Raw genomic sequence first — 56913 nt, forward strand, 5'->3', positions numbered from 1 at the left:
AAATCCGACGAAACAGCAGCAGTGGCCAACGATGAAGCGGTCGAGGTGATCGAAGCCACGGATGCCGGCGCTTCCCCCGAAGCAACCCCCGCTTCGGCTCCCAATGAACCCGCGGCATCCCGCCCCGCGCCGTCGGCAGCGCCGTCGCCCGCGGCTTTTGCGGCACGCCCCAAGGCACCCGTTGCTGTTGTTCCTGCCGCACCCGCAGTATCTGCCGCGTCGCTGGCAGAAGCAGCAAAGTGGGGACGGGCAGAAGGCGACGGCCACGTCTTCCTCACGCTCGATGGTGAGGAAATCGCCGTCGGACAGTACCCGGGAGTCAGCCCTGACGAAGCCCTGGGCTATTTCGCCCGGAAGTTCGACGACGTCATCGCCCAGGTAGTCCTCCTGGAGCACCGGGTGGAGTCCAAGGCGCCGGCAACAGACATGCAGAAGACGGTCACGCACCTGCGCGAGCAATTGGCCGAGCGCAACATGGTGGGCGATATCCGTTCCGCCGAGGCCCGCCTGGATGCCCTGTCAACGCAGATCGTGGAATTGGAGAAGTCTGAGAAGGCTGCCCACGAGGCCGTTCGGGCCAGTGAGCTTGCCGCGCGGGAGGCCATAGTAGCCGAGGCGGAGACCATTGCCGGTCAGGATCCTGCGCAGATCCAATGGAAGACCTCCAGCGCGCGTATGAACGAGCTGTTCGAATCCTGGAAGTCCGCACAGAAGAGCGGCGTCCGGCTCGGCCGCAGCAACGAGGACGCACTTTGGAAGCGCTTCCGCTCGGCCCGCACCGTTTTCGACCGCCACCGCCGCGCCTACTTCTCCCAGCTGGACAGCAACAATTCTGCTGCCAAGTCCGCCAAAGAGGCCCTGATCGCAGAGGCCGAGGCTCTTTCCTCGTCCACTGACTGGGGCTACGCCGCCGGTGAATACCGCAGGCTGATGGACCAGTGGAAGGCCACCCCGCGCGCCAGCCGCAAGGATGACGACGCCCTGTGGGGCCGCTTCCGTGCCGCCCAGGATGTCTTCTTCAGCAATCGCCAGGCCGCCAATGACCAGATTGACCAGGAATACACAGCGAATCTGGCCGTCAAGGAACAACTCGTGGTCGAGGCCCAGGGCTTGCTGCCCATCAAGGATCTCAACGCCGCCAAGAAGGCCCTCCAGTCCATCCGCGATCGCTGGGAAGATGCAGGCAAGGTCCCGCGTGCTGACATGGGCCGGATCGAGGCAGGCCTTCGCAAGGTGGAGGATGCTGTCCGTGAAGCCGAGGAAGAGAAGTGGCGCCGGAGCAACCCGGAAACCAAGGCACGCACGAACAGTGCCCTGACGCAGCTTGAAGCAGCCATCGCGGGCCTCAAGGACGACCTTGACAAGGCTGAAAAGGCCGGCGACCAGCGACGCATCAAGGCTGCTCGTGAAGCTTTGGAAGCACGCCAGGCCTGGCACGACCAGATCCAGCGTTCGGCCAGCGACCTCGCATAATTCCTTCTGACGCTGTTGCAGGCTCCGATCCGCTTATCCACATAGCCGGATCGGAGCCTGTACTCGTAGGGGGCCCCACGAAATGATCGGTGGATGGTCCCCGCTCTCACATCCCCGCAATTGCTGGAACCGGTTATTCCGGAGCTCTACGCCCCTGGCCGCATCTTTACGTGGAATGAACTGCAGGGCATGGCGTTCGACGGCATCCTGATGCCCCTCTACGGCAAGAACTATTCCTCCCCTGGCGTGGCCATCACCCACCGGCTGCGCGCCCGTGCAGCCGCACTAAGCGTGCCTGAACGTATCCGCACCAAAGTTGTGGCCGGCAGGCTCACTGCCGCCTGGATCTATGGCTGTGCCAAACCGCCGGAGAAGTTGTCACTGCTTGTGGATGCCAAGCACCGCATTTCCAGCCTTCGCGGCACCCTGCCCTGCAGCCTCCATGAAGTACGGCTGGGGCAGATGGATGTCGTCAGTCTCGGCGGGATGCTGGTGAGCACCCCGCTGCGTACCGCGGCGGACATCGCGCTCCACGTCGAGTCTGAACGCGCCCTGCCGGTGCTGGGACGGCTCCTGGACAGACAGGAACTGGGTGTACGGCTGCGACTTCTTGTCCTGGCAGTCGAGGCAGCTCCCCGGGTCCCCCACAAGAAGCGCGCCCTGGCCACCCTGGCACAGTTGATGCCGGCAAATGCTATCGGCTAGCAGCAAAGCTCTAACTCCGGCGGCGGTTACCCGTGGTTCGGTAGACGTCGAAAACACCGTCAATGCGGCGCACAGCATTCAACACGTGGTGAAGGTACTTGGGATCACCCATCTCGAACGCAAACTTCGAGATCGCCACCCTGTCGCTGGACGTGTGGACCGATGCAGCAAGGATGTTCACGTGGTTCTCCGAGAGGATCCGCGTCACATCCGAAAGGAGCGATTTGCGGTCCAGCGCTTCGACCTGGATCTCCACCAGGAACACGCTGGACTGCGTAGGTGCCCATTCGACGTCGACGATCCTGTCAGGCTGGTCACGCAGCCCCGAGACATTGGTGCAGTCTGTCCGGTGCACGGAGACACCGGAACCGCGCGTCACGAAGCCAAGGATGGGATCCGGAGGCACAGGTGTGCAGCACCGGGCCAGCTTGACCCATACGTCGCCCACGCCCCTGACGATGACGCCAGAGTCCGAGAATTTGGACTTCGCTACCTGGGTCGGGATGCTGACTTCGTCAAGATCCTCATCCGGAGTCTCATGGCCGCCCAACTGCTCCATGAGCTTTTCCATGACTGACTGGGCCGAGGTATGACCGTCACCAACGCCCGCATACAGTCCGGAGATGTCGACGTAGTGGAAATCCTCGGCGACGGAAGACAAAGCATCATGGGTCATGAGCCTTTGCAGGGGAAGGTTCTGCTTCCGCATGGCGCGGGTGAGCATGTCCTTGCCCCGGTCGATCGCTTCTTCCCGACGCTCCTTGGTGAACCACTGCCTGATCTTGTTGCGGGCACGCGCGGATTTGACGAAGTGCTGCCAATCCTGGCTCGGACCGGCACCTTCGGCCTTGGAGGTGAAGATCTCCACCCAGTCACCATGGTTCAGTTCACTATTCAGCGGCACCAGTTTGCCGTTGACCCGTGCACCGATGGTGCGGTGTCCCACTTCCGTGTGGACGGCGTACGCAAAGTCCACAGGGGTTGAACCCGCTGGCAGCGCCATGACTTCGCCCTTGGGTGTGAATACGAAGACTTCGCGGGCGTTGATCTCGTAACGCAGGGAATCCAGGAACTCGCCCGGATCGGAGGTCTCCTGCTGCCAGTCCACCAGGGAACGAAGCCAGCCCATGTCGCCGTCGCGCGGGCTGCCCGGGCCCTGTGCCGTCCGGTTGGGCTGGTCCTTGTACTTCCAGTGGGCGGCCACGCCATACTCTGCGCGGCGGTGCATCTCGTGCGTGCGGATCTGGATCTCAACAGGCTTGCCGCCCGGACCGATCACCGTGGTGTGCAGAGATTGGTACATGTTGAACTTCGGCATCGCGATGTAATCCTTAAACCTGCCTGGCAGCGGGTTCCAGCGCGAATGCAGGGTGCCAAGGGCCGCGTAACAGTCGCGGACGGAGTCCACCAGCACCCGGACGCCCATGAGGTCGTTGATGTCGTCGAAATCCTTATCCCTGACGATCATCTTCTGGTAGATGGAGTAGTAGTGCTTGGGACGGCCCGTGATGGTCGCTTTGATCCTGGCAGTCCGGAGATCGTCGGCGATCTGGTTCCGGATGACGCTCAGGCTCTTCTCGCGCTCCGGCGTGCGGTCCCCCACCATCCGGACGATTTCCTCGTACACCTTGGGGTAGAGGGCTGCGAACGACAGGTCCTCAAGCTCCCACTTGATGGTGTTCATGCCCAGGCGATGAGCCAGCGGGGCAAAGATCTCCAGCGTTTCACGTGCCTTGCGGGAGGAAGACTCGGCTGAAACGAAGCGCCAAGTGCGTGCATTGTGCAGGCGGTCGGCCAGCTTGATCATGAGGACCCGAATGTCCTTGGCCATGGCCACGACCATTTTGCGGACGGTCTCAGACTGGGCTGCCTCGCCAAAGCTGACCTTGTCCAACTTGGTAACGCCGTCCACCAGCATGGCAACCTCAGGGCCAAAATCCCGTGTCAGGTCCGCCAGGGTGTATGGAGTGTCCTCCACGGTGTCATGGAGGAGGGCAGCGGCCAACGTGGTGCCTGTCATGCCAAGTTCAGCCAGGATGGTCGCCACGGCCACCGGGTGGGTGATGTACGGATCACCGCTCTTGCGCTTCTGTCCCTGGTGGCTGCGCTCGGCGACTGCGAACGCCCGTTGGATCAGGTCAAAATCTTCTTTGGGGTTGTTGGCCCGGACGGTCCGCAACAGCGGCTCGAGGATCGGAGAGTACGGAGCTACGCCCCGCCCGGTCAGGCGTGCGAGGCGCGAACGCGTGCGTTCCCGGCGGCCCGGAAACGTGGGACGGGCTCCCGGCATGTCCACCGGCACTGCCCCGGAGGCCCGGGCGGGCATGCCCGTTACAGGGACCGCCACAGCTTTGCGGTCGTCTTCCCCGCCCGCCGGTGGTGCCGACGTCGCACGTTCTTCCACAGAAGTACCCCTCACAACCGATTTAATTCTCCCAGTCTATTCCCGGAAGCGAATGCTTCTGCAACTGGACAGCACATGACGATCGGGCCGGCAAGTCAAAGAGCCGGCCACCGCACTGTGGCGGTGACCGGCTCCCTTGGACAAATACAGCTCCGTTGCCGCCTAAACGGTGGCTTCGGCGCGTCGGTGGGCTACCTTCTTGGCCTGCTTGACGAGCTCGGGCTCACCCTGGCGCAGCCAGGCGTAGAGCGGGGCCGCGATGAAGATCGTTGCCGCGGTGCCAATGAGGATACCCACAAACAAGGCCAGCGACAGGTCGCGCAGGGTGCCCGCGCCCAGGAGTCCTGCCCCAATGAAGAGGATCGCGGCCACCGGAAGGACAGCCACCATCATGGTGTTGATGGATCGGACCAGGGTTTGGTTGACGGCCAGGTTGACCTCTTCGCCGAAGGTACGGCGGGTGGACGTTGTGATGTCCGACGTGTTTTCGCGGATCTTGTCGAAGACCACCACGGTGTCGTAGAGCGAGTAGCTCAGGACGGTCAGGAAGCCGATAATCGCCGACGGCGTCACTTCGAAATCGCTCAGGGCGTAGACGCCCGCAGTGGTGAACATCGTGACGAGCATGCCGACGAGGGCCGACAAGGACATCTTCCAGGTCCTGAAATACAGGGCCATGAGGACCGCGGCCAAACCGACGAAGACCACCAGGCCGATGAGGGCCTGACGGGTCACATCCTGGCCCCAGGTCGGTCCGACGAAGTTGGAGGTGACTTCGTTCTCCGTCACACCATAGGCGCTTGTGAGCCCGTCCTTGATGCGGTTGGTCTCGTCATCGGTCAGCTGGTCCGTCTGGATGCGCATGGTGTTGCCGGCCACGTTTGCGACACGCGGAATGGCATCAGGCACGACCTCGTGGACTGCCCGCTCCCCCAGCGCTGCGTCTGTGGTGCTCACGTTTGAAACCGTGAACTCCGAACCACCGCGGAATTCGATACCGAGGTTGAAGCCACCCTTGACCACCGGGATCAGGATGGACAACGCCACGGCGACGGCCGCGATGATGAACCAGATCTTCTTTGAATTGACAAAGTTGTAGGAACGTTTGCCTGTGTAGAGCTCATGGCCGAAGGTTGCGAAGCTCGTAGTCATTACTTCTCCTCCTTGCTGCCGTTGGAAGAACCAGTCAGTTGGCCCTTCGCGGCAAGCCGCCGTTCGGCGATGGTCATGCGTCGTTCCGCTTCAGCGGCCGCCCCGGCGTTGCGGGGGCGGACCGGCGTCGGCTTGTCATCCGGGGTCCGGAGCCGTCCGGCCCCCCGGTACAGCGGCACCGCACCCAGACGGTCGGGCGACAGTCCGGAGAACCGGTGTCCCTCGCCGAAGAACTTGGTACGGGCCAGGACCTGCAGCATCGGGTGCGTGAACATGAACACAACAAGGAGGTCGGCAAGGGCCGTCAGGCCCAGGGTAAACGCAAAGCCGCGGACGTTTCCGACAGCCACGAAGTACAGGACCAGCGCGGCCAGAAGGTTGACGGCTTTGGAAGCCAGGACCGTGCGCTTGGCGCGCTTCCAGCCGTTCTCGACGGCGGACACCAGTCCGCGCCCGTCGCGCAGTTCGTCACGGATACGTTCGAAGTAGACGATGAACGAGTCGGCGGTCTGACCGATAGCCACAATCAGACCTGCGACACCTGCCAGGGACAACCTGTAGTTCTCGGTCCAGCCGAGGATTGCGATGGCAAGGTACGTCAGCAACCCCGCCACTACCAGGGAAGCGATGGTAACGAGTCCCAAAGCCCGGTACTGGAAGAGCGAGTAGACAACCACCAGCAGCAAGCCGATCATGCCGGCAAGCAAGCCAAGACGGAGCTGATCTCCGCCAAGGGTGGCCGAGATTTGCTCCTGGGACTGGATCTCGAAACTGATCGGGAGGGCACCGTAACGCAGCTGGTCGGACAGGGCCTTGGCACTGGCTTGGGTGAAGTTGCCGGTGATCTGCGGCTTTCCGTCGGTGATGACGGCAAGGGCACGCGGTGCTGAAATCACTTTGTCATCGAGGACAATGGCGAACTGGGACTTCGGGTCTTCCGTGCCCTGCGCCTGTGCGGCCACGTAGAACTGGTTGAGCCGTTCGGTGACTGCCTTGAACTTCGCAGTGGCGTCACCGTTGAAGACGATATTCACACCCCAGGAGTTGGTCACCGAACCCTGTGCACCCTGAACCTGGGAGAAGGTGGAATCGCTGATGTCCTGGCCCTTGACCTCTACCGGGCCAAGAATGTACTTGACGGCGGGAGTCTTGTCAGTGGCAGGCTCACAGGCCACCAGCGGCTTGGCTGGATCGGAGCGGTCGCGCTTCTCCGTGGAGGGATTGACGCAGTCCAGCGCTTCGAATTCCTTGACGACATCGCCCGTGACCCAGTTGTTGTCGCTGGCGTTGGCCGGCTCTGCGGTCGGCTTGGGCAGCTTGTCATCCGGCGTCCGCTGTTCTGCGGGAACGGCGGCGGGGTCACCAGCGGCGATAACGGGGCGGAAGTTCATGTCCGCGGATGCCTGGATGAGGTCCCGGGTCTCCTTTGAGGGAGTGCCCGGCAGGCTGACCACCACATTGCGGCCGGACTGCGTGCTGATCTCGGCCTCGGCGACGCCGGAACCGTCAACACGCTGGCGGATGATCGCCACAGCCTGGTTCAGCTGCTCCTCATTGATGTCGCTTGCACCCTCCACCCGGGGTGCCAGGATCATCTGGGTTCCACCTTCGAGGTCCAATGCGAGCTTGGGCGCCCAGCTCGCATGGCCGGTCATCACCCCGCCAGCCAGGACAGCGGTGAGTACAACGAAAATTGCTCCAAGCCAGGTCAGCACCCTGCGGGCTGAGTTTTTGGGGCCGGTCCGTGCCATTATCGATCTTCCTGTTATCGCCGGACAGCCGCCGGCGGACGCTGGTAAGCGTCTGCCGGCGGCTCTCCGCTGCCGTAGAAGTTTCCTTGCGCGGTGATGCCGCGACTGACGGTGCTAGTTGTCCTTCTTGTCCTCTTTGTTGAGGCGCGCGATGGTCTCTTCCGGAGTCTCGACTGCCGAAGGGGTTTCAGTACCCGCAACGGTCAAGGAAGAAGCGTCATCAGGAACCACCGGGGCTTCCTCAGGAGCAGCCTCAACCACCTTGGTTACAGCCTGGCGGTGGACTGTGGCCTGGTTGCCCGGCGAAAGCTCGATAACGACCTTGTTTTCCGCTTCGTCGATGGACACGATCCGGCCGAAAAGGCCGAAGCTGGTCATGACGTCGACGCCCGGAGCGAACTTGGACTGCATCTCAGCCTGCTGCTGCTGGGTCTTCTTGTTGCGGCGGAACATCATGAAGACAAAAAGTCCAAGCATGACGAACAGCAATATGGTCATTGGATCCACAGGGAAGTTCCGTTCTGTACTTACGTTTTGGTCCACGGCAACGTCCCTGGCAGATCCGCGAGGCTGGCGCATGGATCAAGGACTCGAACGTGCCGAGCGTCATACCAGTCTAGAGGGAAAAGCTGAACACAGCGTGTTAACCGGCTGTATCGATGCTTTCGGCGTGGTTTTCGTCCTCGTCAAAGAGCGCAAGAGTCTCTTGTCCGAACACGCCGGTCGGTACCGCGTACCCCAGGTGGGTCCAGGCCGAAGCCATGGCGATCCGGCCCCGCGGCGTCCGCCCCAGCAGCCCTTCCCGCACCAGGAACGGCTCCGCCACTGTCTCGACAGTCTCCGGTTCTTCACCAACAGCGATCGCCAAGGTGGACAGTCCCACGGGGCCGCCGTTGAACTTGGTGATCAGGGCTTCCAGGACGGAACGGTCCAAGCGGTCGAGGCCGCGCTGGTCCACCTCATACATATCCAATGCAGCGGACGCTGACCGGGCGTCGATCTGATCAATACCGTGGACCAAAGCCCAGTCGCGGACCCGGCGAAGCAGCCGGTTGGCGATACGCGGTGTACCGCGTGACCTGCCTGCTATTTCCGTGAATCCGGCCGAATTGACCTTGAGGTCCAGCAAACCGGCCGACCGGCGGAGGACAAGCTCAAGTTCAGCCACGGAGTAGAACTCGAGGTGCCCGGTGAAACCGAAACGGTCCCTCAACGGGCCGGGGAGAAGCCCTGCCCGCGTGGTGGCACCCACCAGTGTGAAGGGCGGCAGCTCCAGAGGGATGGCCGTAGCGCCGGCACCCTTTCCGACCACGATGTCCACACGAAAATCCTCCATGGCCATGTAGAGCATTTCTTCTGCCGGCCGGGACATACGGTGGATTTCGTCAAGGAACAGCACCTCGCCCTCCGACAATGAGGAAAGGATGGCCGCCAGGTCACCTGCATGCTGAATGGCCGGACCGCTGCTGATACGAAGCGGCGCGTTCATTTCCGCCGCGATGATCATGGCCAAGGTGGTCTTGCCCAGGCCCGGTGGACCGGACATGAGCACGTGATCGGCACTGCGTCCACGCATTTTGGACGCCTCGAGTACCAAGGCAAGCTGTTTGCGGACCCGGTGCTGGCCCACGAAGTCATGCAGGTTCTTCGGACGGAGCGCGGCCTCAATGACCCGCTCTTCCGGCTCCTCTCCCCCGCTGACCAGTGACTGCTCAGCCACGGGAGCCTACGCGGTTACCGGCGCGTGCGCCGTCCTGGCCAAGCCAACGCAAAGTGGCCCGGAGGATCTGCGCGACGTTGCCGGCCTCCACTAGTTCGGGCGAATCAGCCATGGCTTTGTCGATGCTTCCGGTAGCGTCCTTCTCCGACCATCCCAGGCTGGTCATCGCAGCAACAACCTGCGGCTTCCACTCAGCCTTGATGGCGGATTCCGGAGCAGCACCACTTCCGGTACCGTGCGGGACCAGCTTCCCGGCAAGTTCAAGGACAATCCTGCCCGCAACCTTGGGTCCGATACCCGGCACCTTGGTGAAGGCCTTGCTGTCGCCGGTATGTGCCGCGACGCGGATGGCTTCGGGCTCGTGCACCGCCAGAACAGCGAGGGCCAAACGCGGGCCGACCCCGCTGACACTAAGCAGGACATCGAAAACTTCGCGTTCGTCGTCGTCCGCGAAGCCGAACAACGTGAGGGAGTCTTCCCGGACGATCATTGAGGTAAAAAGTTTGGCTTCAGTGCCCACGTGGAGGTGGCTCAAGGTCTGTGGCGTGGCGTAGACGCTCATGCCGGCACCGTTGAGGTCAATGACGGCGGTGGACAAACCAACGTGGGCAACGATTCCACGAAGAAAACTGATCAAGACCCGGCTCCTGAGTTATTGCGGCGTTATTGCGGCTAAAGCGGACTATCCGAACATATCTACGAATACCCTAGCAAGCGCAGCCGGCAATCACCGCTTGCGGCGCGCTTTCGCTTCGGCGTCTGCCCATGCTTTTTGCGCCGGCGTCTGGGATCCGGCGCCGGAGGCAGCACCCATTCCGTTGCCTGCACGCCAGGCATGCGTCAAAGCCAACGCGAGTGCGTCCGCGGCGTCTGCCGGCTTGGGCGGGGCGTCCAGGCGCAGGATCTTGGTCACCAGCTTGGTCACTGCGTCCTTGTTGGCTGTACCGCTGCCGGTCACCGCGGCTTTTACTTCCGACGGGGTGTGCAACGCCACAGGGATGCCGCGGCGGGCCGCGGCGGCAATGACGACCCCGGAGGCCTGCGCAACGCCCATGACAGTGCTGACGTTCATCTGGGAGAAAACCCGTTCGACGGCGACGACGTCCGGCTTGTGCAGGTCAAGCCACTCATCGATGGCGTGGGCTATGACCAGCAGGCGCTTGTCCAGCGTTAGTTCAGCGGACGTACCCACCACTCCGACGGCGACCATGGTGGCCCGCCGGTTCCGCTCGATGTCTACTACACCGATGCCGCAACGGGTAAGGCCCGGATCGACTCCCAACACGCGAAGAGTCAAGTCCGGGCCTTCCTGTTTGTCATCAAAATCGGGTGCTGCCACGCCTACTCGGCGTCGAGGGCAGCCTGCACTTCCTCGCTGAAGTCCGCGTTGCTGTAGACGTTCTGGACATCGTCCAGGTCCTCGAGCGCGTCGACGAGCTTCATGAACTTCTTGGCACCATCGACGTCCAACTCCACCTGCATGGAGGGAACGAACTCTGCTTCGTCAGTTTCGTAGTCGATCCCGGCTTCCTTGAGGGCATCACGGATGGCCTGGAGGTCCGAGGGTTCGGAATGGATCTCCCAGTTGTCCCCGCTGTCCTTGACTTCCTCCGCACCGGCGTCCAGGACGGCCATCAGGATGTCGTCTTCGCTGAGACCGTTCTTCGGCAGAACCACCACGCCCTTGCGGGCGAACAAGTAGCTGACGGATCCCGGGTCTGCGATGGTCCCGCCGTTGCGCGAGATGGCCAGGCGAACCTCGGAGGCCGCACGGTTCTTGTTGTCGGTAAGGCACTCGATCAACAAGGCCGAGCCCTGCGGTCCGCGGGCTTCGTACATGATCTCGGTGTAGTCGACGACCTCGCCGGTGAGGCCGGCGCCACGCTTGATGGCGCGGTCGATGTTGTCGTTGGGCACTGACGTCTTCTTGGCCTTGGTCACGGCGAGTTCCAGGCCCGGGTTGCCGGCCAGGTCCGGTCCACCCATGCGGGCAGCAACTTCGATGTTCTTGATCAGTTTTGCGAACGACTTTGCACGCCTGCTGTCAATGATGGCTTTTTTGTGCTTGGTGGTCGCCCATTTGGAGTGGCCTGACATGCTTTACGCTTCTCCTCTGATCATTCGAATAAAGAGTTCATGCACACGCTTCTCCCCTGTCACTTCCGGGTGGAAGGAGGTGGCCAGCAAATGGCCGGAGCGCACTGCAACAATTCTAGCCACTCCATGCAAAGCGGCGGTGTGGCCGGCATGGTCAGGATCGACCTGTGCCAGGACGTCTACTCCAGGACCTACCCGCTCAACCCAAGGTCCGCGGATGAACACGGCATGGACAGGGTCCACTCCGTCCTCGTCGGCGCTGAACTCCAGTCCCTTGAAATCGAGGTCCGTTTCGAAGGATTCCCGTTGCCGTCCAAAAGCGTTGCGGCGAACGGTGATATCCAGGCCGCCGAACGTCTGTTGCGGGTTTCCCTGCAGGTCGGTGGCAGGGTCTGCGATCTCTTCGGCCAGCAGAATCATGCCCGCGCAGGAGCCGTAGACCGGAAGGCCGTCGGCTATCCGCTTTTGGATGGGATCACGGAGTTCAAAGATCCGGGACAGTTTGTCGATGGTGGTGGATTCGCCACCGGGGATGATCAGGCCGTCGATCCCGTCCAGCTCGGCAGGCCGGCGGATACCCACGCCTACAGCTCCAGCGGACTCGACGGCATGAATGTGCTCACGGAAATCGCCCTGGAGTGCCAGGACGCCGATCCGGAGGCCTGTACCCACGCGTGACGAAGCGTCGGAAAGGGGGTTGGTCATTGGACCATCATAGTGCTCCCGCCCGCACGGCCGGCTTCGGTCAGTGCTCTGCGACCTGAGGCGACCCGGGTTCCATGCCGCGTCTGGGATATATTACAGAGCATGCTTTCCTTCAGCGTTCCCCTCGGCAAGCTGGTCCGCACTCTGTCCCGGCTGCGGGGCGGCGGGTCGGCGTTTCCCGGGCTTGTGGTCGAGAAGATCGACCCCCGCTTCATGCAGCGAACGCTGGCGTCACTGCCACACGGTGTCGCTGTTATCAGCGGCACCAATGGCAAGACCACAACTACCAAGATGGTGGTGGAACTCCTCGAAAGCCAGGGCCTGAAGGTCTTCACGAACCGTTCGGGCAGCAACTTCACCCGCGGAGTAGCTGCGTCCCTGCTCGGAGAGGTCGATTGGCGGGGACGGCTTGACGCCGATATCGCCATTCTTGAACTCGACGAAGCACATGCCGTCCACTTCGTTAACAAGGTTCCTCCCCGTTACAGCCTGCTGCTGAATGTCCTCAGGGATCAGCTGGACCGGTTCGGCGAGATCGACAAAACGGCCCGGCTCCTGGAGCACATTGCATCCAAGACCACCGACACCGTCGTCCTGAACCGGGAAGACCCCCGTGTTGCGCGGATAGCCAACATCGTCAACAGCCTCGATGCCGTTCATCACCCCGAGGTGCGGTACTTCGGTCTGGACGAGTCACTCCGCAGCACCTTCCCGAACGACGACGAAATGCGGACAGGCAGTGGACCCTCCCCGTCCGGCACGTCCGTGGCCGCAGCGTCCGGTGAGGCAGTCGACTTGCCGGATGCCGACGTCGTGCTTCGCCGGGTAGGTGCCCAGGACGCAGACTTTGAGTTCGACGGCAAGACCGTGACCACAACCATGAAGCTGCGCGGCGTTTACAACATCTTCAACGCTGCCGCGGCGTTGTCGCTGACCCGCGCAGTTCTGGGAACCGGCCCCATTGACACCCCAAAGCTCGTCAAAGCCCTTGGCGACGTCGCCCCTGCATTCGGACGCGGTGAAAGCCTCACGGTGGATGGCCAACCGCTCGAACTCGTGCTGGTAAAGAATCCCAGCGGTTTCCGGCTCGGCCTGAAGTCGTTCCCGGCCGGCGGCTACGCAACCATGATCGCGATCAACGACAACTATGCCGACGGCAGGGACATGTCGTGGCTGTGGGACGTGGAGTTCGAGTCCCTGCGCGAAGGCGGAGTAGAGGTCCTTACGGGGGTCAGGGCCTACGACATGGCCCTCCGGCTGCAGTACGACGACGTGCCCTTCGGCGCCGTGGAGCCGGATATAACAGCAGCACTTCGGACCTTTATCGACGGCTCCCGCGGCAAGCCCAAGCGCATTTTCTGCACGTACACATCAATGCTGGCCATCCGCCGCGAACTCGCCAAAATCACCATAGTTGAGGTGGTCTCATGACCTCGGAAACCCAGCCCACCGCCCATTCACCGGAGGAGCGTGCCCAGTCCACCAAGGGCACTATCCGCGTCCTCCAGCTGTACCCGCGCGAAATGAACATCTACGGCGACTGGGGCAACGCCCTGGTGCTGAAGCAACGGATCAAGTGGCATGGCTACACGCCGGAGCTGCTGGAGTACAACGTGGGAGATGATTTCCCGGACGACGTCGACATCATTGTGGGCGGCGGCGGGCAGGACAGCGGCCAACTTGTCATCCAGGACGACCTTCAGGCGCGCGCGGAGCAGTTGAGGGAGCTGGCCGACAACGGCGCCCCAATGTTGGTGATCTGCGGCCTTTACCAGCTCTTTGGAAAGTTCTTCAAGACCAGCACCGGACCCACTATCCCCGGGATCGGGATCCTGGATGTCGAAACCCAGGGTACGGATGAACGCCTCATCGGCAACGTGATCATGAAGTCCGCCGAGTTCGGCGACATCATGGGCTACGAGAACCACAGCGGTCAGACCACCTTGGGTCCTGGCGTACAACCTCTGGGGACAGTGACCAAAGGTGCGGGCAACAACAGCAAGGACGGCCATGAGGGCGCCAGGTACAACAACGTTGTGGCCAGCTACCTGCACGGTTCATTGCTGCCAAAGAACCCGGCCATCGCCGACTTCCTGATCCGCACCGCTGCGGAGCGCAAGTTCGGCACTTTCGTGCCGGGATCGCCCGACGACGACTACGCCCGCCTCGCGCGGGAACACGCCGCCCGCCGTCCCCGCTAGGGGCTATCTCTCCTTGGTGATCAGCAGTTCATGTGCGCCTGCACTGGCTGCGCCCATGGATTCGACAACGGTTTGGGTCCTCTGGTGGGTTTCGGCGTCGGCCGCGGGTGTGGCACACACGCCTTGCGGGGCATCGCTGGCCACTGAACACCAACGGTAGGGGTCCCGGACAATCACCGAGGGCGCCCACGCGAGGTCGGAGGCAGTCCAGGTGCCTGCAGCGTTTTGGCTGAACTGTGCCCTGACCAGCAGCCCTTCGTTGTTGACCACGTACCACGGTGACAATTCCGTGATGCCGTTGCCTAGCCCGTACACGATCCAGGTGCCTTTGTAGTTCTCGATGGGCAGCACGGAGTGGGTGTGATGCCCATAGATCATGGTGAACTGCCCGCTGTCCACGAGTGCATGCGCCACATCCTGCTGTTGGGCATTGGGTTCGCTCGCGTATTCGTCACCCGCGTGCATGACTCCCAGGACAATGTCAGCACCGAGGGCCCTGGCTTGGGTTGCCTTGGCAATCATGGTTGCAGGGTCGAGTTCGTCCACAAGCCAGGGGTATTCCGGAATCTGTCCGTTGTGGCCATAGGTTCCGATGATGACCGCGACCTTGGCCGCGTCGGTCTGGACCATCAGGATTTCCTTGGAGGCAGCCTCCGTCCGGTAGGAGCCGGTGTGCTTCAGCCCTGCGGCATCGAGGGCATCAAGGGTCCTGAGCAGACCCTCCGTGCCGCGGTCAATGGTGTGGTTGCTCGCGGTGGTGCAGGCCTGGTAGCCAATGTCCTTCGAAGCGGTGACAATCTGCGGCGGTACATTGAACGACGGGTAGGCCGAGAAAGGCCCTTCGGGCGTGGCCACCGGAGTCTCCTGGTGGCAGATGGCGAGGTCGCTGCTGTTGACGTAGCGCCGCTGCCCTTCGAGGAGCGGGACGAAGGTGTAGCCGGGCAAGCCAACGGCGGCGGCGTCTGCCCTTGCCTGCTGCCATAACTGGGTGTGGACCAGCATGTCGCCCGTCACGGTGATGGAGGTACAGCGGAGTTCAGGGCAGGCAGGTCCCTTGCCTGGAGTTGGATTCGGAGCGGGAGTACGTGTGGGCATAGGCGACTCCGCCGCGGGAGACGTTGCTGCGGTGCTCCGGTCCGGATCTGTGTTCTCGGCTACGACGCCGCAGGCGCCAAGGGTCATCGCAAGGGCGACCACTATGGCAGGCGCTGCCGATCGGCGAAGCCGGATCCATCTCGTCGCAGATGTGAGATTCCCCATGATTTTCATCCTACGGCGAAGTCGCACGGAACCAGGCGTGCCGCTCTTGAGGACACGATTCTTACGTGAAAGAGTCACTTCATGACCAATCCCCTGCTCGACCCCAGCCCCCTGCCGTACGGACTGCCGCCCTTCGCGCACATCTCTGCGGCCCACTATGCCGAGGCAGTGGAGGCCGGGCTGGCAGCTCACCTGGAGGAGATAGACGCGATCACCGGCAATGCGGACGCTGCCACCTTCCTGAACACAGCGGTGGCAATGGAGCGCTCCGGCCTTCTCCTGAACAGGGCAGCAGCGGCCTTCTTCACCCTTGTCTCAGCGGATGCGGGCGATGACATCAAGGCGCTTGAAACTGAACTTTCCCCCAGGTTTTCGGCCCACCAGGACGCCGTATACATGAACCGCGGCCTCTACGAACGCTTCTCTGCCATCGACGTCGACGGCCTCGATGCTGAGTCCGTCCGGCTGGTGCAGGAATACCTCAAGGAGTTCCGCCAGTCCGGCATCCAGCTCGATGACGCCGGACAAGACCGGCTCCGTACAGTCAACGCCGAACTCTCCCGGCTGGGCACTGAATTCGGCCAGCGGACCAAGGAAGCGATGAAAGCCTCCGCCCTGCTTCTCGACAACCCGGCCGACCTTGCCGGCCTGCCGGAAGAGGACGTCGCAGGCGCCGCTGAAGCTGCGAAGGCCGCCGGTCACGACGGCAAGTACCTCCTCACCTTGATCCAACCCAGCAACCAGCCCGCTCTCGCGTCCCTCGAAAACCGGACCATCCGCCGTCGTTTGTTTGAAGCGTCCCTGTCGCGCGGCACTGATGGCGGACCACTGGACGTGCGGGAAATTGTGACGGCGACCGTGCGGTTGCGTGCGGAAAAGGCAGCCCTGCTCGGCTTCGCCAACTTTGCTGAACTCGTGGTGGACCAACAGACCGCGCCGGACTTCAGCGATGTCCAGGCCATGCTGCGCCGGTTGGCACCCGCAGCCGTCCGCAACGCACAAGCCGAGGCCGATGCCCTGGCCGGAACCGCGGGACATCACCTCGAGCCGTGGGACTGGGCCTACTACTCAGCCCGGGTCCGGAAGGAAAAATTCCAGGTGGACGAGCAGGCGATCCGCCCCTACTTCGCCCTGGAGAGCGTGCTGAACGACGGCGTCTTCCACGCTGCGACCCAGTTGTATGGCATTACGTTCCATGAACGCGAAGACCTCGAGGGATACCATCCCGACGTGCGCGTGTGGGAAGTCCGCGACGAAGACGGGACTGGCCTCGGCCTCTTCCTCGGCGACTACTACACCAGGGAGAGCAAACGTGGCGGGGCTTGGATGAACTCCCTCGTTGAACAATCCAGCCTCCTGGGTACGCGCCCCGTGGTGATCAACAACCTCAACATCACCAAGCCCGCTCCAGGCGAGCCCACGCTGTTGTCCCTGGATGAGGTCAGGACAGTGTTCCACGAATTCGGCCATGCGCTGCACGGCCTGTTCTCCAGTGTTACGTACCCGCGCTTCTCCGGGACATCCGTGCCCCGGGACTTTGTGGAATACCCGTCGCAGGTCAACGAAATGTGGATCATGTGGCCCGAGGTCCTGGCCAACTACGCCCGGCACCACAGCAGCGGGGAAGCGCTCCCCCAAGTCATCGTGGATAAGCTCAACGACTCATTGTTGTGGGGCGAAGGCTTCGCGACGACAGAATACCTGGGCGCCGCTTTGCTTGACCTTTCCTGGCATGTGCTTTCCCAAGCCGACGTACCCGGGGATGTCCTGGCGTTCGAAGCCAAGGCACTTGCCGAGGCATCCATTGCCCACCCTTTGATCCCGCCGCGTTACCGCAGCGGCTATTTCCAGCACATCTTCGCCGGAGCGGGCTACGCAGCCGGGTACTACTCGTACATCTGGAGTGAGGTCCTCGATGCGGACACGGTGGAATGGTTCAAGGAAAACGGCGGGTTGACCCGCGCCAACGGTGACCGTTTCAGGTCCGAACTGCTCTCCCGGGGCAACAGCCGTGACCCTCTGGAGTCATTCCGCTTGTTCCGCGGACGCGACGCCGAACTGGCACCACTCCTGAAGCGCCGCGGCCTCGACTAGGAACGACGGCGGCCGACCACCCTTGGGGGGTGGCCGGCCGCCGCCGTACGGTTAGCTGTTACCAGCCGCGCTCTGCGAGGCGGTGGGGCTGCGGGATTTCGTCGACGTTGATGCCGACCATCGCTTCGCCCAGGCCGCGGGAGACCTTGGCGATCACATCGGGGTCATCGTAGAACGTGGTGGCCTTGACGACGGCGGCGGCACGCTCTGCCGGGTTGCCGGACTTGAAGATACCGGAACCGACAAACACGCCATCGGCGCCGAGCTGCATCATCATCGCAGCATCAGCCGGGGTCGCGATGCCACCGGCAGTGAACAACACCACCGGAAGCTTGCCCGTGGCAGCGATTTCCTTCACGAGCTCGTACGGGGCCTGAAGTTCCTTGGCCGCAACATACAGCTCGTCCTCGGGAAGGGCGGCGAGCTTGGCGATCTCCGAACGGATCTTGCGCATGTGCCCGGTGGCGTTGGAAACATCCCCGGTACCGGCTTCGCCCTTGGACCGGATCATCGCCGCGCCCTCGTTGATGCGACGCAACGCCTCACCCACGTTGGTGGCACCACAGACGAACGGAACAGTGAAGTTCCACTTGTCGATGTGGTTGATGTAGTCCGCCGGGGTCAGGACCTCGGACTCATCGATGTAGTCAACACCGAGGGACTGCAGGACCTGGGCTTCGACGAAGTGGCCGATACGGGCCTTGGCCATCACCGGGATGGACACGGCAGCGATGATCTGATCGATCATGTCCGGATCGGACATGCGGGACACGCCACCCTGGGCGCGGATATCAGCCGGGACACGCTCAAGCGCCATCACGGCGACCGCACCGGCATCCTCGGCGATGCGGGCCTGCTCGACGTTAACGACGTCCATGATGACGCCGCCCTTGAGCATCTCAGCCATGCCCCGCTTAACGCGGCTGCTTCCCGTGACGCTGTTCGCGGACGAACCGGCTTCGTTGCTTACATCTGGTGTAGACACAAAAACCCCTATGGGTAGATAAACGACCTTCTTGCCGGAGGCACGCGCAGCACACGACCGCGTTCAGCGCACACCGGGTTTCAGGTCAAGGTGACCAAGTACTAGTAATAGTAGTCGCACGTTGCATGGCGGCAGTACATTCATTACCGCCTTGCAGGGCAACAAACAGGGGTGTGGTAGGACACCTGCACAATCGGCGGGAGCCGACTCTGGTCAGATGCCAGTTCCCTCGGCCTCTGCCATGGCCTGCTTGCGGACCGTAGCCATTCTTTGGACTACCGTGACAACGCTGGCCAGTGCCAGCAGGACCAGGGTTGCAAACAGCACCACGGGTGGAAGTCCCAGGCCCGTGAGCCCGGCAATCAACAGGACCGATGCGAGTCGTTCGGCCCGTTCTGCAATCCCAACGCTGGCGTGGTAGCCAAGCGATTCGGCTTTGGCCCTCGCGTAGGAGACAACCATGCCGAGGACCAGGCAGACGACGGCGGCCGTCCCGATTGCGGTGTCCTTGCCTCCGGTGAAGAACCAGATAGTGAGGCCCGCGAAAATGGCGCCGTCGGCCAGGCGGTCCAACGTGGAATCAAGAAAGTTGCCCCAACCGCCGCTTCTGCCTTGCAGCCGGGCCATGATGCCGTCCACGACGTCCGAGAAAGCGAAGAACGCAACCACCACAGAACCCCACCACAAGTGGCCCAAGGGGTAGAGGATGAGTCCGCCCAGGATGACGCCGGCGGTGCCCGCAATAGTGACCGCGTCAGGTGACACGCCGATCCTCAGGAGCCAGCGCGCCAAAGGGGTAAAGAGTGAAGTGAAGAAGCCGCGCGCATGCCTATTGAGCATTCGACTCCCCCGGCCAGGCTTCGGCCACTAGTTTGCGGACCTCGTCCAAGGTCTGCGTGATGGCTTTGGTCTGGGCGATGATGGGAAAGAAATTGCCGTCCCCGCCCCAGCGCGGAACTACGTGCTGGTGAAGATGGGCAGCGATGCCCGCCCCGCCGGTAACACCTTGGTTCATGCCCAGGTTGAAACCGCTGGGATTCGAAACCTTCCGGAGCACACGCATGGCGGTCTGGGTAAGATCAGCGAACTCCGCTGTCTCTTCCACCGAAATATCCGTGTAGTCGGGGACGTGGCGGTAGGGGCAGATCAGCAGGTGGCCCGGGTTGTATGGGAACAGGTTGAGCACGACATAGCAGGTCTTTCCCCGGTGGACGATGAGCGATTCCTCGTCAGAGCGGGTCGGTCCTACACAGAACGGGCAGTCATCCTTGTTCTTGAATTGATCCTGCCCGCCCTTGATGTAGGCCATGCGGTGGGGAGTCCACAGGCGCTGAAACGCATCCGGAACGCCTGCGAGTCCGAAATCATCGGTTACGTCTGCGTCGCCCGGAAGGTCAGCTGCCGCGCCTGTGTTCTCCTGCACCGTCACTTTTCCGTTCCGTCAGCTCTCGCGGTTCTTTACGGCGTCGACTATCCTGCGGACCGCTTCTTCCACGGGAACGCCGTTATCCTGGCTGCCGTCCCTGAACCGGAATGACACGGCGCCCGCTTCGGCATCCTCACCGCCGGCAATCAATACAAAGGGAATCTTGTCCTTGCTGGCTGTACGGATCTTCTTCGGGAAACGATCCGAGGAAATGTCCACCTCGGCACGGATGCCTGCAGCCTTCAACTGCCCGACGACGTCAAACATGTAGTCGTTAAATGCCTCGGCCACGGGAATGCCAACTACCTGGACCGGAGCAAGCCAGGCCGGGAAGGCCCCGGCATAGTGTTCGGTGAGCACACCCATGAAGCGTTCAACAGAACCGAAGAGCGCCCGGTGGATCATGACGGGACGCTGGCGCGTTCCGTCGGCCGCCTGGTATTCCAGTTCGAAGCGTTCGGGAAGATTGAAGTCCAGCTGGATGGTGGACATTTGCCAGGTCCGGCCCAGCGCGTCCTTCGCCTGAACCGAAATCTTCGGGCCGTAGAACGCGGCTCCACCCGGATCCGGCACGAGTTCCAGCCCGGAAGCGGCCGCAACCTCGGAAAGAGTACGGGTGGCTTCTTCCCAGGCGGCGTCGTCACCAACGAACTTCTCTTCGTTCTTGGTGGACAGTTCCAGGTAGAAATCGTCCAGGCCGTAGTCCTTGAGCAGGCCGAGGACGAAGTTCAGCGTGGTAGTGAGCTCGTCCTTCATCTGCTCGCGGGTGCAGTAAATGTGGGCATCGTCCTGTGTCATGCCGCGAACACGTGTCAGTCCATGCACAACGCCGGACTTCTCGTACCGGTACACCGAACCGAACTCGAACAGGCGCAACGGAAGTTCACGGTATGACCGGCCGCGAGAGCGGAAGATCAGGTTGTGCATGGGGCAGTTCATCGGCTTCAGGTAGTAGTCCTGGGCCGGCTTGCGCACCGTGCCGTCCTCGTTGAATTCGGCGTCCACCTGCATGGCGGGGAACATGCCGTCCTTGTACCAGTCCAGGTGGCCTGAGACCTCGTACAGGTGACCCTTGGTGATGTGGGGTGTGTAGACAAATTCGTAGCCGGCGTCCACGTGGCGTTGGCGGGAGTAGTCCTCCATCGCCTTGCGGATGATCCCGCCCTTGGGGTGGAACACCGGGAGGCCTGAGCCCAGTTCATCCGGGAAAGAGAACAGATCCAACTCGACACCGAGCTTGCGGTGGTCGCGGCGCTCAGCTTCGGCGATGCGCTCCTGGTAGGCCTTCAGTGCTTCCTTGGTAGGCCACGCGGTTCCGTAGATACGCTGCAATTGCTGGTTGTTCTGGTTGCCCAGCCAGTAGGCGGCCGAAGAACGCGTCAGCGCAAAAGCGTTGGCGATGATCTTGGTGTTCGGAAGGTGCGGACCGCGGCACAGATCGCACCAAACGCTTTCGCCGCTCTTCCTGTCCACGTTGTCGTAGATGGTGATGTCACCGGCGCCGACTTCGACGTTGACGCCTTCAGCGGCGTCGGAGGCGTCGTTCTTCTTGCCGAGCAGTTCCAGCTTGTAGGGTTCGCCAGCCATGGCTTCGCGCGCTTCGTCTTCGGTGACCACGCGGCGGACGAACTTCTGGTTCTGGTTGATGATCTTCTGCATCATCTTTTCCAGCTGGCGCAGGTCTTCCGGAGTGAAGGGCTCGGAGACATCGAAATCGAAATAGAAGCCGTCAGTGATGTACGGGCCGATGCCAAGCTTGGCATCAGGGCGCAGTTGCTGCACGGCCTGGGCCATGACGTGCGCGGTGGAGTGACGGAGGACGTTGAGGCCATCGGGAGATTCGATGGTGACACCTTCGACGTCGGCGTCGGCGGGGAGGACCTGGTCGAGGTCCTTGAGTTCGCCGTTGACACGGGCTACAACGACGTCGCGGCGCTCGAAGAAGAGTTCCGCGCCGGTAGTCCCTTCCGTCACCTTTGTCTCTTCGCCATCGACGATGAGGGTGATCTGTTGGGCATCTGACACGGGTGTCTCCTATTCATAGTTAAGGCTTCATAGCTTGTGGCGTACGGGGACCACAGCCAGCCACCGTCAATCGTATCCGCTCCGGCGAGGGCGGCCAAAGCAGCACGCCGGGCCGGGATTCAGGGTGTTCAGCTTCCCAGCCCGGTAATGGCAAGGTTCCGTGAAATGCCGTGGAGGGGGCCGGGAATCGTGTATTCGTCCGTCGGCACTTCACCGCCGCGGATGAGTTCCGGATAAGGAAGCGATTCGGGCCGGCCAAGGTCCCAGGCCTTGCTCGCGCTCAGGCTGATTCCCCTGGGACCTGTCCTCCTGGTGGTTCCCCGGATCAGCAGCAAGCGTGTGCCGAACAGCAACGGTCCCGATTCTTCCTGGGCTTCATGGAAGAAAACCGAATCCACACATCCAGTGCCGTCATCGATACTGATGAAGACCACCCGCCGCCCACCGCGCATGGGAGGGGTTTGGGTGGCAACGCGCACCCCGGCCACCAGGACCTCCGTTCCGTTGCGCAAGCCAAGGAGTTGGTCGGCCGTCGTCACTCCCAATTTCGCCAGGAGGGGCCGGTGGCTTTCCATCAAGTGTTCGCTGACATCCACGGCCATGAGGTCAAGCTCTGCCCTGACATTTTCAATCATTGTGGTGGGAGGAAGTTCCGGGGCGAGGTTCTTCAGCTCGACATCTCCCAGTGCAAACGACAACTGCCCTTCGATGACACCGTTCGGTTTTTTTGAGGGATTGTTCTGCATGGCTTGGAGATGCTGGACAAGGTCAGCACGGTTCGCCTTTCCACCGGAGTCTTTGTGCAGGGCATCGAAGGCGCCGAGTTGGGCCAGTCTTTTGATGTTTGGCTTGCTCACCCTGGCCCGGGTCCTCAGATCGGCCAAAGAATCGAAGGGCTGCCCGGCAACGATCCTCTTCAGCTCAGCCTTTGAGAGCCCGTAAATACCCGACAGGCTCAACCGGATGCCGAGTTTGCCGTTGTCCGGGCCTCCCACGATTTTCTCAACCCTGTACTCAGCCTGGCTCCGGTTGATGTCCAGCGGCAGGATGGGAATACCGAGCCTGCGGGCTTCAGCCACCAATAGCCGCTTGGGGTACATCCCGGGATCATGCTCCCACAGGCCCGCCAGGAAGGCTTCGGGGTGATGGGCTTTCAGCCAGGCCGACTGGTAGGTAGGAACAGCAAAGGCAGCCCCGTGTGCCTTGCAGAACCCAAAGCTGCCAAAGGCCTTGAGCGTGCCCCAGACCTTGTCCACCACTTCAGGGGTGTAGTTCCTGATCGCTTCCCTACGGAAGTACTTCTCCACCTCGGGTTCACGGACTTCATCACCGAGTGCCCGCCGGAATTCATCAGCCCTTGCCAGTCCGCACCCGGTCATGACATCGAAGGTCTTCAGGATCTGCTCATGGAACACCGTCACACCATGGGTTTCCTCCAAAACTGGTTTGAGGTCCTGATGCGGGTACACCTCAGGTGCAAAACCGTGCCTGTGCTCCAGGAAGGGACGCACCATATCCGACTTCATGGGCCCGGGCCGGAACAAAGAAATATCAATGATGAGGTCGTTGAATTCACGCGGGGCCATCTTCCCGATGAGTTCCCGTTGACCCGGCGACTCGATCTGGAAACACCCCAATGTGTGGGTGCTGCGGATCAGTTCAAACGTTGGCTCGTCGTCGAAAGGAACGGCGTTGAGCTCAATCCTCCCGTCCTCGTCAATGAAGTCCGGCCCTGAGCCTTCCGGTCCTGCCGGGTGCCTTCCTGCAGCAACCACTTCGGCTTTGGAAGGATGCAGCCGGATTACCTCCCTTACGGCGAAGGCCATTGCGCTTTGCATCCGTACCCCCAGGACATCCAGTTTGAGCATGCCCATGGGATCCATGTCGTGTTTGTCGAACTGGCTCATGGGCAAACCAAGGCCGCTGGGCTGGACAGGGGTCCGGTCAAGGAGGGTGGCATCTCCCAGGATGACGCCACAAGGGTGCATGGAAATGTGCCGGGGCAGCCGGTCCAGCCTTTCGGTCAGGTCCACCAGGAGGTCGAGTTGCTGGTTCTCCTCCATTCCTCCGCGTTCCACCCGGCCGGCAAAGTCACGAAGCTCAGGCTTTTCCACCAGCGCTTCGCGGAATTTCCTTGCGGAGAATCTCCAGAGCTGCTTGGCGATATCGCTGACTTCGCCCTCATCCATCCCCAGCGCCATACCGGCATCCCTGACAGCACCACGCGCCCTGTACCCGTTCTGCATGCTCATGAGGGTCACCCGTTCAGACCCGAACCGATCAAAAATCTTCCGGTACACGTTGTGGCGTTCCGCGCTCTCGACGTCGATGTCAATGTCAGGAAGTGTTGACCGGCGTCCGGACAGAAACCGTTCAAAAATGAGGTCGTGGCGGATGGGATCAACCTGGCTGATGTCGATCAGGTAATTGACCAGGCTGGAGGCCCCTGAGCCACGTGCGGCAACCCTGACGCCCATGTCCAGGATCATCTTGGAAACCTCTGCCACGGTAAGGAAGTAGGACCCGAAGCCGAGCCTGCCAATGATCCCGAGTTCGTGCTCCAACCGCGAGCGCACCCGGTTCTCCGCTTCCGTGCTGAGGCCGGGGAAACGTCTGGTGATTCCTGCTTCGCAGCGTTGGGTCAGTTCCACCATGGGGTGGTTGTCGATGCCAATGATGGAGGCCTCGGGCACGACGGGTTGTTTCCATCCCATGTCCGGAACGGGGTCAATCCGGCATTTGTCGGCGAGCGCTTCAGTGTTGGTGAGCAGTTTGTTCAAGTCTGCTTGCCCAAGGCCTGCTGCGTTCATGATTTCTTTGCCGAGCTGGAGCATGTGGTGGCGGTTTTTCAGCCATCCCTGCCCGGTGGGTTGGAGCATGGGCGCGGTGGAGAGCTCGGGGAGGGATTTCAGGGTGCGTGCTGAGTCGAGGACGTCGGCGGTTGCCGCGCCGTCCTGGGCGCAATAGCGCACGGCGTTGCTGAGGATGGCCGGGACGTTGTATTCGAGGGCGAGTTTGAGCATGCGGACGGCATGGGCTGTGCTGAGGGGTTCGCCCGGTGCGCTGAGGTGGGACACGGTTTCAGCGACGATGGTGCCTGGTGGCATGGCGTCGATCCATTGTTTGAAGAGGGTTCTGGGCCTCAGGTATTTTCGTCCGCCCATGGCTCTTCCGACATCGGAGTCCGGTCCGATCATGATCGTGAGGACGGGTTTGAGGGTTGTGGGGTCCAGGGTCCTGGAGGCAAGTTCTCCCCTGGTTACTGCTACGGGGACTGCTCCTCCGGCTTTTCCCGAGGTGCGTGCGTGGGCATCCGATACCAAGCGGCACAGTGCCCGGTATCCGGCACCGTTGTTATGGCCGTGGGCCAGTACGACGACGCGGCCCGCGACCTGGGTGCGGTGGTCGCCGTCGTCGTCGAAGACTGCCAGGTCAACGCCGACGATGGGGTCGATGCCTGCGTCCATGCAGGCTTTGAGGTGTTTGACGGTGCCATAGAGGCCGTCCCTGTCTGTGCAGGCGAGCGCCGTTGCTCCGTCGGCTGCGGCTGTTTGGGCTAGTTCGTCGGGCCAGGAGACGCCGTAGTGCGCGCTGAAGGCGGTTGAGACGTGCAGGTGGGTAAAGCTCAAGGTTCACGCTGCTTCGTCTGGTTCGACGGATCGGGCCGGGGCGGCGTCGTGGATGCGGAGCAGTCTCCACCGGCCGCTGCCGAGGTGCCGAACCAGGTCCAGTGTGATGGCTTGGCCGCTCTGTTGTGGTTGAAGCTGGACGCGCCAGATCTCGTGGTCGACCAGGCCTGCGCCGGCGCCGATGGGTGCACGGTTTTCTTCGACCCACCATTGGCGGCGTTCGAACCAACGGACGGGCTCGTTGGTGACGGTGTACTGCGTCCCTTTCCATTGAACTTCCTGTGGCTGGCCTGTTTCCGTGCAGATCACTCCGACGGACTCGCTGAACAGCCCCATTTCACACCTCGTTACGCCGGTCCGGTTTGATTCGAAAGTATGTTCGAATAATTCCAGTTTACGCCGACGTACGGGCAAAACCTACTTCGAAGATCCGGCCTGTGCAGAAGCCTTGGAGACACGCTTTCCAACCCGCCTCAGCAGGCCATCACGCCACGGTTGCATTCCTTGCGCCAGCGCGACGCTTCCCATAAGGGCCGAGGCGAGCCTTAGCTGCTGGGTGCGGAGGACGCGCTTCCTGCCATAGGCGGCGAGCGCGGAATCCGGGGGTTGTTCGTTGAGCAGGTCCCCTAACGTCACGGCATCGATGAGCGCTTCGCAGGCGCCCCTGCCCAGGTTTGGTGTCATGGCGTGGGCAGCATCCCCCACCAACACCACGTTGCCCCGGGAGTAGCGGGCCAATGGCGGGGTTGTCCAGATGCGCTGGGCCAGGGAGGTTTCCGGTGACGCCTGGGCAAGAACAGCCTTTACGGCCTCCGAGTATCCGGCATAGCGGCGCCGGGTAACGTCCAGGGCTTCGAGGACATCCACCTTGTCCGGTCCAAGATCCGACCGGTAGGAGGCATACCAGTTGGTTCCGCCTACCGCTGGTGCCAGGCCGAAGATCTCTCCCCTGCCCCAGTACTCGCCGACATCACCGGCCTGGGGCGTGCTTGGGACCACTCCCCTGACGGCCAGGTACGGGGTTGGCCTGGCGGCGCTCCGTTGGCCCCAATGGCTTCGCCGGACCACACTGTTGACCCCGTCCGCACCCACGGTCAGCCACGCTCCACCCGGGACACTGTCAACCCTGCCCACCACGCGGCTTACCGATGACGGCACCGCCGTGTTCAACAGCCTCAGCAGCTCGGGCCGGGATATGCCCACCAGCCCTCCCCCTTCCATGGACAGCACCGCTTCTCCCTGGGGGCTGCGCAGGGCTCCGGCTGTGATGACGGATCCACGGCTCCGCACAGGACCGAGGATTCCGATTTTCGACAAGGCATCCTGGGCTCCGGGCCACATGGCCAGTGTTGTCCCCACGGTTGGCAGCTGGGGCCTTTGTTCGTACACCGTGACGTCGAACGCGCCCGGGTCCAGTCTTGCTGCGAGCGCCAGGCCGGCAATGCCCCCACCGATGATGTTCACCTTTTTCATGCCCACACTGTACTACTACATTTGTAGTAACAACAGGGAGTGAAGCTAGACTTTGGCCATGGCCGACCGACGAACCCAGCTAGCCGACGCCGCGCTCGCCGTCGTCGCCGAGCAGGGCCTCAAAGGACTGACCCACCGTGCCGTCGATGCCCGGGCCGGCGTCGCCCTCGGAACCACGTCGAACTACTTCCGCAACCGCGCCGCCCTGGTGGGTGCCGCCGTCGACCGCGTTGAAGAACTGGACAGCCTCCTGCTGCAAGGTGACCACAGGGAGCTTCCGACGACGACGGCGGCCTTGGCGGAGCAGCTCGCCGCTGCGGTCATGGGACTCACCGATACGAACGCCACGCTCACCAGGGCGCGATTCGTCTTCGCCCTCGACCAGCCCGAAACAGTGGCCGCCGGTCATGAGCGGCTGGTCTCCGCTTTGGCGCAGCTGCTCGAACGCCTGGGATTATCCGATCCCCGGGCCCGCGCCGAAGCGGTATCCGATTACAGCGACGGCCTGGCCTTGCACCTGCTCACCGCACGCAAGGGCAAAGGCGTCGACAAGGCAGCTGTCGCCAAGAACATCCAACTGCTCCTGGAAGGGTGAGCGGCCCTGGATGACCCGGAGGGGTGGACGGCAGCCGGTCCGCAGAGCAGGATTGTGGCATGAGCACCAATGACGCACTCCTGAAGCAGGTCAACATCTCCGCCGCGGACGACCACCTCGTGGCCCGATTCGAAATTGACGGCAACATACCAGGCTCCGGCGCTTACGTCGTGGGCCTTGTTGCTGCCAGCGAAGACTACTCCTCACAGCGCCGGCTCGGCATCGAGTTCATGAACGGCGAAGCGATTTCGTTCTATTCCTTCAACCACTCGCTCAGCGCGGAGGAAAACTACGACATCAAAGGCGTGGAGCATTCCGGCAACGTCATCACCGGGAACTTTCCCATGTCCGCTATCCACGGACTCAGCAAAGGCCACGTCATGACCGCCTTCAGCGAAGCTGACGGCCGGGAATTCCAGTCCGGCGTGCCGGTGAACGAAGCACTCTGACTCTCAGAAGAGTCCTTCCACCGGTTCGATAAGTTCCGGTGAGTTGTTGCGGACATTTCCGACGGCGGTCCCCACCGGGTCCAGCGTCCAGTCAGCAGCAGCATCGTGCGCCCTCGAACGGACCATGTCCACCAGCCCTGCGGCGTCCTTCTCCCGCGGATCCAGCCATGCCTCCATTGTCTCTGTGCTCATCGGCAACGGAACACGGTCATGGAGCGCAGTGAGTTCGTCGAATACGGAGGCGCTGCGCCGTGTTCGGGCCGAGTCCGCCGTCGGAGTGTCTGCGGTGAGGATGGACATCGACAGCAGCCAGCGGCCCGGATCGTCCGCCGGTGCCGCCTGGTCCCGCCACCACTCATACAAACCGGCAAACACCAGACCGTGCGCGTCGCCCGGATGAACATAATAGGGCTGCTTGTTCTTTCCCTCGCCCTTCTTCCACTCGTAGTAGCCGTCAGCCGGCACCGCACACCGGCGGGCCACAGCAGCCTTCTTGAAGGAAGGCTTTTCCAGAAGGGTCTCACTGCGGGCATTGATGAGCCGCGCCCCGCCCTTGGGATCCTTTGCCCAGGAAGGCACCAGCCCCCACTTGGCTACATGGAGCTGCCTCTTGACGTTGTCATCGACCAACCGCTCCAAAACGATCGGAACCGCGTCCGTCGGGGCAACATTCCAGGACTTCTCCAGGGCGATCTCGTTCTCAAGTTCGGCATTAAAATCGGCGAGCAGGTCTCCCACCGCACGGGCCATTACGTAACGTCCACACATGGCAACAGTCTGCCCTTTCCCGGGAAAACGCACCAGCGCGGGCGTGTGAGGCAACCCGTCTTCGTCGCCGGACGGGAATTATTCGGCACCGGGTTACCGTTGTTACGAACGAACCACTCCGTGCAAACGACAAATACTGAGGAGAGCTCTGTGGATTTCACTCCCGACTCCGGCACCATCACCATGTTCTCGACCACCTGGTGCGGCTACTGCAACCGCTTGAAGAAGCAGCTGGACGCCAAGGGCATCGGCTACACCGAGATCAACATCGAAGAAGTAGATGGCACGGCCGAACTCGTCGAGCAGCTCAACGGAGGCAACCGCACGGTACCCACCGTCCTCTTCCCGGACGGAACTGCCGCGACCAACCCCTCGGCGTCCGAGGTGGAAAGCCGCCTCGCCGCCTAGGTCCATCCGCATACGGCCGCTGGGCCCGCTCGGAACAATCCGCACACTGTCTGCCACCTGTGATAGACAGAATGGGAATCCGTAGCGGGCCCTGCTGCATTAACCGGGCCCGCCCTCCGCGAGCCCGAAGGGAACCACTCCAATGGTCCACGCAGTCAAAGGCGTCGTCGTCCGCTCCAAAGGCGCACCCGCAACCCTCGAAACCATCCTTGTGCCCGAACCCGGCCCCGGCGAAGCCCTGGTGGACATCCTCACAAGCGGCGTCTGCCACACCGATCTGCACTACAAGCTCGGCGGCATCAGCGACGACTTCCCCTTCCTGCTGGGCCACGAAGCAACCGGCGTGGTCAGCGCGGTCGGCCCTGACGTCACGGAGGTAGCCCCCGGCGACCGCGTTGTCCTGAACTGGCGTGCCGTCTGCGGCAACTGCCGCGCCTGCAAGCGCGGTCAGGCCCAGTACTGTTTCAACACCCATAACGCCACCCAGAAGATGACCCTCGAAGACGGCACCGAACTCTCCCCGGCGCTGGGCATCGGAGCCTTCATCGAAAAGACCTTGGTCGCCGCGGGCCAGTGCACCAAAGTAGACCCCGACGCCGACGCTGCCGCCGTTGGACTGCTCGGCTGCGGTGTCATGGCAGGGCTCGGCGCAGCCCTGAACACCGGCGGAGTCAAACGCGGCGATTCAGTCGCCGTCATCGGTTGCGGTGGCGTGGGTGTCGCAGCCATCGCCGGCGCCGCGCTCGCCGGCGCCACCACCATCATCGCCGTGGACATCGACGCCAAGAAGCTCGAACGCGCCAAGGACCTGGGCGCCACGCATACCGTTGATTCCTCCGCAGGGGACCCCGTCGAGGAAATCCGTGCTCTCACCGGCGGCTTCGGCGCAGATGTGGTGATCGACGCCGTCGGACGTCCCGAAACCTACAAGCAGGCCTTCTACGCACGCGACCTGGCTGGCACCGTCGTCCTTGTCGGCGTTCCCACGCCGGAGATGACCCTCGAACTGCCCTTGCTGGACGTTTTCGGCCGCGGCGGGTCCCTCAAATCCTCCTGGTACGGCGACTGCCTGCCGTCCCGCGATTTCCCCATGCTGGTGGACCTCTACAAACAAGGCAAGCTGGACCTGGATGCCTTCGTCACCGAACGCATCACCATCGACCAGGTGGAAGAGGCCTTCGACAAAATGCACCACGGCGCCGTCCTGCGATCGGTGGTTGAACTGTGAGCACCGATAGCCTCAGCATCAGCAACGTCGTCACTTCCGGAACCTTCTCCTTGGACGGTGGCACCTGGGACGTGGACAACAACGTCTGGATCATCGGCGACGACTCCGAATGCATCGTCATAGACCCCGCCCACAACCCTGCCGCGATCTTGGACGCCGTGAACGGCCGCACGGTCACAGCAATCCTGCTCACGCACGGACACGACGACCACATCAGCTCGGCAGGCGAATTCCGCGAACTGGTCAAAGCACCCATCCACCTGCACCAGGACGACTGGATGCTGTGGGAATCGGTGTTCCCCGGGCAGAACCCTGACGCTGCCATCACGGACGGCCAGGAGTTCACTGTGGCCGGTACACAGCTCACGGCAATCCACACGCCCGGTCATTCACCCGGCTCGGTGTCCTTCCACCTGCCCAGCGAAGGCACGCTCTTCAGCGGAGACACCCTTTTCCAGGGCGGACCAGGTGCAACAGGGCGTTCCTACAGCGACTTCCCCACCATCATCGAGTCCATCAGGACCAAACTCCTGACACTGCCCGAAGAGACCGTTGTCCTCACGGGCCATGGCGACACCACCACCATCGGCGCGGAGAAACCGCACCTGGATGAATGGATAGCTCGCGGCCACTGACACTGCGCCTCAACCCTCCTTGCCGGCCGCCCCCTCGAACTCCGGGGCGGCGGCCGGCTCAAGGCGAATAATCACCGACTTCGAAGCAGGTGTGTTGCTTTCGTCTGCTGTCGAGTCCAGCGGGACGAGAACGTTCGCTTCGGGGTAGTACGCAGCCGCGCAGCCCCTGGCGGTCGGGTACGCAACCACCCGCAGTTGACGCAGAACCCGGTCCACGCCGTCGTCGGCCTCGCTGTGAACGTCCACGTAGGAACCGTCCTCATGACCCAACTCCCCAAGGTCCTGGGGATTGACGAACAGAACCATGCGCCCCTTCCTGATACCCCTGTAGCGGTCGTTCAACGAATACATCGTGGTGTTGAACTGGTCATGGGACCGGATGGTCTGCAAAATCAGCCGCCCTTTCGGCAGCTCGATGGTCTCCAGATCATTGACCGTGAACATGGCCTTTCCGGAGGGGGTCGGGAACGTCCGGCTGTCCCTGGGTCCGTGCGGCAAAACAAAGCCATCTTTCTGGCGAATACGATCATTGAAGCCGTCAAAACCTGGCACAACGTGCGCGATATGGTCGCGGATGGCGTCGTAGTCGGACCGCAAACCCGACCAATCAACCGGCACCTTGCCGCCAAGGACCGCTTCAGCCAAACGGGCAACAATGGCGACCTCGGACATCACGCCGGCAGCGATCGGCTCCAACGTACCGGCGGAGCTGTGCACCGCGCAGACCGTGTCCTCCACAGTGACGAACTGCGCAACCCCAGCCTGCCGGTCTATCTCCGTGCGTCCCAAAGCGGGCAGGATCAGCGCTTGCTCACCAACCACCACATGTGACCGGTTCAGCTTGGTGGAGATCTGCACGGACAAGCGCGTCCGCCTGACGGCTTCCTCCGCCACCGCGGTGTCCGAAATCGCGTGGACGAGGTTGCCACCGAGCGCCACCAACACTTTGATCCTGCCGTCCCGCATACCGCGGATGCTGTCCACTGCGTCAACGCCGGGATTCCGGGGCGGATCGAAGCCGAACTCATCCCGCAGGGCGGCAAGGAACCGTGGTGGCATCTTTTCCCAAATGCCCATGGTCCGGTCGCCCTGGACATTGCTGTGGCCCCTGATGGGAGACGGACCGGCCCCCGGCTTGCCGATGTTACCGCGCAGCAGCAGGAGGTTAATGATCTCTTTGATGGTGGACACGGCCTTCTTATGCTGGGTCAGCCCCATGGCCCAGGTGATGATGACTTTTCCGGCGTGGAGGTAGCTTCCAGCGAGTTCATCGATTTCGTCACTGCTCAGCCCTGTCGCGGCAAGGACTTCGCTTTCGCCCAGTGTTGCCAGGTGCGCGGCAAAACCCACGAAACCCTGGCATTGGGTATCGATGAAGGCCCTGTCCAGGACTGTCCCGGGCGCCGCGCTTTCAGCATCAAGGACCCGCTTGGATACTGCTTGCAACAACGCCATGTCGCCGGCCAAGCGGATCTGCAGGAACTGGTCCGCCAGGTCCGTGCCCTTTCCAACCAGGCCCCGGGGACGCTGGGGGTTCCGGAAATTGATCAGGCCCGCTTCCGGCAGGGGATTCACGGCCACGATCTTCGCGCCCGCCTGTTTGGCCTCTTCCAACGCGGTCAGCATCCGTGGATGGCAGGTGCCCGGGTTCTGTCCCATGATGATGATCAAGTCCGATGCCGCGAAATCCTTGTACGTAATCGCTGATTTGCCTACACCGATCGTCTCGCCCATGGCAACGCCAGTGGACTCGTGGCACATATTTGAGCAGTCGGGAAGGTTGTTCGTCCCGAAAGCCCGTACGAACAGTTGGTAGAGGAAGGCGGCCTCGTTGCTGGTCCGCCCGCTCGTATAGAACGTAGCCTGGTCCGGCGACTCAAGGGCGTTCAACTCCTGTGCGATGATTCCGAACGCCTCGTCCCAGCCAATGGGCACATACCGGTCCGCGCCTGCAGCTTTGTACACCGGTTCCACCAGACGGCCCTGCTGGCCGAGCCAATACTCCGGCCGGTGCGCCAACGAAGCCAAGGTATTTTCCGCCCAGAAAGCGGCAGGGATCCTCAGAGGCTCCGCCTCCCAGCCGATGGCTTTGGCGCCATTCTCACAAAATTCAGCACGTTTGCGTTCGGGGGGATCGGGCCACGCACAGCTCATGCAGTCAAAGCCTTCTTTTTGGTTGACAGCCCGGAGTGTCTTCCAGGCCCTCACCGGCCCCATGGACGACATGGCGTGCGGCAGTGTCTCAGTCAAGCTCGGCAAACCACCAGCGGACCGTTTGGGTGGACCGACGCTGAGTTCCGCGTCGGAATCCTCTATGGGATGCTGTTTCCGGCCCATCGCTACACCGCGATTCGCGTGATTGGGTAATTGATCACCCCAGCCTAAACCCGGCGTGCAACAGGCTCAACGAAGCTGAGGCGGTCAACCCGCAAGACTGCGGAAGTCGCCGTCGACCACGTCCGCATAACCGCGGTAAGCCTCGACGACGGCGGCCTCCACGGTGGTGACATCCAGATGCGGCACCAGATCATTGGCAGCGCCGGCAGTTGCCGGGTCCCACTCCAGGCCGAGTGCGCCGTAACTGGCTGTGAGCACGTCCCGGATGGGCCCGGAGTTTTCCACCACGATCACCGAACTGAACAACCAGCCGCCGGAGACCACCCGCTGGGCGGTGCCGATGAGCTTGATCCGGTGGGCGGGAAAATCAGGGTCCTCGCCGTGCACGCTGAACTCACCCGGGCAGTACTCCCCCGGGATCTCGCCGACGGCGGCATGGACGCCAACGCTGCGAAGGGCACTGGCCAGCAGCTCCCCGAACTCCGCGAAGCGCGCCTTTGCACGGACAATGGCGTCCGGATGCGGCTCGATGTGGTCTATCACCAGGCTGCCTTGGTGATACGCGGCAGCACGGCCGCCTGCCTTGCGTATGAGTGGTTCGAAACCCAGCTCCCGGCAGGCTGTTTCCGCAGCGGCGAATCCCGGCAGGTTGGCGTCCCGCTGACCGAACGCGACCGTGGGTTCGGGACGGTACAAGCGAAGGGAAGGGCCCAGCTGGCCACCGCGGGCACGCTTCAACAGTTCCAGGGCAAAATCGAGGTCGCCGGCAGCTCCGAGGGATTCCTGTTGCCGGTAAACCGTGAGCTGCTTGCGGGTTTCGGCGGCTGCCTGCATCAGCTTTTCCTCAGCGTCAGGATCTGCTCGGCCCTGCCGAAGGGTCCGTGGACGTCATGAAGGACCGTGGAGGTCAACCCGATTCCATCGGCGCCAAACGAGACCTTGTTGTCCAGGCCCAGCCATTCGCCGGAGGGCGAGCGATACATGTGGATCTGCAGGTCAACGTTCGGGAAGATGTAGCTGTCTTCGCCCGGCGGAACACGTGCCGCAATACCGTTGGCAGTATCCACGAGGCCCATCAGCCTGGCCAGGTCCGTGCTGTCCGCCTGGTCCGTCAGCGGATGGGATGTCCGGATCCAGACCTTTCCCGAACCGGGTCGGTGCCCCTCGGCAAGACGCATCTCCAGGGACCGGATATACCCGCCTGGCCAAACACTGGCACCATCCCAGGGCTTGCATTCGTCCGGGGCAGGCAGGGGTTCGTCCTCCACCGCCGCAACCGCGCTGGTATCGCTGGTGATCATCCGCCAGGCCGCAGCCCGAATGGCCACGCGACCGGCTGCTGAAAGTTCAGCCTGAATCAGTTCGATGGTCTTTCCCGGCCTCAGCGTCGAGGTGGTGACCTGAAACTCGCCACCGGGGATGAGGCCCAGGATTTCATAGCTGATCCGGGCAAGACGGACATCGTCCCTGGGCTCATGCCGAACCAGGGCATCGGCGAGGATGCCCGAGGCCGGTGCCATGTGTTGTTCGTGCGGATTCCAGGCGCCTTGGGCGTGGATCGTCGAGCGGAAACGGCCATCACCCAATGATTCGTAGTAGAAATCACCGTCCGCCAGTTCCGGTAATGCAGTAGTCAATCCGAGCCTTTCGCCGATCCAGCAGTAGAACTCAGACCACTGTATCCGCTGATTTGCGTGCCGCCCGACGCCTGCGGATCACAACTACCCAGACAACCGCGGCAGCCACCACAACCAAGCCGATGGCCGCTCCAAGCGGCGATGTTGCGGCGACAGCCAGCCATGCCTCAAGCGCTGCGAGCCCAATGGTCGCATAGAGGAAAGCCCAGATCACCGATCCCGCTATGGCGGCCGGCAGGTAACGCCTCAGTGGCATGCGCGCCACTCCGGCGGCCAGGTTGATGGCCGTCTGCAGGCCGATGGTCAGGAAAGAAAGCACGACGGCGTAGGGTCCCCATCGCTGTATGAGGACTTGGGCGCGGGCCGCTTTGGGCCGCTCCAGCGATGCGCCGAAACGGGTATGGGAAAAGCCGGTAACTGCCCCACGACCAATCCAGTACGTGACATTGACACGGATCATGACGATGGCGAACAGCGCTGCCAAGGCGACGCCGAAGGGCAAACTCATGATCTGGTCCACTCGACTTAGGCTACCCTAAGCCCCGGCGCTTTGAAGATTCGCTCACGGCAACGGCAGTAACGGAACCCTAGGATGGATCCATGGATCTCCATGAGGCCGCCCAGGAGCTGTATGCCGTGCTGCCTCGCGACTTCACCTCCGCACGAACGTCGTTGGTGCGCGTGGCCAAAGAAGACGGTAACAAGGAACTCGCACAAGAGATTGGCCGCCTGCCCAAGCCGGCCGCCGGCGCCTGGGCCATCAACATGCTGGCAGCCCACAGGCCGGAGGTGATTGACGGCGTCGTGCGTTTCGGCGCCTCCCTGCGCGCCGCCCAGGAAGAATCGGATGCCGCGGCGTTCCGCGAGCTCAGCCAGCAGCGGCAGGGGCAATTGACGTCCTCCGTCCACGCCGCAAAGGAACTTGCCGATGAATTGGGCGCGCCACTGAGCGCGGCCGCGGCATCGGACGTGGAACAAACACTCAGGGCAGCCATGGCCGACGCCGGAGCCGCGCGGGCCGTAGGCACGGGGAGGCTGGTGCGGGGGCTGAGCGGAAGTGGCTTCGAGTCCGTAGACCTGACGGACGCCGTCGCAGCGGCCTCTGCGGAGGACATCGCTGGCTCCGGCAGCGCGGCGGGGACCGAAGCAGGGCCGGCCGCGGAGCCAGTCCGGAAGAAAGCAGCTGCTGCCAAGGAAGCGGCAAACAAGGAAAAGGAACCGAAGGAACAAGCACCCAAGGAACAAGCAACTTCCCTGGCCGATCGCCGCGCGGCAAAACGTCAGGCTGCCTTGAAGCAGGCCCAGGACGAATTCCAGGCCGCCGACAGGGAGGCACAGGACGCCGAGAAGAAGGCTTCCGCGGCGTGGGAGGCCGTCAACGAGCTGGCTCGCCGGCGCTCGGACGTCGAGGCGGAAATTGCCGAGGTGAAGAAACGCCTGGCGTCGCTGGAAGCCGACCTCATTGGCCTTGCGCGTGATGCGGACTCCGCGGAGTCCGGCAAGAAGCTCGCAGTCAGGACGGCAACCCAACTCCGACGCAGCGCAGACCAGGCCCAGCGCCGCGTCGACCGGCTTGGCTAGCCCTTCGTCTTCTTGCCCACCGTCTTGTCCAGGTCATGGGTTGCCGGCCCCTCAAGATATGTCCCTTCGGGCGTGAACCTTGAACCGTGAAGCGGGCAGTCCCATGATTTCTCGGCGTCGTTCCAGGTCAGCAGGCCGCCCAAGTGGGCACAGCTGGCGGAGACCATGCAGACCTTGCCGTCCACGGTGGAAACCGCGGCGGGTTCGCCTTTGTACAACCCAACGACGCCGGTCCCTTCGGGTGGATGCGTCTCGTCTGTAATTTCGGGGTTCTTTCTGACTTTCGCCTTATCTTCGATCATTCGTTTCGCGGTACTGGCGTTGAGCCTCACGGCTTGAAGGGCCCCTTGGGGTGACGTCACCCGGTGATGGATGGTGGTGGCCCAGTCGGACTGACCGCCCAGAATGTCAGAGGTGATGGACAATGCAGCGGCGACGCCGTTGCTCATCCCCCACTTGTTGTAGCCGGTGCCGAAAAAGATCCTTCCGCGTCCACGGGGCAGCTTGCCGAAGAACGGCATGAGGTTGGTTGCCTGATAATCCTGTGCCGACCACCTGTGGGTGACCTCGGCGCCGGGGTAGTGCTGGTTGGCCCATCCCAGCAGGTCATCGAGATGCGACTGCGGCGACATCGCGCGGCCCGCGGTGTGGCCGTACCCGCCTACCAGGAGCAACTCGCCGTCAGGAGCGGGATAGGTACGCTGGGACCGGGTGGGCGCGTCGATGGACAGGTACATCCCTTGGGGTATGTGGCCCGGCATGCGAAGGGCGGCCGCGTAGGAACGGTTGGGTTCCAGCTTGGCGAAGTACAGGCCGCGGTCAAGGATGGGCGTTCCCGTGGCCACCACAACAGTGTCGGCCGTAAACGTGCCCCGGCTGGTGGAAACCCCAAGGGGCAGTTCTGAGCCCACATTCCGGACCTGCACGCCTTCGACGATCAGGCCACCGTGTTCCCGGATATCACTGGCGAGGGTCTCCAGGACATCCATGGGGTGGATCTGGGCCTGGTCTTCCAGCTCCAGCGCCTCCACAACCGGGAACGGCAATCCGGGATCGCGGCTGAAATGGACATCCAAACCCGCGTCCCGCGAAACGGCAGCTTCCTTCCGGAGCCGCTGGCCGCCGTCGTCGGTGGTGGCGAAGGTGACCGCGGTCCGGCGCTGGAAGGGGACGCCCTGCTGCTCCATGTACTGGGTGAGCCACGCCTGCCCCGTCTTGTTGGCTTCGACATAGGCCCGGACCACTTTGAGCGGATATTGGCCGCGCAGGGCCGACAACGCCCCACCTTGCAGGAGGCTCACTTTGCCCGTGGTGTTGCCGGTGGTCACCGCCCCCAAGGTGCGCGCCTCGAAGACCACCACGCGCTGACCGGAACGGGACAACAACAATGCCGCCACCATGCCCGTCAACCCGGCACCCACAACTATCGTGTCAAAGTGCTTTTCTTCGGGGACGGCATCGGATGTGAAGCGGGACTCCCTGTCCAACCACAGCGATTTCATGGATCGACCTGCCTCTCGATTCCGCTGGTACGCGGTAGGGAAACGCTAGGCCGGTCTCTGATGCTTATCAAGGGGTGGCAGCACCTGAGGCCAATGCCGCTGCTCGCCGAAGCTCAGGGTCGGGATCTTCAGCCCAGCGCTCGAGCACGCGTTCAGCGCGTTCCCTTGCCCGGCCTTCCAGCCGTGCCAGCAGCGGACCCACCACATCAGTGGCAAGCGGGTTCACCAGCTCCCTGGTGCCGGACTGCCTGATAAAGCCTTCGATCCGGGTGAGGTCTGTGTTAATGAGGACACCGACTTTGCTCTGCAGCAACACCACCGCGGCCAGACGGCGCTCAAAGACCGGCTGTTCCCACAATTCAGAGCTGAGCGCCGTGATCTCGTCATGGCCGAGGTTCTTGTAACGCTTCAGCGCATCCCGGATTGTCCCGCGAACGGCCCCCACGGAGGCGCCATACACTTTCAAGGCTTCGCCGAGACGCGCACTGGCCTCTTCTGCCCGCTCCCACGTCGATTCCATCTGCAGGGTGTAGTCCACGAATTCGCCAGCTTCACTCACCCGTCTATTTTGTCAGTGCCCGGTCTTAGCGTGATGACACCAGCAATCGACAGGAGCAACATGCCGTCCAAAGAGCTCGCAACCGAGGCCTCGTTTCCAGGCGTGCCGGCTGCGTCCTCCATGCCCGATTGGTACCCCACACTGCTCAACACCGTGGCCCGGGAAATCCGGGTGGGCAGGACCCGCGCCCAGGCCGCTGCCAACTCGGAGTTGCTGAACTCGTACTGGAGCATCGGACGCCAGCTCGTCGAGCGTGAATCCGAGCAAGGCTGGGGAGCAAAGGTGGTCACCCGCTTGTCCGCCGACATCCGCACCAGATTCCCTGAAGCCAAGGGCTTCTCCCCCAGGAACCTGCGCTACATGAAGAGCTTCGCCCAGGCATGGCCCGACTTTCCAATGTTGCAAGCGCCGCTTGCAACATTGCCCTGGTACCACCAGATCGCCTTGCTCGAAAAGCTCGACGACGCCGCAACGCGGCTTTGGTACGCAGCGGCGGCTGCCCGGCATGGCTGGTCGCGCAACGTGCTGACGCACCAGATCTCCACCCGCCTGCACGAGCGGTCAGGGCAAGCGATCACCAACTTCAAGGCCACCATGGTCCCCGCCGACTCGGACCTCGCCCAGCAGGCAACCAAGGACCCCTACGTCTTTGACTTCCTATCCATGACTGACCGTCACACCGAACGGGACCTGGAGCTGCAGTTGGTGAAGCACGTGGAGAAATTCCTTTTGGAACTGGGCCAGGGTTTTGCTTTTGTGGGCGAGCAAGTCCGGCTGGAGATTGCCGGCGACGAGTTCTTCGCCGACTTGCTGTTCTACCACCTGAAACTGCGCTGCTACATGGTGATCGAGCTGAAGGCCGTGAAGTTCGAGCCCGGCTTCCTCGGCCAGTTGGGTATGTACATGGCAGCGGTGGATGACCTCATGGCGCACCCTGACGACAAACCCACGATCGGGTTGCTGTTGTGCAAGGAGAAGAACAGCGTCGTGGCCGAGTACGCCTTACGCGGCTTCAACGCACCTGTGGGCATCGCGGAGTGGCGGACTTCCCTGGCCGACTCGTTGCCCGAGGAGTTGGTTGCGAGCCTGCCCAGCATTGAGGCCTTGGAAGCCGAGCTGGCGAGTGAGGCTGCCCGGCTACGGGGTTAGCCCGTCGGCTAATAATGTCGGAGCCTCCTGTCAAAGTAGGAACATGGGACGAAAGCCGGAGAGACCAGTGGGTGCAGGAGTCAGCGCCGCGCTGATGCCGGTTCCGTCTGACCGGGAGTTCCCCGCCGTTCCAGGCTCAGCCACTCCCAGCTCGATAAGCAGGGATCTGATCAACCAACTGCGGGTACTGGAAGACATGAAGTCGGCCATCTCGGGACTTCAGGCCAAAATCACTGTGGCCTTCGACCTTGCCCAACGCGCTGAGCAGGCTGAGGCCGGAGTCCCGGCTTCCGAGCGTGGCAAGGGTGTAGGCGCGCAAGTGGCGCTCGCCCGGCGGGAATCCCCAAACCGTGGCTCCCGACTCCTTGGCTTGGCCCGGGCATTGGTCACGGAGATGCCACACACCATGGCCGCCGTGGATGCGGGACTGTTGAATGAGTGGAGAGCCACCCTACTCGTCAAGGAGACCGCCTGCTTGTCCGTTGAGGATCGGGCGGCCGTGGATGAAGAGCTCGCGCCGGATACCGGAACCTTCGAAGGCGCCGGGGACAAGGCCATCATTGCCGCTGCTAAAGCCGCAGCCTATCGCCGTGATCCGCGTTCGGTAACCCAGCGGGCTGCACGTGCCGCGAATGAGAGGACCGTGAGTCTGCGGCCGGCACCTGACACGATGACCATCCTGACCGCCCTGCTTCCGGTAGCCCAAGGCGTCGCAGCCTACGCGGCACTCACGCGGGCCGCCGACTCAGCCCGGTCCCGTCCTGGTGGTGAGCAACGCGGTCGGGGCCAAGTTATGGCCGACACCCTGGTTGAGCGGATCACCGGTTCATCCGCCGGCTATTCCGGGATTGACCTGCAGCTGGTGATGACAGACCGCACCCTCCTGGCCAACGACTCCGAACCGGCGCGGCTGACCGGCTATGGGGTTGTCCCCGCCCAGTGGGCCAGAGACCTTGTATCCACAACGAAGACCCTCGGCGATCCCGACAGTGATTTCCATGTTTGGCTTCGCCGCCTCTACACAGCCCCCGGCACCGGGGAGCTCATCGCCGAGGACTCGAGGTCCCGCTTCTTTCCGCAGGGAATGCGCCGCTTCATAGAGGTTCGTGACAACCTGTGCCGGACACCGTACTGCGACGCGCCCATTCGGCACATCGACCACATAGTCCCCTGGCGTCGTGGCGGATCCACCTCGTTGGACAACGGCGCCGGACTTTGCGAAGCCTGCAACCACACTAAAGAAAACCCGGGTTGGAGCAGCACAACAGAGCCGGGCCGGAACGACACCGACTCCGTCCATACCTTGGAAGTCCGGACGCCCACCGGGCATAGCTACCGTTCCCAGGCTCCTCCCTTGCCGGGCCACCTGCGTGTCACGGCAGGTGGCACCTGAGCTGGCTACTCCCCTACAGGGAAAGCCACTCCTTCACCCACTACACGGAGGCAAAGTTCCGTGCCCGGCCTGGTGATCGACGCGTTCCAGTGCCGGATGGTAATGATCTCGCCACCGCCCGGGTAGCGATGGCTTTGGCCCTGCCCGGCCCCATCCAGGGCCGTGTAAGCGCCCAGCTTGATGCGCACCGTTGTTTCGGGGCCGAAGTAGTCGGTATCGACCACAACGCCACGGATCGGGCCATCCGGGGCAATCCGGATTTGTTCCGGGCGCAGCATGAGCTGGACCTTCCCCTGGGCCGGTGGTCGCCGGACGGCAATGCCACCGAGGGAACACGTCGCCAGGGAGCCCTCCATCCAAGCGTCGAGAATGACTGCTTCGCCCAGGAATTCTGCCGTGGCCCGGTCTGCCGGACGGGTGTACACCACGAAGGGGTTGCCGATCTGGGCCAGCCGCCCGCCACGCATGATGGCCACTTGGTCGGCGAAGGACAAGGCCTCTGCCTGATCGTGGGTGACCAGGATGGTGGTCACCCCTGCGGCGTTGAGAACTTTCGCCACGGCACGGCGGGTGGCCACCCTCAGGCCTGCGTCGAGGGCCGAGAAGGGCTCGTCCAGGAGCATCAGTTCCGGTTCGCGTGCCAGCGCACGGGCCAAGGCGACGCGTTGCTGTTGCCCGCCGGAGAGCTGATGCGGACGTCGCTTTGCCATGGCGGGGTCCAAGGAGACCATGTCCAACAGTTCTTCCACACGGGCCCGCACAGCCCGGCGGCCGCCGTCGAGCTTGCCGGCCTCCAAACCGAAGGCGACGTTCTGTCCAACGGTCAAGTGCGGGAACAGTGCACCGTCCTGGGCAACGTACCCGACGTGGCGTTTATGCGCCGGGACCTTGACTCCTTCTCCCGCCACGGGAAGGCCGTTCAAGCTGATGGAACCGGTGTTCGGATGTTCGAAGCCCGCGATGAGCCGAAGCAACGTGGTTTTACCGGAGCCGGACGGGCCAACGATGGCGGTGGTCCCGCCGCGGGCGACCGAGAGGTTCACTCCTTTAAGGACAGCCTGGGAACCGAAATTCTTGGTGACCTCGGAAATGTCCAGGTGTGAGTTCGTGGTCGGGGCCACGGAGGGTGCCACCCGGGGCGACGGAAGTCGGGAAGGGGCTTGTTCTGTCACTGTCCGGCTACTTTCTTGGACTGTTGGAAAAGCAGGTACGTCATGGGAGCCGAGAGCAGGATCATCAGCAAGGCATAGGGAGCTGCCCCGGTGTAGTCGATCTCGCTGCTTTTGCTCCAGAATTCGGTGGCCAGGGTCCGTGTACCGTTGGGCGCCAGGAGCAGCGTGGCCGTCAGTTCATTGACAATGGCCAGGAATACCAGGGCCGCTCCCCCGGCAGCGGCCGGGGCCGTGAGCCGCAGCGTCACCTTGAAGAACGACACCAAGGGGGCCTTGCCCAGGGATTGCGCAGCTTCGTCGAGTTCCTTGGGAGCCTGCGCGAGGCCGGAGCGCAGGTTGACCAACGCCCGGGGAAGGAACAGCAACACGTAGGCCGCAACGAGGACTCCTGCCGTCTGGTAGACACCTGGCACCACCCGGATGCTGACGGTCACAAAGGCCAGGCCAACGACAATTCCCGGAAGGGAACTGGTGACGTAGTTGGAGAGTTCAAGCAGCTTGCTGAACCAGCTGGGGTGCCGGACAGCCAGATAAGCCATGGGGAAGGCAACCACAGTGGTCACAGCCGCTCCAACAGCCCCGTACAGGAGGGTCTGAAGAAGTGCCGGAAGGAATTCCTCCGCCTCCCAGACCTCGGCGCCTCCTGCCATCACCCACTTCAGGACAAACCAGAGCGGCAAACCGAACGCCAGCGCAGTGAGCGCCAAGAGGCTCAGTTGGGCCGGCAGCTGGTAACCACCCAGCGGCAGCTGCGTGGTCTTGCCTTGGGCACCCGATCCGATGCGTGCATAGCGCGCCGTCCCGCGGCTCTTCACTTCAGCAAGGAGCAGGAACAGGCAGAGCACCACCAGGACGCTGGCCAGCATGTTGCCGGCGGCACCGTTGAACGTCGACTGGAACTGGACCATGATCGCCGTCGTGAAGGTGTCGAAGCGGATCATGGCGAAGGCGCCGTACTCGGCCAGGAGGTGCAGTCCAACGAGCAGGGCCCCGCCCGTCATGGCAATGCGGAGCTGGGGCACGACCACCCGGAAGAACACTGCCCACGGACCCAGCCCAAGGGAGGCGGCGGATTGCTCGATCGCCGGGTCCAGGCGGCCAAGCGTGGCAGCGGCGGGTATGTACACCAGCGGGAAGTAGGAAAGGGTCGCTATCAACACCCCGGACCACAGCCCTTCAAGGGACGGCACGGCCGAAACCCAGGCGTAGCTGTTGACGAATGCAGGGATAGCCAACGGGGCAGCCAATGCAACGGCCCACCAGCGGCGCCCCCGGAGCGTTGTCCGCTCCACCAGCCACGCACCACCGACCCCCAGCAGCAAGCACAGCGGGATGGTGATGACGGTCAGCAGGATCGTGTTGAGCAGCAGCTCACCCACGCGCGGGCGGACGATGAGCTGGACGGCGGTGTCCCAGCCGGTCGCGACGGTCATGTAGACGACGTAGCCCAGCGGAAGAAGCGAAAACAGGGCTATCAGCACTGCCAGGATGGACACGGTGGAAACGCCGAAAGGCGGGCGAGGGCGTTTGCCCTTGCCCGCCGTCGTCGTGCTTTCCGTTCCTTGTGGTCGGGAAGCCGGGAGGTCGGTGATCACAGAACTAGAGGAGCCCTGCCTTGGTCATCAGCTCGGTGACCTTGGCGGAGTTCAGCTTGGCCGGGTCCACGGTGGGAGCCTGCAGGTCCTTGATCGGGACGAGCTTGGCGTTGGCATCCACCTGAGAGGCGATGGCGTATTCGAAGGACGTGCCGTTCTTCAGGACTTCCTGGCCTTGCTTGCCGGTGATGAACTTCAGGAATGCTTGGGCAGCGGCCGCGTTCTTGGCGGACTTGAGGACGCCGCCACCGGAGACGGAAAGGAAAGCTCCCGGGTCCTGGTTCTTGAAGAAGTACGGGGTGACGTTCTTTGAGTTTTCGCCGGTCTTGGCTTGGTCGCCGTAGTAGTAATAGTGGTAGATCAGCGCGGCGTCGACTTCACCGGCGTTGACTGCCTTCATGGCCGTGCTGTTGCCCTTGTAGGCCTTGAAGTTTTCCTTCATGCCCTTGAGCCATTCCTCGGTTGCAGCTTCGCCCTTGAGCTCAAGCAGCGCGGCAACAATAGCCTGGAAGTCGGCGCCGGACGGCGACGCTGCCCACTTGCCCTTCCACTCCGGCTTGGCCAAATCGAGCATCGACTTGGGCAGCTGGTCGTCGCTGATCTTGTTCTTGTCGTACACCAGGACGGTGGAGCGGGCAGCGATGCCGGTCCATTTGCCGGTGGACGGACGGAATTCAGCGGGGACCTGGTCAAGGGTTGCCTTGTCCACGTCGGCGAAAAGCCCTGCGTTCTCTACCTGCGCCATTGCCGGAGAGTTCTCAGTCAGGAAGACGTCAGCCGGGGAAGCCTGGCCTTCCTGGACGATCTGGTTGGACAATTCCGTGTCCGAGCCCTGTCGGATGGTGACCTTAACGCCGGTCTCCTTGGTGAAGGCATCCACCCATTCCTTGGTCAGGGTGTCGTGCTGGGCGTTGTACACGGTGATTTCACCGGAGACTGTGCCTCCGGAGGCGGAACCGGAAGAAGCGGGGGCACTGCCGGCGTTGGAGCCGCAGGCGCTGAGGCCAAGTGCTGCGGTTGCCGCGAGGGCGATTCCGGCCAGCGCTTTCTTGGGGATGTTCATGGGGGGACTTCTTTCTGCGAACAAAAACTCTTGGGGGACCTTCGTCCGTGCAGGCCTGAGTGTTGGGAAGGCGCGCTTCTGTAAGAGTAGGTAAGGCTTGCCTACCTGCAAAGCCGGATGGCCTAAAAGTGATCAGTATCACCATAATTACGCAAGTCTTACATGACCTAATACTTCAAACGCTTGGCGGTCACCGGGCCGCTCAGAGCACAAAAAAACTCGGGACCAGCCGCTTCCGCAGCTGATCCCGAGCAGATTTCCGATCACTTGGACGAACTAGAACTCCCAGTCCTCATCTTCCGTGTTGACGGCCTTGCCGATCACATAGGAAGAGCCCGAGCCGGAGAAGAAGTCGTGGTTCTCGTCAGCGTTCGGGGACAGGGCCGACAGGATGGCCGGGTTCACGTCGGTGACCGAAGCCGGGAACATGGCCTCGTAGCCAAGGTTCATGAGGGCCTTGTTGGCGTTGTAGTGCAGGAACTTCTTGACGTCCTCGGCCAGGCCGACACCGTCGTAGAGGTCGTGGGTGTACTGGACTTCGTTCTCGTACAGCTCAAAGAGAAGTTCGAAGGTGTAGTCCTTGATTTCCTGCTTGCGGGCCTCGGAAACCTTCTCCAAGCCCTTCTGGAACTTGTAGCCGATGTAGTAGCCGTGCACGGCCTCGTCACGGATGATGAGGCGGATGAGGTCAGCCGTGTTCGTGAGCTTGGCGCGTGAGGACCAGTACATGGGCAGGTAGAAGCCCGAGTAGAACAGGAAGCTTTCCAGCAGAGTGGAAGCGACCTTGCGCTTCAGGGGATCGTCGCCTTGGTAGTAATCCATGACGATCTGCGCCTTCTTCTGCAGGTTCTCGTTTTCGAGCGACCAGCGGAAAGCGTCGTCAATCTCCTTGGTGGAGCACAGGGTGGAGAAGATGGACGAGTAGGACTTCGCGTGCACGGATTCCATGAAAGCGATGTTGGTGTACACGGCTTCTTCATGAGGAGTGATCGCATCCGGGATCAGCGAGACAGCGCCCACCGTGCCCTGGATGGTGTCCAGCAGGGTGAGGCCGGTGAAAACACGCATGGTGAGCTGCTGCTCATCCGGCGTGAGCGTGTGCCACGACTGGACGTCGTTGGACAGCGGCACCTTCTCCGGAAGCCAGAAGTTGTTGACCAGCCGGTTCCAGACTTCCACGTCCTTGTCGTCCTGGATCTTGTTCCAGTTGATGGCCTCGACGTGTGTCAGCAGCTTGACCTTTTCGGTCATTTCATCCCCTTTTAGCGTTGGGTTCTTAAGGTAAGCGTACGACGGCGGGTGGTGACCCGCCGTCGTGCTTTTCAGTTATGAGCGCGGCAACTACCGCAATTTATCAACCGTTGAAGGTCGATCACAGCATGCAGCTGACGCAACCCTCAACCTCGGTCCCTTCCAGCGCGAGCTGGCGGAGACGGATGTAGTAGAGCGTCTTGATGCCCTTGCGCCATGCGTAGATCTGAGCCTTGTTGATGTCACGCGTGGTGGCGGTGTCCTTGAAGAACAGCGTCAGGGACAAACCCTGGTCCACGTGCTGCGTGGCAGCGGCGTAGGTGTCGATGATTTTCTCGTAGCCGATTTCATAGGCATCCTGGTAGTACTCCAGGTTGTCGTTGGTCAGGTACGGAGCCGGGTAGTAGACGCGGCCGATCTTGCCTTCCTTGCGGATTTCGATCTTGGCGGCCACCGGGTGGATCGACGAGGTGGAGTTGTTGATGTAGCTGATGGAACCGGTAGGCGGAACGGCCTGGAGGTTCTGGTTGTAGATACCGTGCTCCATGACGGATGCCTTCAGCTCGCGCCAGTCATCCTGGGTGGGGATGTGGTGGCCGGCGAAGAGCTCGCGGACACGCTCCGTTGCCGGAACCCATTCCTGCTCGGTGTACTTGTCGAAGAACTCGCCGCTTGCGTAGGTGGACTTCTCGAAACCGCCGAACTTCTGGCCGGTCTCGATGGCCAGGCGGTTGGACGCGCGCAGGGCGTGGAACAGCACCGTGTAGAAGTAGATGTTGGTGAAGTCCAGGCCCTCTTCGGAACCGTAGTGGACGTGCTCACGGGCAAGGTAGCCGTGGAGGTTCATCTGGCCGAGGCCAATCGCGTGGCTCTGGGCGTTGCCCTGGGCGATCGAAGGCACCGAGTTGATGTACGACATGTCCGAGACAGCGCTGAGGGCGCGGATGGATGTCTCGATGGAAAGCCCGAAGTCCGGCGAATCCATGGTCTTGGCAATGTTCATCGAGCCCAGGTTGCAGGAGATGTCCTTGCCCACGGTCTCGTAGCTGAGGTCCTCGGCGTAGATGGACGGCGAGGAAACCTGCAGGATCTCCGAGCACAGGTTGCTCATGGTGATCTTGCCGTCGATCGGGTTGGCCCGGTTCACGGTGTCCTCGAACATGATGTACGGGTAGCCGGACTCGAACTGGATCTCCGCGAGGGTCTGGAAGAACTCGCGGGCGCTGATCTTGGTCTTCTTGATCCGGGAATCGTCGACCATCTCGTAGTACTTCTCGGTTACCGAGATGTCGGAGAACGGAACACCGTAAACCTTCTCGACGTCGTACGGCGAGAAGAGGTACATGTCCTCGTTCTTCTTTGCGAGCTCGAACGTGATATCCGGAACGACGACGCCCAAGGAGAGCGTCTTGATGCGGATCTTCTCGTCAGCGTTCTCGCGCTTGGTGTCCAGGAAGCGGTGGATGTCCGGGTGGTGCGCGTGCAGGTACACGGCGCCTGCACCCTGGCGGGCACCGAGCTGGTTGGCGTAGGAGAAGCTGTCTTCGAGGAGCTTCATGACGGGGATGACACCGGAGGACTGGTTTTCGATCTGCTTGATCGGGGCACCATGCTCACGGATGTTGGTGAGCGAGAGTGCTACACCGCCACCACGCTTGGACAGCTGAAGGGCGGAGTTGATGGCGCGGGCGATCGACTCCATGTTGTCTTCGATGCGGAGCAGGAAGCAGGAGACGAGCTCGCCACGCTGGGCCTTGCCGGCGTTCAGGAACGTCGGCGTAGCAGGCTGGAAGCGGCCGTCGATGATTTCGTCGACGAGGCGGTTGGCCAGCTCTTCATTGCCGCGGGCAAGGTGCAGGGCAACCATGCAGACACGGTCCTCGTAGCGCTCCAGGAAACGCTTGCCGTCAAAAGTCTTCAGCGTGTAGGACGTGTAGAACTTGAACGCGCCAAGGAAGGTCTCGAAGCGGAACTTCTTCTTGTAGGCGCGGTTGAAGAGCTCGCGGATGAAGTTCATCGTGTACTGGTCGAGGGTCTCGCGCTCGTAGTACTGGTTCTTGACCAGGTAGTCGAGCTTCTCTTCGAGATCGTGGAAGAACACGGTGTTGTTGTTCACGTGCTGCAGGAAGTACTGGTGCGCAGCTTCGCGGTCGGCTTCGAACTGGATCTCACCGTTCGGACCATACAGATTGAGCATGGCGTTGAGCTCGTGATAGCCCAGACCCTTATAGGCCTCAGGCAGCGGCTTCTTGGCCGTGTCCACAGCGCCCCCGGTTACTTCTGTTTCTGCGACAGTTGTGTCCAAAACTTTTCCAGCCCTTCGTTGACCCGTTGGACGTCTTCCGGCGTCCCCATGAGTTCAAATTTGTAAAGATGCGGCACTTTGCATTTCACGGAGATGATGTCTCCGGCTGCGCAGTAGTTGTCCGCGAAATTGGTGTTCCCTGCTCCGATAACACCGCGGATCAGTTCCCTGTTCCGGGGATCGTTCAGAAACCTGATGACCTGCTTCGGTACGGAACCTTCACCGTTGGTACCTCCATACGTCGGAAGTACCAGGACGAAGGGCTCCAGCGCCTGAAGCGGAGCGTCCTGGGCATAAAGCGGGATGCGGGCTGCGTCCCTGCCCAGTTTTTGGACGAATCGTTTGGTGTTCTCGGAGGTTGAGGAAAAGTAGATGAGGTGACTCCTCGTGGTGACAGCTTCCACAGCTCTGCGTGCGGTAGCCGCGGCCAGCGGTGCCATGGGAGTCACCTCAACTACATAGGAATTCTTGGTGTGGCGTGGTGGCGAAGTTTGAATGGAAACTTAGGCCACGGAGGAAACGGCCTGGGCCAGTTCCTCGATCTTGTCCGGGCGGAATCCGGACCAGTGGTCCTGCTCGGTTACGACAACCGGGGCCTGCATGTAACCCAGTGCCTTGAGGCGTTCAAGGGCCTCGGCGTCCTGGGAGATATCGACACTCTGGTAGGCGATGCCCTTCTTGTCGAGTGCCCGGTAGGTTGCGTTGCACTGAACACAGGCCGGCTTCGTGTAAACCGTTACGGTCATGATCCCTGTCCCCTAAGTTGAAGTCTGATTCTCTTCGTATCTGGCGGGCTCAACCGGAACTAACTACTGAATCCGATACCGGCCCGCAGGCTGCCGTGACAGCCAACACGCTCTTATTTAGTCTTGTGCTGGTTTCCCGCTCAATCCGTAAATCGATACTACATGTAGTGCAAGCGCCTCGCCGGAACCCCAAGATGATGTATTACAAGTATGTCATTCAATCCACCGCTCGTCCACAGGGCAAGGGGTTCAAAATGTCCGCAATTCCGCCAAACTGAGAGATGTCATCCACACCCTGTGGACTACTTAGCCACATTTAATCTTCAGCGTGTCGCCCCCGTCCGGCGTGTCGTGACACTTTGAAAATGTGGCGCGGCGAACAGCTAAAATCTGCTGATGGTCAACCTTCTCCACCTCCGGACGCTGATGGAGGTAACCCGGCTGGGTTCCTTCGCCGCCGCCGCCGCCCAACTGGGCTACACAGCCTCGGCAGTCTCCCAACAGATGGCTGCGCTGGAACGCGATACCGGCGTCGAGCTCTTCCAGCGCTCAGCACGAAGCGTGGTGCCGACGGAAGCCGCAGTGACCATGACGCGGCACGCCTCGAAGGTGCTGACAGACGTGGAAGCCCTCATGGCTGCAGCGTCCCGGACCACCGACTCCCCCGCCCAGGAACTGCGCCTGGGCATCTTCCCCAGCCTGGCAACCTACGTCTTGCCGGACATCCTCAGGAATGAAAGATGGAACGGGCTGGGCATCGAACTCAAAGTGTCCGTGGCCGAACCGGCGCAAACCATCCAGGGACTCCGCAGCGGTGGCGAGCTCGACGTGGCCCTCGTGTACCAGGTGGGACAGTCCGGTTTGGCGTGGCCGCATTCGCTCGAACGGCAGTGGATCGGCGACGACGACTTCCGCGTGGTCCTGCCGGCCTCCTGGAAAATCCGCGAGGATGCAGAGATCGAAGCCGCCCACCTCTCCGACATGCCGTGGATCGTCCACCACCCCGGCACCAGCGATGCATTGGTCATTGAGCGCCTGTTCGCCAGCTGCAACCTGCATCCCCGGGTGGTGGCCTACAGCGACGACTTCCACGCGAGCCTTGAAATGACCGCGGCGGGGCTTGGTGCCTCGCTGGTACCGGAACTGGCACTGCGGAACCGGCCGGCCGGCGTCGTGGTTCTTGATGTTCCGGACATCCGGCTGGCACGAAACGTCTTCGCCTTGTTGATCAACGAAAAGCGGACTGCCCAGGTCCAACTCTTCACCCAGCTACTGGCTGATACCCTCCGTGGCACGGCAGGCAAGAGCGGTCTCCACCCCCTGAAAACCACTCCTGTCAAGGGTCCGCAACGGCGCACGTGAAATATCCCCAAGTGCTGGAACGCACTGGATGTAGGGGTTAGATTGATCACATGGGCAAGGTAGCGAGCAAACATTTTGGGGAGATAGAGCTCAATCACGGGCGCGACCATTGCTTCGTCGCCAGACATGAGCTCGGCGGCAACCAGCTGGAACTGGACCTGAATGTCACCGCGCATGACCACTTCGACGAGGCGGCCCTGCGCAAGGTGGACTACCGTTTGCGTTTCCTGCCCGAACTGGTGGACCAGGTGCGCGAGATGATCGCCGACGAACTTGACCAGGACGGTACCAACCCCCAGCAGTTCCTCCATTTCCACTGTTCCCAGCTCAAAGAGGAACAGCTCGAGTCAGTCTTTGGTGTCCGCGACAAGGGCCAGCTCACCAATGACGTCTTCCTCAAAGCCCTCAAGCTCGGCCATGTGGCCATCTATCCCGGACAGCCCGAGCGCTATTTCGTCCTCGATTTCACCCTCGGCTCGCATTTCACGGACGAACTGCTGGTGGCCGCCGCGGACGAAGACGGCGTGGTGGATGACGAGATTTTGTGGGAGTAGCACGAGGCGTTTGACGCCCGACGGCGGGTAGGAGCCGATGGCAGTTTGACGACACCGGTCCTGCGGATGGTGAATCCTCGACGCCGGATCGGTCACCAGGGCTTCTCCACACCGGTACTGTCGTCGGGTCCGCGCAGATACTCGTCACGCTCCTGGCCCTCGCCCCGCTCGAGTTGGGCCTTCCGGGCACTCTCTTCGAGCTGCTGGAGTTGCTTCTCCTGCGGCGGCGTCGACGGTTGCGGCGTGGACGGTTGCGTGGCGTTGTCCTTGGACTCGTCGCCTCGGTCCTTCTGTCCGTTAAGCCGGTCCTTGGCTGCCGCAAGGGCGTCCCCCTCCCCCGCCGCATTCGCAGGTCCTGGCTGCTGGCATTGGGCGGGCGCTGCCTCGATCACCGCCAAGGCTTCGCGGACAAGCCTGTCCTTGGCCTGCGGATCAGGTGCCGAATCCGCAAGCTTCTCCACACTCAGCACGAGGTTCACGCGGATCCTGCACTCGTCCACTCCAACGCCGGCCCTCAACGCAGCCTCGAAGTCCGCCCGTGCAGCAGCAAAGTCGCCGGCCAGGACCTTTGCATCTCCGGAAGCGAACGGGGCCTTATGGGGTTCAAGCACGTTGGCCACCCCAAGCCAGGATGCCGCCTGCGCCACCTCGCCCTGCTTTCCTGCCGTGAAGGAGCTTTCCGCCGCGCCACCCAATATGCCCACACTCAGGAGTTTCGCAGCGGCTGCGAGCGCCAGGAGGGCAACAGGAGCCGACCAGAGCGCGAGGCGACGGTTTCGTCGTCGTGGATTCATGGCGGTCATCAGCTTTGCTCTTTCGACTGCGGACTCCGGGCCGCCCGAAGCGCGCCCAGGTGCCTGAATGGTTCCGGGAGGGCCAGGACGAAAGCCGCCAGTGCGAGCAGCCAGTAGAGCTCGATCCTGCCCGGCACATCCGAGTCACCCGCGGAGACGGCTCCGGGCTGCGCTTTTTCGAGCATGTCGGATACGGGTCCGGTGCCGGTCCGGTGGGTGTAGGGGACATTGAGTTGACCTGCGATGGTGCGCAGCTGCGTTTCGTCGATTGTCGAGATCGCGTCCTGGCCTCCGCCGGAGCTTCGATCCTTCACGTAGGTGGGGGCGCTCTTTGAGGAGTCCTTCATGCGCCCTCCGGCGGCAGTCCCGTATCCAAGGACTGCTCCCCCGGCCACGTTGGCTCCATCCATGGGCGACGGAGCCGTATTACTGGTGTTCTCGCCGTCGCCTGCATAGAAGACCAGGGCTGGCCGCCCCGGGTGCTGTTCCTGCGCGGCGGCGAGCCTTTCCTTGAGGAGTTGACCGGCTCCGCTCACGCTGCTGCCCTTGGCGTAGCGGGGATTCTGGGGCTGGAGCGTAGCCATGCTGGTTTGCAGTGCACTGGCATCCTGGGACAACGGCATGCGGACGGTGGCTTTGTCATCGAAGGTGATCAGGGAGAATTTGGCTCCGGCGAGCTCCTCTGCGATCGCCATGACGTCCTGCCGGACTCCCGCCAGCCGGGTGCCGGTTCCGTTGTAGTCTTCGGCTGCCATGCTGGTGCTGCTGTCCACGACAAAGAAGACGTCCAGGTCCGCGGACGTGGTGTTGGCCTGCCCGCCGGCCCAGCCCGGCCGCAGGGCGGCAAGCAGGAGGAGCACGACGACGACGCACCGGATCACCGCCTGGCGCACGGCGCGCCGTGACCGGCTTTGCACCGGGCTGCCGCCGTTGTGCCTGATAAGGGGGAAGGCCGTCCAGACAGTGAACGCGATGGCGCCCAGGCCCAGGGCTGCGAGGACAGGCCAGGGCAGGATCGGGGCCAAGGTCAGGGCGTTGTTCATCATCGATCGAGCCTCCTTCCCAGTACCAGCATTCCCAGCCCGGCCAACAGCGCGACGCCCAGGGGCCAGGCGGGTGCATCGGCAACAACGGAGCGCGGGGCCGACAAGTAGGCGGTGGCCTCGGTCTCCTGGACCTGGCGGACGATACGCGGCACGGCATCTGGGCTGTCCAGGGTGGAATAGGTGCCGCCTGTCGCCTCCGCGGTCGCCTTGAGCTGCGCACCAGGTTGTCCGGAATCATCCCCGTAGTCCATGTCGCTGGGATTGAGGGCGTGAACCTTCACGTTCTTGCCGGCGGCCAAGGCGCCCGCTTCGGACAGGGAGAAGATCGACGCACCGGAAACAAAGTTATCGGTGGCTAGCACCACGGACCGCGAGCGCTTGGTGTCCTCCGCGGTGACGCCATTGCTGGCTGTGTCCGGGAAGCTCTGGACACAGGAGGCGAGTCCATCACCGATGAGTGATGAGCCTTCCCCGTTCCAGGTGCCGTCGAAGAACGAGCCCGCACCGTCCGCCAAGGCTTTTTCGGCTTGGGTGAGCTGTTCCTCGGCATAGTCGTAATCATCGGTGAGGGGAAACAACTGGACACTGCTGCTGTCGAAGATGACCATGCCGATCCTCTCCCCGTCGAACTCCTTGGCGAGGTCCTTGAACACAGCTGCCAAGGCCGCATCGGTGCTGGTCATTGATCCGGAGACATCCAGACACAGGACGATGTCCCTGTTGCGGATCTCCGGTTGTTCGGTGGAGCGCAGGGCCGGGCGGGCGGCAGTGATCGCCGCTGCTGCCAGGAACAGGCCTGCCAGCAGTGCGGCGAGGACCAGCCGGGCCCGGTAGCGGCGAAGGGCACGCTGGTATTCGGGCAGGTCGGTGAGCCGGTCGCCATGGGCAATAGCCCGGGTCAGCACTGGCCGCCGGCGCCGGAGGTACAGCAGGGTACTGACCGCCACCGCTGCGGCTGCCAGCGGCAGAATCCACCAGTAGGTCAGTTCCATGCCTGAACCACCTGGCGGGCAATATCGGCAGAGTGGCTTACTGATTGAATCGGCTGGGCCGAAAATTCACTGGGATAGATTTCCGCGATCCCGTCGGCCAGGCCATGCAAGCCCTGACGGCGCAACTCAGCCAGGGTCATTGAGGTGACGGGAAGTGCTGTGGCAGCTCCAGCGAACTCCCTCACGAGGAAGCTGAGCCTCTGGTGGGCGTCGCGCACCGGCACCCGCCCGGCGTCGGCATCCCTTGCGGTTGCCTCTATCGCGTCCAGGCAGGATGACCGCAGTGCTTCCAGGTCCGGTTGTCCACCCGTCTGCCCGGCGGGCCCGGGTGCCCGTTGTGGCCGGAAAAGCCATCCGTACCATCCTGCGACCAGCACAAGGAGGAGGATCCCCAGCCACATCCACTGGGCCTGGTATTGAAATGGTGCGTAGAACGTGGTTTCAGCCGGCACCCTGACCCCTTTCCAGCCCGCCCCGGGAAGCGAGTGCTCCCTGGCGGTGCTTTTCCAGAAGGGCGAAGACCGTCGTTACGACGTCATCGCTGCCGGTGGTTTGTTGTTCGGCGATACCCAAGCGGCGGAAAAGGTCCCTGCGCTGGTCCGCACGCTGGGTCATCGCCCGCTTGTAAGCGGCCCGTACTGCCCGGTCTGCGGCAAGCGGGAGCGGTATGCCGGAGCCGGTACCGATGTCCCTACTGTCCTCTTGACCCGGCGCGTCCGGCCCTGGTGCGAGATCGGCGTCGCGGACCGTGAGCCAAAGAAGTTCATGCCGTGCCCGTAGCCTGCGCATCAGGTCCGCGGTACGGGCATCAGGCAGAACCTCATCGGCAACAACCACCACCAGCATCCGTCCTTTGATGAACCGCAGGACGTAGTCCATCTGCTCTGCTATGTCACTGGGACGGGCGTCCGGACTGATGCTTGAGTCGATCTCCCGCAGCAGCCTCTCCAGATGTTCCTCGCCGCTTTTGGGAGGCCTGTACCGGGAGCCGCCCGCATGTCCGTGCACGAGGCCTACGTCGTCGCCGTGACGGCAGGCGAGGTACCCAATGACTCCCGCCGCATGAACAGCGATGTCCTTTTTGTTTTCCCCGGAAAGAGCTTCTGCTGCCATGTTCCTGCCGGTGTCCACCAGCAACAGCACTGAGTGGCGTCGAATGGCCACGTAGCGCTTGACGAGGGGCGAGCCATGCCGTGCTGTGGCTTTCCAGTCAATGTCCCTGACTTCGTCGCCGGGGACGTAGGTGCGCAGCTCATCGAAATCCAGGCTTCGGCCTTTGAAAACCGAACCGTACTCGCCGTCGAGCAGGGTGAGGGTCCTGCGGTGGGCGAAGATGAACATCTTCGACTTAACGCGTCTGAGGAGGCTGGGCACCTGCCGCCCCGTTACGGCGTCTGGACGGACGCCAGGACGGCATCGATGACGGTCTCCACGGCAACGCCCTCCACGACGGCGTCGAAGCCGAGGATGATGCGGTGGCGCAGGACGCGGTGGGCGAGGTTCTTCACGTCCTCGGGGATGACGTGATCGCGTCCGTTGAGCAGGGCCAAGGCCCGTGCCGCCTGGCTGAAGGCGATACTGGCCCGCGGGCTGGCCCCGAACTCCACGAGGTTGGCAAGGTGGGGTTCCAGGTACTGTGACGCGTTGCGGGTGACATAGGCCAGACCAACGATGTACCGGACGATGGCCGGGTCGATGTAGACCCGACGCACGAGTTCCTGGACCTGAACCACCGCATCGAGGGACGCGGCCGCCGGCGGTTTCTGCCCGGCACTGAACACGCCGGCGTCGATCCGGCGGATGACCTCGGCTTCTTCGGCAGGGCTGGGATAGTCCAGGACATCCTTGAGCATGAACCTGTCCATCTGCGCTTCGGGAAGGCGGTAGGTGCCCTCCTGCTCAATCGGGTTTTGCGTAGCGAGCACCAGGAACGGCTGCGGCAGCGGATAGGATTCCCCGCCGATCGAGGTCTGCCGTTCCTGCATGGCCTCGAGCATGGCACTTTGGGTTTTCGCGCTGGATCGGTTGATCTCATCCAGCAGGACGATGTTGGCGTGGACCGGCCCCAGCTGCGTGACGAAGGTGCCCTTGGCGGCGTCGAAAATCTGGGTTCCCGCGATGTCGCTGGGAAGCAGGTCCGGGGTGCACTGGATCCGGCGGAAGTCGGCACTGACCGATTCCGCGATGGCCTGGGCTGCCGTGGTCTTGGCCAGTCCGGGAACGCTCTCCAACAGCACATGCCCGCCGGTGAGCAAGCCGATCACCAAGGTCTCCCGCAGCCGGGTTTGGCCCACTACCTTGTTTTCGAAGCTCCGGACTATGCTGCCCACTAGTTGCTGGGCGCGTGCCATGTCCGGTGCATCGATTCCGGCCGTGGCTGTGGTCTGGTGCACTGGGGTCCCCTCGCTGGCGTTATGAGTCGTGCCGCAAGCGGTGGGCTTTGTCTTTCCGCCTGCATCGGCCACTCTATCCAAACGGCCCCCGGTCGAGGCCGCAATGGGTACCCCTCCCCATGGGGGCGCCGGAGGTCTATCCTTTTGCCATGCATCAGCTACCAGCCGCCTATCAGAATTATCTGGCATCGCAGGACCAGCACGTCATCGATGCCGTACGTCCCGTTCTCCTCCAGTCAGCAGCCGACCAGCGGCACGGTGTCCGCATCACCTTCAACCGGGGACCTACTGGGCACCAG

53 protein-coding genes (2 of these 53 cut by a window edge) are annotated in these 56913 nt (G+C 62.5%); 16 read left to right on the plus strand and 37 right to left on the minus strand.

All coding sequences use genetic code 11. The annotated features are described in order from the left end of the window. Positions 1-1473 carry the 3' portion of a DUF349 domain-containing protein gene (locus AB4Y81_RS01305; RefSeq protein WP_441994899.1) on the plus strand. It extends 15 nt beyond the left edge of the window, so the window shows 1473 of its 1488 coding nt (coding positions 16-1488); the start codon falls outside the window, past its left edge; the stop codon is at positions 1471-1473. 93 nt (positions 1474-1566) lie between these two features. Next, positions 1567-2178 carry a hypothetical protein gene (locus AB4Y81_RS01310; RefSeq protein WP_039241689.1) on the plus strand — a complete coding sequence of 204 codons (612 nt, stop codon included), beginning with the start codon at positions 1567-1569 and terminating at the stop codon, positions 2176-2178. Positions 2179-2188: 10 nt separating this feature from the next. On the opposite strand, the gene AB4Y81_RS01315 is transcribed toward AB4Y81_RS01310, so the two are convergent. The 9 genes from AB4Y81_RS01315 to pdxT all read right to left on the minus strand — a co-directional run bounded on the left by AB4Y81_RS01315 (position 2189) and on the right by pdxT (position 12007). Continuing rightward, a complete protein-coding gene (locus AB4Y81_RS01315; protein ID WP_055975959.1) occupies positions 2189-4582 on the minus strand; it encodes a RelA/SpoT family protein in 2394 nt (797 codons plus the stop codon). A gap of 162 nt (positions 4583-4744) precedes the next feature. Beyond that, positions 4745-5734: a protein translocase subunit SecF gene (gene secF, locus AB4Y81_RS01320; protein ID WP_018777756.1), complete on the minus strand. Its 990-nt coding sequence runs from the start codon at positions 5732-5734 to the stop codon at positions 4745-4747. Continuing rightward, positions 5734-7485 carry a protein translocase subunit SecD gene (gene secD / locus AB4Y81_RS01325; RefSeq protein ID WP_055975962.1) on the minus strand — a complete coding sequence of 584 codons (1752 nt, stop codon included), beginning with the start codon at positions 7483-7485 and terminating at the stop codon, positions 5734-5736. The genes secF and secD overlap by 1 nt, the downstream gene beginning before the upstream one ends. A gap of 114 nt (positions 7486-7599) precedes the next feature. Continuing rightward, positions 7600-7983: a preprotein translocase subunit YajC gene (gene yajC / locus AB4Y81_RS01330; protein WP_018777758.1), complete on the minus strand. Its 384-nt coding sequence runs from the start codon at positions 7981-7983 to the stop codon at positions 7600-7602. A gap of 145 nt (positions 7984-8128) precedes the next feature. Next, positions 8129-9205: a Holliday junction branch migration DNA helicase RuvB gene (ruvB, locus tag AB4Y81_RS01335; RefSeq protein WP_018777759.1), complete on the minus strand. Its 1077-nt coding sequence runs from the start codon at positions 9203-9205 to the stop codon at positions 8129-8131. Further along, on the minus strand, positions 9198-9842 hold the full coding sequence (gene ruvA / locus AB4Y81_RS01340; RefSeq protein WP_039241694.1) for a Holliday junction branch migration protein RuvA: 645 nt from the start codon (positions 9840-9842) through the stop codon (positions 9198-9200). The genes ruvB and ruvA overlap by 8 nt, the downstream gene beginning before the upstream one ends. 90 nt (positions 9843-9932) lie before the next feature. Next, positions 9933-10502: a crossover junction endodeoxyribonuclease RuvC gene (gene ruvC, locus AB4Y81_RS01345; RefSeq protein WP_055976088.1), complete on the minus strand. Its 570-nt coding sequence runs from the start codon at positions 10500-10502 to the stop codon at positions 9933-9935. Positions 10503-10546: 44 nt separating this feature from the next. Beyond that, positions 10547-11302, minus strand: a complete 756-nt coding sequence (locus tag AB4Y81_RS01350; protein WP_018777762.1) for a YebC/PmpR family DNA-binding transcriptional regulator — start codon at positions 11300-11302, stop codon at positions 10547-10549. Positions 11303-11305: 3 nt separating this feature from the next. Further along, the gene (gene pdxT, locus AB4Y81_RS01355) at positions 11306-12007 is read right to left on the minus strand and encodes a pyridoxal 5'-phosphate synthase glutaminase subunit PdxT (RefSeq protein WP_018777763.1); all 702 of its coding nucleotides are present in this window, start codon (positions 12005-12007) and stop codon (positions 11306-11308) included. Between the two features lie 102 nt (positions 12008-12109). Between pdxT and AB4Y81_RS01360 the strand changes: the two genes are divergently transcribed. Further along, positions 12110-13438: a MurT ligase domain-containing protein gene (locus AB4Y81_RS01360; RefSeq protein WP_441994904.1), complete on the plus strand. Its 1329-nt coding sequence runs from the start codon at positions 12110-12112 to the stop codon at positions 13436-13438. Next, a complete protein-coding gene (locus tag AB4Y81_RS01365; RefSeq protein WP_039241699.1) occupies positions 13435-14208 on the plus strand; it encodes a type 1 glutamine amidotransferase in 774 nt (257 codons plus the stop codon). Before AB4Y81_RS01360 ends, AB4Y81_RS01365 begins: the two co-directional genes overlap by 4 nt. A 3-nt stretch (positions 14209-14211) precedes the next feature. On the opposite strand, the gene AB4Y81_RS01370 is transcribed toward AB4Y81_RS01365, so the two are convergent. Next, the gene (locus AB4Y81_RS01370; protein ID WP_441994906.1) at positions 14212-15477 is read right to left on the minus strand and encodes a CapA family protein; all 1266 of its coding nucleotides are present in this window, start codon (positions 15475-15477) and stop codon (positions 14212-14214) included. Positions 15478-15549: 72 nt separating this feature from the next. Here AB4Y81_RS01370 and AB4Y81_RS01375 point away from each other — a divergent pair, with 72 nt between their 5' ends. Next, complete coding sequence (locus tag AB4Y81_RS01375) at positions 15550-17562, plus strand: M3 family metallopeptidase (protein ID WP_441994908.1); 2013 nt, start codon at positions 15550-15552, stop codon at positions 17560-17562. Positions 17563-17620: 58 nt separating this feature from the next. Here the strand turns inward: AB4Y81_RS01375 and pdxS are convergent, their stop codons facing one another. From pdxS to AB4Y81_RS01410, 7 genes are all read right to left on the minus strand, one after another. After that, positions 17621-18547 carry a pyridoxal 5'-phosphate synthase lyase subunit PdxS gene (pdxS, locus tag AB4Y81_RS01380; protein WP_441994909.1) on the minus strand — a complete coding sequence of 309 codons (927 nt, stop codon included), beginning with the start codon at positions 18545-18547 and terminating at the stop codon, positions 17621-17623. Between the two features lie 213 nt (positions 18548-18760). Next, on the minus strand, positions 18761-19387 hold the full coding sequence (gene pgsA, locus AB4Y81_RS01385; protein WP_026267168.1) for a phosphatidylinositol phosphate synthase: 627 nt from the start codon (positions 19385-19387) through the stop codon (positions 18761-18763). Next, positions 19377-19970 carry an HIT family protein gene (locus AB4Y81_RS01390; RefSeq protein WP_441994990.1) on the minus strand — a complete coding sequence of 198 codons (594 nt, stop codon included), beginning with the start codon at positions 19968-19970 and terminating at the stop codon, positions 19377-19379. The genes pgsA and AB4Y81_RS01390 overlap by 11 nt, the downstream gene beginning before the upstream one ends. An 18-nt stretch (positions 19971-19988) precedes the next feature. Beyond that, positions 19989-21998, minus strand: coding sequence for a threonine--tRNA ligase (gene thrS, locus AB4Y81_RS01395; RefSeq protein ID WP_018777771.1), 2010 nt, complete (start codon positions 21996-21998; stop codon positions 19989-19991). Between the two features lie 128 nt (positions 21999-22126). Then, on the minus strand, positions 22127-25627 hold the full coding sequence (locus tag AB4Y81_RS01400; protein WP_441994912.1) for a DNA polymerase III subunit alpha: 3501 nt from the start codon (positions 25625-25627) through the stop codon (positions 22127-22129). 3 nt (positions 25628-25630) lie between these two features. Continuing rightward, complete coding sequence (locus AB4Y81_RS01405) at positions 25631-25963, minus strand: DUF6504 family protein (RefSeq protein WP_018777773.1); 333 nt, start codon at positions 25961-25963, stop codon at positions 25631-25633. An 81-nt stretch (positions 25964-26044) separates the two neighbouring features. Beyond that, positions 26045-27100, minus strand: coding sequence for an FAD-dependent monooxygenase (locus AB4Y81_RS01410; RefSeq protein WP_189075502.1), 1056 nt, complete (start codon positions 27098-27100; stop codon positions 26045-26047). A 58-nt stretch (positions 27101-27158) separates the two neighbouring features. Between AB4Y81_RS01410 and AB4Y81_RS01415 the strand changes: the two genes are divergently transcribed. Together AB4Y81_RS01415 and AB4Y81_RS01420 are read left to right on the plus strand one after the other, a co-directional pair. Further along, positions 27159-27695: a TetR/AcrR family transcriptional regulator gene (locus AB4Y81_RS01415; protein WP_064722224.1), complete on the plus strand. Its 537-nt coding sequence runs from the start codon at positions 27159-27161 to the stop codon at positions 27693-27695. A 59-nt stretch (positions 27696-27754) separates the two neighbouring features. Further along, a complete protein-coding gene (locus AB4Y81_RS01420; RefSeq protein ID WP_018777776.1) occupies positions 27755-28144 on the plus strand; it encodes a hypothetical protein in 390 nt (129 codons plus the stop codon). A 3-nt stretch (positions 28145-28147) separates the two neighbouring features. On the opposite strand, the gene AB4Y81_RS01425 is transcribed toward AB4Y81_RS01420, so the two are convergent. Next, positions 28148-28894, minus strand: a complete 747-nt coding sequence (locus AB4Y81_RS01425) for an SOS response-associated peptidase (protein ID WP_441994992.1) — start codon at positions 28892-28894, stop codon at positions 28148-28150. A gap of 168 nt (positions 28895-29062) precedes the next feature. Between AB4Y81_RS01425 and AB4Y81_RS01430 the strand changes: the two genes are divergently transcribed. The 3 genes from AB4Y81_RS01430 (at position 29063) to AB4Y81_RS01440 (ending at position 31183) form a co-directional block, all read left to right on the plus strand. After that, a complete protein-coding gene (locus AB4Y81_RS01430; protein WP_018777778.1) occupies positions 29063-29320 on the plus strand; it encodes a mycoredoxin in 258 nt (85 codons plus the stop codon). A 142-nt stretch (positions 29321-29462) separates the two neighbouring features. After that, on the plus strand, positions 29463-30548 hold the full coding sequence (locus tag AB4Y81_RS01435) for an S-(hydroxymethyl)mycothiol dehydrogenase (protein WP_018777779.1): 1086 nt from the start codon (positions 29463-29465) through the stop codon (positions 30546-30548). Further along, positions 30545-31183, plus strand: a complete 639-nt coding sequence (locus tag AB4Y81_RS01440; protein WP_441994916.1) for an MBL fold metallo-hydrolase — start codon at positions 30545-30547, stop codon at positions 31181-31183. The genes AB4Y81_RS01435 and AB4Y81_RS01440 overlap by 4 nt, the downstream gene beginning before the upstream one ends. Positions 31184-31192: 9 nt before the next feature. On the opposite strand, the gene AB4Y81_RS01445 is transcribed toward AB4Y81_RS01440, so the two are convergent. The 4 genes from AB4Y81_RS01445 to AB4Y81_RS01460 form a co-directional block, all read right to left on the minus strand. Continuing rightward, positions 31193-33520 carry an FdhF/YdeP family oxidoreductase gene (locus AB4Y81_RS01445; protein ID WP_441994918.1) on the minus strand — a complete coding sequence of 776 codons (2328 nt, stop codon included), beginning with the start codon at positions 33518-33520 and terminating at the stop codon, positions 31193-31195. A gap of 84 nt (positions 33521-33604) precedes the next feature. Further along, entirely contained in the window at positions 33605-34354 is a 750-nt protein-coding gene (locus AB4Y81_RS01450) for a lipoate--protein ligase family protein (protein WP_018777782.1), read from the minus strand. Beyond that, positions 34354-35157, minus strand: a complete 804-nt coding sequence (locus tag AB4Y81_RS01455) for a thioesterase family protein (RefSeq protein WP_018777783.1) — start codon at positions 35155-35157, stop codon at positions 34354-34356. The genes AB4Y81_RS01450 and AB4Y81_RS01455 overlap by 1 nt, the downstream gene beginning before the upstream one ends. Positions 35158-35188: 31 nt before the next feature. Then, positions 35189-35665, minus strand: a complete 477-nt coding sequence (locus tag AB4Y81_RS01460) for a DedA family protein (protein ID WP_441994921.1) — start codon at positions 35663-35665, stop codon at positions 35189-35191. 92 nt (positions 35666-35757) lie between these two features. On the opposite strand from AB4Y81_RS01460, the gene AB4Y81_RS01465 reads away from it, so the two are divergent. Further along, on the plus strand, positions 35758-36738 hold the full coding sequence (locus AB4Y81_RS01465) for a hypothetical protein (protein ID WP_422757012.1): 981 nt from the start codon (positions 35758-35760) through the stop codon (positions 36736-36738). Here the strand turns inward: AB4Y81_RS01465 and AB4Y81_RS01470 are convergent. Together AB4Y81_RS01470 and AB4Y81_RS01475 are read right to left on the minus strand one after the other, a co-directional pair. Further along, positions 36735-38240 carry an FAD-dependent oxidoreductase gene (locus AB4Y81_RS01470; protein ID WP_413304701.1) on the minus strand — a complete coding sequence of 502 codons (1506 nt, stop codon included), beginning with the start codon at positions 38238-38240 and terminating at the stop codon, positions 36735-36737. The two genes, AB4Y81_RS01465 and AB4Y81_RS01470, sit on opposite strands and share 4 nt — an antisense overlap. 67 nt (positions 38241-38307) lie before the next feature. Then, complete coding sequence (locus AB4Y81_RS01475) at positions 38308-38799, minus strand: DNA alkylation repair protein (protein WP_039241721.1); 492 nt, start codon at positions 38797-38799, stop codon at positions 38308-38310. Positions 38800-38859: 60 nt separating this feature from the next. Between AB4Y81_RS01475 and AB4Y81_RS01480 the strand changes: the two genes are divergently transcribed. After that, positions 38860-39948 carry a PDDEXK nuclease domain-containing protein gene (locus AB4Y81_RS01480; protein ID WP_441994924.1) on the plus strand — a complete coding sequence of 363 codons (1089 nt, stop codon included), beginning with the start codon at positions 38860-38862 and terminating at the stop codon, positions 39946-39948. A 43-nt stretch (positions 39949-39991) separates the two neighbouring features. Then, complete coding sequence (locus AB4Y81_RS01485; protein WP_441994926.1) at positions 39992-41341, plus strand: HNH endonuclease; 1350 nt, start codon at positions 39992-39994, stop codon at positions 41339-41341. Between the two features lie 5 nt (positions 41342-41346). On the opposite strand, the gene AB4Y81_RS01490 is transcribed toward AB4Y81_RS01485, so the two are convergent. The 7 genes from AB4Y81_RS01490 to nrdH all read right to left on the minus strand — a co-directional run bounded on the left by AB4Y81_RS01490 (position 41347) and on the right by nrdH (position 49473). Beyond that, entirely contained in the window at positions 41347-42462 is a 1116-nt protein-coding gene (locus AB4Y81_RS01490) for an ABC transporter ATP-binding protein (protein ID WP_441994927.1), read from the minus strand. Between the two features lie 47 nt (positions 42463-42509). After that, positions 42510-44108 carry an ABC transporter permease gene (locus AB4Y81_RS01495; protein ID WP_179128429.1) on the minus strand — a complete coding sequence of 533 codons (1599 nt, stop codon included), beginning with the start codon at positions 44106-44108 and terminating at the stop codon, positions 42510-42512. Positions 44109-44112: 4 nt separating this feature from the next. Further along, positions 44113-45171, minus strand: a complete 1059-nt coding sequence (locus AB4Y81_RS01500) for an iron ABC transporter substrate-binding protein (RefSeq protein WP_039241728.1) — start codon at positions 45169-45171, stop codon at positions 44113-44115. A gap of 276 nt (positions 45172-45447) precedes the next feature. After that, the gene (nrdF, locus tag AB4Y81_RS01505) at positions 45448-46422 is read right to left on the minus strand and encodes a class 1b ribonucleoside-diphosphate reductase subunit beta (protein ID WP_011775019.1); all 975 of its coding nucleotides are present in this window, start codon (positions 46420-46422) and stop codon (positions 45448-45450) included. A gap of 121 nt (positions 46423-46543) precedes the next feature. Then, positions 46544-48685, minus strand: a complete 2142-nt coding sequence (gene nrdE, locus AB4Y81_RS01510; RefSeq protein ID WP_018777793.1) for a class 1b ribonucleoside-diphosphate reductase subunit alpha — start codon at positions 48683-48685, stop codon at positions 46544-46546. 11 nt (positions 48686-48696) lie between these two features. Then, on the minus strand, positions 48697-49167 hold the full coding sequence (gene nrdI / locus AB4Y81_RS01515) for a class Ib ribonucleoside-diphosphate reductase assembly flavoprotein NrdI (RefSeq protein ID WP_018777794.1): 471 nt from the start codon (positions 49165-49167) through the stop codon (positions 48697-48699). Between the two features lie 63 nt (positions 49168-49230). Then, positions 49231-49473: a glutaredoxin-like protein NrdH gene (gene nrdH / locus AB4Y81_RS01520; protein WP_011775022.1), complete on the minus strand. Its 243-nt coding sequence runs from the start codon at positions 49471-49473 to the stop codon at positions 49231-49233. A gap of 396 nt (positions 49474-49869) precedes the next feature. Between nrdH and AB4Y81_RS01525 the strand changes: the two genes are divergently transcribed. After that, positions 49870-50835: a LysR family transcriptional regulator gene (locus tag AB4Y81_RS01525; RefSeq protein ID WP_189075493.1), complete on the plus strand. Its 966-nt coding sequence runs from the start codon at positions 49870-49872 to the stop codon at positions 50833-50835. Between the two features lie 50 nt (positions 50836-50885). Beyond that, positions 50886-51389, plus strand: a complete 504-nt coding sequence (locus AB4Y81_RS01530) for a DUF2004 domain-containing protein (RefSeq protein ID WP_079582192.1) — start codon at positions 50886-50888, stop codon at positions 51387-51389. Positions 51390-51481: 92 nt separating this feature from the next. On the opposite strand, the gene AB4Y81_RS01535 is transcribed toward AB4Y81_RS01530, so the two are convergent. The 6 genes from AB4Y81_RS01535 to AB4Y81_RS01560 are packed head-to-tail and all read right to left on the minus strand — an operon-like array spanning position 51482 to position 56614. Beyond that, positions 51482-52192 carry a hypothetical protein gene (locus AB4Y81_RS01535; protein WP_431229294.1) on the minus strand — a complete coding sequence of 237 codons (711 nt, stop codon included), beginning with the start codon at positions 52190-52192 and terminating at the stop codon, positions 51482-51484. Next, positions 52192-53229, minus strand: a complete 1038-nt coding sequence (locus tag AB4Y81_RS01540) for a vWA domain-containing protein (protein ID WP_039241737.1) — start codon at positions 53227-53229, stop codon at positions 52192-52194. The genes AB4Y81_RS01535 and AB4Y81_RS01540 overlap by 1 nt, the downstream gene beginning before the upstream one ends. Further along, complete coding sequence (locus AB4Y81_RS01545) at positions 53226-54221, minus strand: vWA domain-containing protein (protein WP_431229296.1); 996 nt, start codon at positions 54219-54221, stop codon at positions 53226-53228. The genes AB4Y81_RS01540 and AB4Y81_RS01545 overlap by 4 nt, the downstream gene beginning before the upstream one ends. Beyond that, positions 54212-54673 carry a hypothetical protein gene (locus tag AB4Y81_RS01550; protein WP_441994933.1) on the minus strand — a complete coding sequence of 154 codons (462 nt, stop codon included), beginning with the start codon at positions 54671-54673 and terminating at the stop codon, positions 54212-54214. The genes AB4Y81_RS01545 and AB4Y81_RS01550 overlap by 10 nt, the downstream gene beginning before the upstream one ends. Further along, on the minus strand, positions 54663-55595 hold the full coding sequence (locus tag AB4Y81_RS01555; RefSeq protein ID WP_441994935.1) for a DUF58 domain-containing protein: 933 nt from the start codon (positions 55593-55595) through the stop codon (positions 54663-54665). Before AB4Y81_RS01555 ends, AB4Y81_RS01550 begins: the two co-directional genes overlap by 11 nt. An 11-nt stretch (positions 55596-55606) precedes the next feature. Continuing rightward, positions 55607-56614, minus strand: a complete 1008-nt coding sequence (locus AB4Y81_RS01560) for an AAA family ATPase (protein ID WP_018777802.1) — start codon at positions 56612-56614, stop codon at positions 55607-55609. Positions 56615-56763: 149 nt separating this feature from the next. On the opposite strand from AB4Y81_RS01560, the gene AB4Y81_RS01565 reads away from it, so the two are divergent. Beyond that, positions 56764-56913: the 5' portion of a hypothetical protein gene (locus AB4Y81_RS01565; RefSeq protein WP_227453649.1), read on the plus strand. The gene runs 54 nt beyond the window's last position; only the first 150 of its 204 coding nucleotides appear in the window; the start codon lies at positions 56764-56766; its stop codon lies off the right edge, out of view.

The organism is Paenarthrobacter sp. TAF1 (assembly GCF_052113825.1).
Classification (GTDB): domain Bacteria; phylum Actinomycetota; class Actinomycetes; order Actinomycetales; family Micrococcaceae; genus Arthrobacter; species Arthrobacter nicotinovorans.

Excerpts from the sequence above, each read along its gene's own strand:
- AB4Y81_RS01310 (WP_039241689.1), top strand. The coding sequence starts at position 1,567 with ATGGTCCCCGCTCTCACATCCCCGCAATTGCTGGAACCGGTTATTCCG.
- secF (WP_018777756.1), bottom strand. The coding sequence starts at position 5,734 with ATGACTACGAGCTTCGCAACCTTCGGCCATGAGCTCTACACAGGCAAA.
- secD (WP_055975962.1), bottom strand. The coding sequence starts at position 7,485 with ATGGCACGGACCGGCCCCAAAAACTCAGCCCGCAGGGTGCTGACCTGG.
- yajC (WP_018777758.1), bottom strand. The coding sequence starts at position 7,983 with ATGACCATATTGCTGTTCGTCATGCTTGGACTTTTTGTCTTCATGATG.
- AB4Y81_RS01350 (WP_018777762.1), bottom strand. The coding sequence starts at position 11,302 with ATGTCAGGCCACTCCAAATGGGCGACCACCAAGCACAAAAAAGCCATC.
- pdxT (WP_018777763.1), bottom strand. The coding sequence starts at position 12,007 with ATGACCAACCCCCTTTCCGACGCTTCGTCACGCGTGGGTACAGGCCTC.
- AB4Y81_RS01360 (WP_441994904.1), top strand. The coding sequence starts at position 12,110 with ATGCTTTCCTTCAGCGTTCCCCTCGGCAAGCTGGTCCGCACTCTGTCC.
- AB4Y81_RS01365 (WP_039241699.1), top strand. The coding sequence starts at position 13,435 with ATGACCTCGGAAACCCAGCCCACCGCCCATTCACCGGAGGAGCGTGCC.
- AB4Y81_RS01370 (WP_441994906.1), bottom strand. The coding sequence starts at position 15,477 with ATGAAAATCATGGGGAATCTCACATCTGCGACGAGATGGATCCGGCTT.
- AB4Y81_RS01375 (WP_441994908.1), top strand. The coding sequence starts at position 15,550 with ATGACCAATCCCCTGCTCGACCCCAGCCCCCTGCCGTACGGACTGCCG.
- pgsA (WP_026267168.1), bottom strand. The coding sequence starts at position 19,387 with ATGCTCAATAGGCATGCGCGCGGCTTCTTCACTTCACTCTTTACCCCT.
- AB4Y81_RS01405 (WP_018777773.1), bottom strand. The coding sequence starts at position 25,963 with ATGGGGCTGTTCAGCGAGTCCGTCGGAGTGATCTGCACGGAAACAGGC.
- AB4Y81_RS01410 (WP_189075502.1), bottom strand. The coding sequence starts at position 27,100 with ATGAAAAAGGTGAACATCATCGGTGGGGGCATTGCCGGCCTGGCGCTC.
- AB4Y81_RS01415 (WP_064722224.1), top strand. The coding sequence starts at position 27,159 with ATGGCCGACCGACGAACCCAGCTAGCCGACGCCGCGCTCGCCGTCGTC.
- AB4Y81_RS01420 (WP_018777776.1), top strand. The coding sequence starts at position 27,755 with ATGAGCACCAATGACGCACTCCTGAAGCAGGTCAACATCTCCGCCGCG.
- AB4Y81_RS01425 (WP_441994992.1), bottom strand. The coding sequence starts at position 28,894 with ATGGCCCGTGCGGTGGGAGACCTGCTCGCCGATTTTAATGCCGAACTT.
- AB4Y81_RS01435 (WP_018777779.1), top strand. The coding sequence starts at position 29,463 with ATGGTCCACGCAGTCAAAGGCGTCGTCGTCCGCTCCAAAGGCGCACCC.
- AB4Y81_RS01445 (WP_441994918.1), bottom strand. The coding sequence starts at position 33,520 with ATGGGCCGGAAACAGCATCCCATAGAGGATTCCGACGCGGAACTCAGC.
- AB4Y81_RS01450 (WP_018777782.1), bottom strand. The coding sequence starts at position 34,354 with ATGCAGGCAGCCGCCGAAACCCGCAAGCAGCTCACGGTTTACCGGCAA.
- AB4Y81_RS01460 (WP_441994921.1), bottom strand. The coding sequence starts at position 35,665 with ATGAGTTTGCCCTTCGGCGTCGCCTTGGCAGCGCTGTTCGCCATCGTC.
- AB4Y81_RS01465 (WP_422757012.1), top strand. The coding sequence starts at position 35,758 with ATGGATCTCCATGAGGCCGCCCAGGAGCTGTATGCCGTGCTGCCTCGC.
- AB4Y81_RS01470 (WP_413304701.1), bottom strand. The coding sequence starts at position 38,240 with ATGAAATCGCTGTGGTTGGACAGGGAGTCCCGCTTCACATCCGATGCC.
- AB4Y81_RS01480 (WP_441994924.1), top strand. The coding sequence starts at position 38,860 with ATGCCGTCCAAAGAGCTCGCAACCGAGGCCTCGTTTCCAGGCGTGCCG.
- AB4Y81_RS01485 (WP_441994926.1), top strand. The coding sequence starts at position 39,992 with ATGGGACGAAAGCCGGAGAGACCAGTGGGTGCAGGAGTCAGCGCCGCG.
- AB4Y81_RS01500 (WP_039241728.1), bottom strand. The coding sequence starts at position 45,171 with ATGAACATCCCCAAGAAAGCGCTGGCCGGAATCGCCCTCGCGGCAACC.
- nrdF (WP_011775019.1), bottom strand. The coding sequence starts at position 46,422 with ATGACCGAAAAGGTCAAGCTGCTGACACACGTCGAGGCCATCAACTGG.
- nrdI (WP_018777794.1), bottom strand. The coding sequence starts at position 49,167 with ATGGCACCGCTGGCCGCGGCTACCGCACGCAGAGCTGTGGAAGCTGTC.
- nrdH (WP_011775022.1), bottom strand. The coding sequence starts at position 49,473 with ATGACCGTAACGGTTTACACGAAGCCGGCCTGTGTTCAGTGCAACGCA.
- AB4Y81_RS01525 (WP_189075493.1), top strand. The coding sequence starts at position 49,870 with ATGGTCAACCTTCTCCACCTCCGGACGCTGATGGAGGTAACCCGGCTG.
- AB4Y81_RS01530 (WP_079582192.1), top strand. The coding sequence starts at position 50,886 with ATGGGCAAGGTAGCGAGCAAACATTTTGGGGAGATAGAGCTCAATCAC.
- AB4Y81_RS01535 (WP_431229294.1), bottom strand. The coding sequence starts at position 52,192 with ATGACCGCCATGAATCCACGACGACGAAACCGTCGCCTCGCGCTCTGG.
- AB4Y81_RS01540 (WP_039241737.1), bottom strand. The coding sequence starts at position 53,229 with ATGATGAACAACGCCCTGACCTTGGCCCCGATCCTGCCCTGGCCTGTC.
- AB4Y81_RS01545 (WP_431229296.1), bottom strand. The coding sequence starts at position 54,221 with ATGGAACTGACCTACTGGTGGATTCTGCCGCTGGCAGCCGCAGCGGTG.